The organism is Paracoccus sp. (in: a-proteobacteria) (assembly GCF_035556475.1).
GTDB lineage: Bacteria > Pseudomonadota > Alphaproteobacteria > Rhodobacterales > Rhodobacteraceae > Paracoccus.
This window is the reverse complement of record NZ_DATMFA010000145.1, coordinates 1-55,450: the sequence shown is the minus strand read 5'-3', so window position 1 is coordinate 55,450 and position 55,450 is coordinate 1. Positions and strand designations below refer to the sequence as shown.

58 protein-coding genes, 1 tRNA gene and 1 riboswitch (1 of these 60 cut by a window edge) are annotated in these 55,450 nt (G+C 64.4%); of the genes, 27 read left to right on the top strand and 32 right to left on the bottom strand.

Translation table 11 applies throughout. The annotated features are described in order from the left end of the window. From VNQ78_RS20555 to VNQ78_RS20530, 6 genes are all read left to right on the top strand, one after another. Positions 1–354, top strand: the end of a protein-coding gene (locus tag VNQ78_RS20555) for an SDR family oxidoreductase (protein ID WP_325693642.1). It extends 429 nt beyond the left edge of the window; the window shows 354 of its 783 coding nt (coding positions 430–783); its start codon lies beyond the left edge, outside the window; its stop codon occupies positions 352–354. Between the two features lie 56 nt (positions 355–410). Further along, positions 411–500: riboswitch (glycine riboswitch) on the top strand. Between the two features lie 130 nt (positions 501–630). Next, positions 631–1,743, top strand: coding sequence for a glycine cleavage system aminomethyltransferase GcvT (gene gcvT, locus VNQ78_RS20550; protein WP_325693638.1), 1,113 nt, complete (start codon positions 631–633; stop codon positions 1,741–1,743). Positions 1,744–1,752: 9 nt separating this feature from the next. Next, complete coding sequence (gene gcvH / locus VNQ78_RS20545; RefSeq protein WP_325693635.1) at positions 1,753–2,109, top strand: glycine cleavage system protein GcvH; 357 nt, start codon at positions 1,753–1,755, stop codon at positions 2,107–2,109. Between the two features lie 131 nt (positions 2,110–2,240). Beyond that, positions 2,241–5,072 carry an aminomethyl-transferring glycine dehydrogenase gene (gene gcvP, locus VNQ78_RS20540; RefSeq protein WP_325693633.1) on the top strand — a complete coding sequence of 944 codons (2,832 nt, stop codon included), beginning with the start codon at positions 2,241–2,243 and terminating at the stop codon, positions 5,070–5,072. 61 nt (positions 5,073–5,133) lie between these two features. Continuing rightward, the gene (trxC, locus tag VNQ78_RS20535; RefSeq protein ID WP_325693630.1) at positions 5,134–5,580 is read left to right on the top strand and encodes a thioredoxin TrxC; all 447 of its coding nucleotides are present in this window, start codon (positions 5,134–5,136) and stop codon (positions 5,578–5,580) included. Between the two features lie 34 nt (positions 5,581–5,614). After that, positions 5,615–5,690, top strand: a tRNA-Ala gene (locus VNQ78_RS20530). A 306-nt stretch (positions 5,691–5,996) separates the two neighbouring features. Here VNQ78_RS20530 and VNQ78_RS20525 read toward each other — a convergent pair. The 6 genes from VNQ78_RS20525 to VNQ78_RS20500 form a co-directional block, all read right to left on the bottom strand. Beyond that, entirely contained in the window at positions 5,997–7,013 is a 1,017-nt protein-coding gene (locus VNQ78_RS20525; RefSeq protein ID WP_325693627.1) for a Bug family tripartite tricarboxylate transporter substrate binding protein, read from the bottom strand. Positions 7,014–7,074: 61 nt separating this feature from the next. Beyond that, entirely contained in the window at positions 7,075–8,067 is a 993-nt protein-coding gene (locus VNQ78_RS20520; protein WP_325693625.1) for a Bug family tripartite tricarboxylate transporter substrate binding protein, read from the bottom strand. 118 nt (positions 8,068–8,185) lie between these two features. Further along, on the bottom strand, positions 8,186–9,184 hold the full coding sequence (locus VNQ78_RS20515; protein ID WP_325693623.1) for a Bug family tripartite tricarboxylate transporter substrate binding protein: 999 nt from the start codon (positions 9,182–9,184) through the stop codon (positions 8,186–8,188). A gap of 95 nt (positions 9,185–9,279) precedes the next feature. Continuing rightward, on the bottom strand, positions 9,280–9,849 hold the full coding sequence (locus tag VNQ78_RS20510; protein WP_325693621.1) for a tripartite tricarboxylate transporter TctB family protein: 570 nt from the start codon (positions 9,847–9,849) through the stop codon (positions 9,280–9,282). Position 9,850: 1 nt separating this feature from the next. Continuing rightward, on the bottom strand, positions 9,851–11,359 hold the full coding sequence (locus tag VNQ78_RS20505) for a tripartite tricarboxylate transporter permease (RefSeq protein ID WP_325693619.1): 1,509 nt from the start codon (positions 11,357–11,359) through the stop codon (positions 9,851–9,853). Positions 11,360–11,764: 405 nt separating this feature from the next. Continuing rightward, positions 11,765–12,532, bottom strand: coding sequence for an IclR family transcriptional regulator (locus VNQ78_RS20500; protein WP_325693616.1), 768 nt, complete (start codon positions 12,530–12,532; stop codon positions 11,765–11,767). Between the two features lie 275 nt (positions 12,533–12,807). Between VNQ78_RS20500 and VNQ78_RS20495 the strand changes: the two genes are divergently transcribed. From VNQ78_RS20495 to VNQ78_RS20470, 6 genes are all read left to right on the top strand, one after another. Continuing rightward, entirely contained in the window at positions 12,808–13,791 is a 984-nt protein-coding gene (locus VNQ78_RS20495; protein WP_325693610.1) for a Bug family tripartite tricarboxylate transporter substrate binding protein, read from the top strand. 62 nt (positions 13,792–13,853) lie between these two features. Beyond that, positions 13,854–14,456, top strand: a complete 603-nt coding sequence (locus VNQ78_RS20490) for a cupin domain-containing protein (RefSeq protein ID WP_325693607.1) — start codon at positions 13,854–13,856, stop codon at positions 14,454–14,456. After that, entirely contained in the window at positions 14,440–15,060 is a 621-nt protein-coding gene (locus VNQ78_RS20485; RefSeq protein WP_325693604.1) for a cupin domain-containing protein, read from the top strand. Before VNQ78_RS20490 ends, VNQ78_RS20485 begins: the two co-directional genes overlap by 17 nt. Position 15,061: 1 nt before the next feature. Then, positions 15,062–15,523 (top strand): tripartite tricarboxylate transporter TctB family protein, encoded by a 462-nt coding sequence (locus VNQ78_RS20480; protein ID WP_325693601.1) that lies wholly within the window; start codon positions 15,062–15,064, stop codon positions 15,521–15,523. A 4-nt stretch (positions 15,524–15,527) separates the two neighbouring features. Further along, positions 15,528–17,030, top strand: a complete 1,503-nt coding sequence (locus tag VNQ78_RS20475) for a tripartite tricarboxylate transporter permease (protein WP_325693598.1) — start codon at positions 15,528–15,530, stop codon at positions 17,028–17,030. 66 nt (positions 17,031–17,096) lie between these two features. Further along, positions 17,097–18,074 carry a tripartite tricarboxylate transporter substrate binding protein gene (locus tag VNQ78_RS20470; RefSeq protein WP_325693595.1) on the top strand — a complete coding sequence of 326 codons (978 nt, stop codon included), beginning with the start codon at positions 17,097–17,099 and terminating at the stop codon, positions 18,072–18,074. 87 nt (positions 18,075–18,161) lie between these two features. Here VNQ78_RS20470 and VNQ78_RS20465 read toward each other — a convergent pair whose 3' ends face one another. The 8 genes from VNQ78_RS20465 to VNQ78_RS20430 form a co-directional block, all read right to left on the bottom strand. Continuing rightward, positions 18,162–18,707 carry a chromate transporter gene (locus VNQ78_RS20465; protein WP_325693592.1) on the bottom strand — a complete coding sequence of 182 codons (546 nt, stop codon included), beginning with the start codon at positions 18,705–18,707 and terminating at the stop codon, positions 18,162–18,164. Beyond that, positions 18,700–19,302 carry a chromate transporter gene (locus VNQ78_RS20460; protein WP_325693589.1) on the bottom strand — a complete coding sequence of 201 codons (603 nt, stop codon included), beginning with the start codon at positions 19,300–19,302 and terminating at the stop codon, positions 18,700–18,702. Before VNQ78_RS20460 ends, VNQ78_RS20465 begins: the two co-directional genes overlap by 8 nt. 270 nt (positions 19,303–19,572) lie before the next feature. Then, the gene (gene nikR, locus VNQ78_RS20455) at positions 19,573–20,046 is read right to left on the bottom strand and encodes a nickel-responsive transcriptional regulator NikR (protein WP_325693586.1); all 474 of its coding nucleotides are present in this window, start codon (positions 20,044–20,046) and stop codon (positions 19,573–19,575) included. Positions 20,047–20,137: 91 nt separating this feature from the next. Further along, positions 20,138–20,752, bottom strand: a complete 615-nt coding sequence (locus VNQ78_RS20450; protein ID WP_325693583.1) for an ATP-binding cassette domain-containing protein — start codon at positions 20,750–20,752, stop codon at positions 20,138–20,140. Next, a complete protein-coding gene (locus tag VNQ78_RS20445; protein ID WP_325693580.1) occupies positions 20,746–21,471 on the bottom strand; it encodes an ATP-binding cassette domain-containing protein in 726 nt (241 codons plus the stop codon). Before VNQ78_RS20445 ends, VNQ78_RS20450 begins: the two co-directional genes overlap by 7 nt. Beyond that, positions 21,465–22,322 (bottom strand): ABC transporter permease, encoded by an 858-nt coding sequence (locus VNQ78_RS20440; RefSeq protein ID WP_325693577.1) that lies wholly within the window; start codon positions 22,320–22,322, stop codon positions 21,465–21,467. Before VNQ78_RS20440 ends, VNQ78_RS20445 begins: the two co-directional genes overlap by 7 nt. Beyond that, a complete protein-coding gene (locus VNQ78_RS20435) occupies positions 22,319–23,308 on the bottom strand; it encodes an ABC transporter permease (protein WP_325693574.1) in 990 nt (329 codons plus the stop codon). Before VNQ78_RS20435 ends, VNQ78_RS20440 begins: the two co-directional genes overlap by 4 nt. Further along, entirely contained in the window at positions 23,305–24,882 is a 1,578-nt protein-coding gene (locus tag VNQ78_RS20430) for an ABC transporter substrate-binding protein (protein ID WP_325693571.1), read from the bottom strand. Before VNQ78_RS20430 ends, VNQ78_RS20435 begins: the two co-directional genes overlap by 4 nt. A 411-nt stretch (positions 24,883–25,293) precedes the next feature. On the opposite strand from VNQ78_RS20430, the gene VNQ78_RS20425 reads away from it, so the two are divergent. Further along, entirely contained in the window at positions 25,294–26,199 is a 906-nt protein-coding gene (locus tag VNQ78_RS20425) for a DMT family transporter (protein ID WP_325693569.1), read from the top strand. A gap of 1 nt (position 26,200) precedes the next feature. Here the strand turns inward: VNQ78_RS20425 and VNQ78_RS20420 are convergent, their stop codons facing one another. Further along, on the bottom strand, positions 26,201–27,130 hold the full coding sequence (locus VNQ78_RS20420; protein WP_325693567.1) for a LysR family transcriptional regulator: 930 nt from the start codon (positions 27,128–27,130) through the stop codon (positions 26,201–26,203). A 263-nt stretch (positions 27,131–27,393) separates the two neighbouring features. Between VNQ78_RS20420 and VNQ78_RS20415 the strand changes: the two genes are divergently transcribed. The 7 genes from VNQ78_RS20415 to VNQ78_RS20385 all read left to right on the top strand — a co-directional run bounded on the left by VNQ78_RS20415 (position 27,394) and on the right by VNQ78_RS20385 (position 35,009). Continuing rightward, complete coding sequence (locus VNQ78_RS20415; protein WP_325693564.1) at positions 27,394–28,626, top strand: cupin domain-containing protein; 1,233 nt, start codon at positions 27,394–27,396, stop codon at positions 28,624–28,626. Between the two features lie 3 nt (positions 28,627–28,629). Further along, positions 28,630–30,141, top strand: a complete 1,512-nt coding sequence (locus VNQ78_RS20410; RefSeq protein ID WP_325693561.1) for an ethanolamine ammonia-lyase reactivating factor EutA — start codon at positions 28,630–28,632, stop codon at positions 30,139–30,141. Between the two features lie 18 nt (positions 30,142–30,159). Then, the gene (locus tag VNQ78_RS20405) at positions 30,160–30,690 is read left to right on the top strand and encodes a hypothetical protein (RefSeq protein WP_325693558.1); all 531 of its coding nucleotides are present in this window, start codon (positions 30,160–30,162) and stop codon (positions 30,688–30,690) included. Positions 30,691–30,692: 2 nt separating this feature from the next. Further along, positions 30,693–31,187 carry a hypothetical protein gene (locus VNQ78_RS20400; protein WP_325693554.1) on the top strand — a complete coding sequence of 165 codons (495 nt, stop codon included), beginning with the start codon at positions 30,693–30,695 and terminating at the stop codon, positions 31,185–31,187. 162 nt (positions 31,188–31,349) lie between these two features. Continuing rightward, a complete protein-coding gene (locus VNQ78_RS20395) occupies positions 31,350–32,219 on the top strand; it encodes a hypothetical protein (RefSeq protein WP_325693551.1) in 870 nt (289 codons plus the stop codon). Between the two features lie 16 nt (positions 32,220–32,235). Continuing rightward, the gene (locus VNQ78_RS20390; RefSeq protein WP_325693548.1) at positions 32,236–33,450 is read left to right on the top strand and encodes a hypothetical protein; all 1,215 of its coding nucleotides are present in this window, start codon (positions 32,236–32,238) and stop codon (positions 33,448–33,450) included. A 50-nt stretch (positions 33,451–33,500) separates the two neighbouring features. Beyond that, a complete protein-coding gene (locus tag VNQ78_RS20385; RefSeq protein WP_325693545.1) occupies positions 33,501–35,009 on the top strand; it encodes an ethanolamine ammonia-lyase reactivating factor EutA in 1,509 nt (502 codons plus the stop codon). A gap of 51 nt (positions 35,010–35,060) precedes the next feature. On the opposite strand, the gene VNQ78_RS20380 is transcribed toward VNQ78_RS20385, so the two are convergent. Genes VNQ78_RS20380 through VNQ78_RS20365 form a run of 4 tightly spaced genes read right to left on the bottom strand, consistent with a single transcriptional unit; the run spans position 35,061 to position 38,943 of the window. Then, entirely contained in the window at positions 35,061–36,080 is a 1,020-nt protein-coding gene (locus VNQ78_RS20380) for an amidohydrolase family protein (RefSeq protein WP_325693542.1), read from the bottom strand. Positions 36,081–36,093: 13 nt separating this feature from the next. Then, positions 36,094–36,765: a 4-carboxy-4-hydroxy-2-oxoadipate aldolase/oxaloacetate decarboxylase gene (locus VNQ78_RS20375; RefSeq protein ID WP_325693539.1), complete on the bottom strand. Its 672-nt coding sequence runs from the start codon at positions 36,763–36,765 to the stop codon at positions 36,094–36,096. 43 nt (positions 36,766–36,808) lie between these two features. Beyond that, positions 36,809–37,837: a GTP-binding protein gene (locus VNQ78_RS20370; RefSeq protein WP_325693536.1), complete on the bottom strand. Its 1,029-nt coding sequence runs from the start codon at positions 37,835–37,837 to the stop codon at positions 36,809–36,811. Between the two features lie 2 nt (positions 37,838–37,839). Then, on the bottom strand, positions 37,840–38,943 hold the full coding sequence (locus VNQ78_RS20365) for a zinc-dependent alcohol dehydrogenase (protein WP_325693533.1): 1,104 nt from the start codon (positions 38,941–38,943) through the stop codon (positions 37,840–37,842). Positions 38,944–39,058: 115 nt separating this feature from the next. Between VNQ78_RS20365 and VNQ78_RS20360 the strand changes: the two genes are divergently transcribed. Next, a complete protein-coding gene (locus tag VNQ78_RS20360; protein ID WP_325693529.1) occupies positions 39,059–39,349 on the top strand; it encodes a hypothetical protein in 291 nt (96 codons plus the stop codon). A gap of 21 nt (positions 39,350–39,370) precedes the next feature. Here VNQ78_RS20360 and VNQ78_RS20355 read toward each other — a convergent pair whose 3' ends face one another. The 5 genes from VNQ78_RS20355 to VNQ78_RS20335 all read right to left on the bottom strand — a co-directional run bounded on the left by VNQ78_RS20355 (position 39,371) and on the right by VNQ78_RS20335 (position 43,621). After that, complete coding sequence (locus VNQ78_RS20355) at positions 39,371–40,225, bottom strand: alpha/beta hydrolase (RefSeq protein WP_325693527.1); 855 nt, start codon at positions 40,223–40,225, stop codon at positions 39,371–39,373. A 43-nt stretch (positions 40,226–40,268) separates the two neighbouring features. Then, complete coding sequence (locus VNQ78_RS20350) at positions 40,269–41,255, bottom strand: ABC transporter substrate-binding protein (protein WP_325693524.1); 987 nt, start codon at positions 41,253–41,255, stop codon at positions 40,269–40,271. A gap of 21 nt (positions 41,256–41,276) precedes the next feature. Next, a complete protein-coding gene (locus tag VNQ78_RS20345) occupies positions 41,277–42,275 on the bottom strand; it encodes a 2Fe-2S iron-sulfur cluster-binding protein (protein WP_325693521.1) in 999 nt (332 codons plus the stop codon). Positions 42,276–42,282: 7 nt separating this feature from the next. Then, the gene (locus VNQ78_RS20340) at positions 42,283–43,107 is read right to left on the bottom strand and encodes an IclR family transcriptional regulator (RefSeq protein WP_325693518.1); all 825 of its coding nucleotides are present in this window, start codon (positions 43,105–43,107) and stop codon (positions 42,283–42,285) included. 199 nt (positions 43,108–43,306) lie between these two features. Continuing rightward, positions 43,307–43,621 (bottom strand): non-heme iron oxygenase ferredoxin subunit, encoded by a 315-nt coding sequence (locus tag VNQ78_RS20335; protein WP_325693515.1) that lies wholly within the window; start codon positions 43,619–43,621, stop codon positions 43,307–43,309. A 171-nt stretch (positions 43,622–43,792) separates the two neighbouring features. Between VNQ78_RS20335 and VNQ78_RS20330 the strand changes: the two genes are divergently transcribed. From VNQ78_RS20330 to VNQ78_RS20305, 6 genes are all read left to right on the top strand, one after another. Next, complete coding sequence (locus VNQ78_RS20330; protein WP_325693512.1) at positions 43,793–45,079, top strand: Rieske 2Fe-2S domain-containing protein; 1,287 nt, start codon at positions 43,793–43,795, stop codon at positions 45,077–45,079. 3 nt (positions 45,080–45,082) lie between these two features. Then, on the top strand, positions 45,083–45,625 hold the full coding sequence (locus VNQ78_RS20325; RefSeq protein WP_325693509.1) for a hypothetical protein: 543 nt from the start codon (positions 45,083–45,085) through the stop codon (positions 45,623–45,625). 317 nt (positions 45,626–45,942) lie between these two features. Continuing rightward, positions 45,943–46,944 carry a Bug family tripartite tricarboxylate transporter substrate binding protein gene (locus tag VNQ78_RS20320; RefSeq protein WP_325693507.1) on the top strand — a complete coding sequence of 334 codons (1,002 nt, stop codon included), beginning with the start codon at positions 45,943–45,945 and terminating at the stop codon, positions 46,942–46,944. Between the two features lie 65 nt (positions 46,945–47,009). Continuing rightward, complete coding sequence (locus VNQ78_RS20315; protein WP_325693504.1) at positions 47,010–47,744, top strand: hypothetical protein; 735 nt, start codon at positions 47,010–47,012, stop codon at positions 47,742–47,744. Positions 47,745–47,831: 87 nt separating this feature from the next. Further along, a complete protein-coding gene (locus VNQ78_RS20310) occupies positions 47,832–48,653 on the top strand; it encodes a Bug family tripartite tricarboxylate transporter substrate binding protein (protein WP_325693502.1) in 822 nt (273 codons plus the stop codon). A 31-nt stretch (positions 48,654–48,684) separates the two neighbouring features. After that, entirely contained in the window at positions 48,685–48,930 is a 246-nt protein-coding gene (locus VNQ78_RS20305; RefSeq protein WP_325693499.1) for a hypothetical protein, read from the top strand. Here the strand turns inward: VNQ78_RS20305 and VNQ78_RS20300 are convergent. The 8 genes from VNQ78_RS20300 to VNQ78_RS20265 form a co-directional block, all read right to left on the bottom strand. Then, complete coding sequence (locus tag VNQ78_RS20300; protein ID WP_325693497.1) at positions 48,909–49,514, bottom strand: cupin domain-containing protein; 606 nt, start codon at positions 49,512–49,514, stop codon at positions 48,909–48,911. The genes VNQ78_RS20305 and VNQ78_RS20300 overlap by 22 nt on opposite strands. Position 49,515: 1 nt before the next feature. Beyond that, positions 49,516–50,139 carry a cupin domain-containing protein gene (locus VNQ78_RS20295; protein WP_325693495.1) on the bottom strand — a complete coding sequence of 208 codons (624 nt, stop codon included), beginning with the start codon at positions 50,137–50,139 and terminating at the stop codon, positions 49,516–49,518. Between the two features lie 16 nt (positions 50,140–50,155). Then, positions 50,156–50,914 (bottom strand): SDR family NAD(P)-dependent oxidoreductase, encoded by a 759-nt coding sequence (locus VNQ78_RS20290; protein WP_325693492.1) that lies wholly within the window; start codon positions 50,912–50,914, stop codon positions 50,156–50,158. 28 nt (positions 50,915–50,942) lie between these two features. Further along, complete coding sequence (locus tag VNQ78_RS20285) at positions 50,943–51,785, bottom strand: ABC transporter permease (RefSeq protein ID WP_325693488.1); 843 nt, start codon at positions 51,783–51,785, stop codon at positions 50,943–50,945. Continuing rightward, positions 51,782–52,597, bottom strand: a complete 816-nt coding sequence (locus tag VNQ78_RS20280; RefSeq protein ID WP_325693486.1) for an ABC transporter ATP-binding protein — start codon at positions 52,595–52,597, stop codon at positions 51,782–51,784. The genes VNQ78_RS20285 and VNQ78_RS20280 overlap by 4 nt, the downstream gene beginning before the upstream one ends. Positions 52,598–52,623: 26 nt before the next feature. Continuing rightward, a complete protein-coding gene (locus VNQ78_RS20275) occupies positions 52,624–53,613 on the bottom strand; it encodes an ABC transporter substrate-binding protein (RefSeq protein WP_325693483.1) in 990 nt (329 codons plus the stop codon). Between the two features lie 64 nt (positions 53,614–53,677). Next, positions 53,678–54,505 carry an NAD(P)-dependent oxidoreductase gene (locus tag VNQ78_RS20270; protein WP_325693480.1) on the bottom strand — a complete coding sequence of 276 codons (828 nt, stop codon included), beginning with the start codon at positions 54,503–54,505 and terminating at the stop codon, positions 53,678–53,680. Positions 54,506–54,541: 36 nt separating this feature from the next. Then, positions 54,542–55,450, bottom strand: a 909-nt coding sequence (locus VNQ78_RS20265) for a hydantoinase B/oxoprolinase family protein (RefSeq protein ID WP_325693478.1), incomplete at its 5' end; no start/stop codon positions are given.

Here is a 55,450-nt window from a genome sequence, read left to right as displayed (position 1 = left end):
GTCAGGACGCCGATCGCCATCCTCGGCCTCTCGAACGCCGCGCGCTCGGGCCTGACCGGCTTTGTCGCCGGCATGTCGCGGCAGGTTGCGCCGAACGGCGTCGTCGTGAATAACCTGTTGCCGGGGATCCATGCCACCGCGCGGGCCGACAGCCTCGACGCCGGGGTGTCGAAGGCCGAGGGCATCTCGGTCGAGGAGGCCCGCCATCGGCGCGAGCAGACGATCCCGACCCATACCTATGGCACGCCCGAGGATTTCGGGGCGACCTGCGCCTTCCTTTGCAGCCAGCATTCGCGCTTCATCATCGGGCAGAACATCCTGCTGGATGGCGGCGCGTCCAACATCTCGATCTGAGGTTTCGGGGCGGCAGGTTGGCCCTTGCCAGAATCCTGCCGCCCCGCTACGACGAAAGTCGGAAATCGGGAGACACTGGCGGAGGCCAGGGCCGAAGGAGCAACCGCCCCGGTAAACTCTCAGGCAAAACGAACCGTTTTCCACCAAGGACTCTGGAGAGTGGCGGCATCTGTCGCCCGCCGAAGGGATAACGATCTCAGGCGCCCCCAAGGGGTAGGGACAGAGGGGGCATCGAAACGGACGGGATTGGTCTGTCCGCCAAGATGAGGGATGCCCATGGCCGAACTTCGGCGAACGAAGCTTTATGACCTGCACATCGCCCGTGGGGCGAAGATGGTGCCCTTTGCCGGTTGGGAAATGCCGGTCCAATACCCGATGGGCGTGTTGGGCGAGCATCTGCACACGCGCGCCAAGGCCGGCCTGTTCGACGTGAGCCATATGGGACAGGTGATCCTGCGCGGCGCGAATGTCGCCGAGGCGCTGGAGACGCTGGTTCCCGCCGATATCGTCGGGCTGGGGCAGGGGCGCCAGCGCTATGGCCTTTTCACCAATAGGGCGGGCGGGATCCTCGACGACCTGATGATCGCGAACAAGGGCGACCACCTGTTTCTGGTGGTGAACGCCGCCTGCGTCGATCAGGATATCGCGCATCTGGGCCAGCTCGAGGCGTTGGGGGTTTCGGTCGAGCCGATCACCGATCGCGCGCTGGTCGCGCTGCAGGGCCCGGAAGCCGAGGCGGTGCTGTCGCGGCTGGTGCCGGGCGCGGCTGTGATGAAATTCATGGATGTCGCCGAATTCGACTGGCAGGGCGCGACGCTTTGGGTCAGCCGGTCTGGCTATACCGGTGAGGATGGGTTCGAGATCTCGGTCCCCGAGGCCGAGGCCGAGGCTTTCGCGCAAACGCTGCTGGACCAGCCCGAGGTCGCCCCGATCGGCCTTGGTGCGCGGGACAGCCTGCGGCTGGAAGCCGGGATGCCGCTTTACGGCCATGACATGGCCCCCCGCACCACGCCCGGCGCGGCCGCGCTGGGCTGGTCGATCCCGAAGGCGCGCCGCAAGGGTGGCGCGCGTGCGGGTGGTTTTCCGGGCGCCGATGCGATCCTCTCCGAGCTTGCTGCCGGGCCTGCCGCGACCCGTTGCGGGCTGCGTCCCGAGGGCCGTGCCCCGATCCGCGAGGGCGTCGAGATCTATGCCGCGCCCGAAAGCGGCGACGTGATCGGCAAGGTCTCATCGGGTGGGTTCGGCCCCTCTGTCGGCGGCCCCGTCGCCATGGCGATCCTGCCTGCCGGTCTTGCCGATGGCGCGACCGTCTTTGCCGAGCTGCGCGGCAAGCGCCTGCCGGTCACCCTGACCCCGATCCCCTTCCACAAACCGAGCTACAAGCGCTGAGAGGCCAGCATGCTGAAATACACCGAAGACCACGAATGGCTGAAACAGGATGGTGACGAGATCCTTGTCGGCATCACCGCCCATGCCAGCGAGCAACTGGGGGATGTGGTGTTCATCGAACTGCCGGAGATCGGCCGTGAGGTCGAGGCCGGCGAGGAGATCGTGGTGATCGAATCCGTCAAGGCGGCCTCGGACATCGTGGCCCCGGTCGCGGGCGTGATTACCGCGGTCAATGAGGCCCTGCCCGACACGCCCGGCGCGGTGAACGAGGATGCCTTGGCCACCTGGTTCTTCCGCATCAAGCCGGCTGCGGTCGACCTCTCGGGCTTCATGGACGAAGCCGCCTATAACGAACTGATCGGCTGAGCCCCTGCTGCCGGGCCGATTGGCCCGGCGGTGGCCGAGGGGGCTTTCCGCCCCTCGGGCTCCCCCGAGGGTATTTCTGAAACGGTGAAAGCCGCATGGCGCGGTCTGACCGATCTTACTGGAAGGCGCATATGGCCCGCTGGACCCCGACCACATACAACCCCGACGATTTCGCGAACCGGCGTCATATCGGCCCCTCTCCCGCCGAGATGGAGGCGATGCTGAAGGCCGTGGGCGTCGACAGCCTCGACATGCTGATCGAGCAGACCGTGCCCGCGAGCATCCGGCAGGAGAGGCCGCTGGACTGGCCCGCGCTGTCCGAGGCCGCGCTGCTGGGCCGGATGCGCGAGGTGGCGTCCCGCAACCGCGTGATGACCAGCCTGATCGGGCAGGGCTATTACGGCACCGTGACGCCTCCGGCGATCCAGCGCAATATTCTGGAGAACCCGGCCTGGTACACGGCCTATACGCCCTATCAGCCCGAAATCGCGCAAGGCCGGCTTGAGGCGCTGCTGAATTTCCAGACCATGGTTGCCGACCTGACCGGGCTGCCGGTGGCCAATGCCAGCCTGCTGGACGAGGCCACGGCTGCCGCCGAGGCCATGGCGATGGCGCAGCGCGTCGCGAAGTCGAAAGCGAAGGCGTTCTTCGTGAGCGACGACCTGCATCCGCAGACCATCGCGGTCATCGAGACCCGGGCCGAGCCGCTGGGGATCGAGATCATCCGCGGAACGGAATGCGATCCTTCGGCCGTGTTTGGCGCGATCTTCCAGTATCCGGGCACCTTCGGACATGTCCGCGACCTGACCGAAGATTGCGCGGCCCTGCATGCGGCCGGCGCCGTTGCCATCGTCGCGACCGACCTTCTGGCGCTTTGCGTGCTGAAGGAGCCGGGCGCGATGGGGGCCGATATTGCCGTGGGCTCGGCCCAGCGGTTCGGCGTGCCGATGGGCTATGGCGGGCCGCATGCGGGCTTCATGTCCTGCCGCGACGAGATGAAGCGCGCCATGCCGGGGCGCATCGTCGGCGTCTCGATCGACGCCAAGGGCAACAAGGCTTACCGCCTGTCCCTGCAGACGCGCGAGCAGCATATCCGCCGCGAGAAGGCGACCTCGAATGTCTGCACGGCGCAGGCGCTGCTGGCGGTGATGGCCTCGTTTTACGCGGTCTTCCACGGGCCGGTGGGCTTGCGCGCTATCGCGCAGCGCGTCCATCTAAACGCGGTGACGCTGGCGAATGCGCTGCGGGCCGCGGGCGCGGATGTCGCGCCGGAGGCCTTCTTCGACACGATCACCGTGCGGGTCGGCGTCGGCCAGCAGGGCATCATGGCCGCGGCGCGCCATCGCGGCATCAACCTGCGCAAGGTCGGTCGCGACCGGGTCGGCATTGCGGTCGACGAGACGACGGATGCAAGCGTCATCGCGCGGGTGCTGGATGCGTTTGGCATCTCGGATGCCGCCGAGATTGCCACGGCCCCGGCCATCCCCGAGGCGCTGATCCGCGACAGCGACTATCTGACCCATCCGGTCTTTCACATGAACCGGGCGGAGTCCGAGATGATGCGCTATATGCGCCGCCTGTCGGACCGCGATCTGGCGCTGGACCGGGCGATGATTCCGCTCGGCTCCTGCACGATGAAGCTGAATGCCGCGGCCGAGATGATGCCGATCACCTGGCCGGAATTCGGCGCGCTGCATCCCTTCGCACCCGAGGATCAGGCCGCAGGCTATCACGAGGTTTTCGACGACCTGACCGCGAAACTGTGCGAGATCACCGGTTATGACGCGTTCTCGCTGCAGCCGAACAGCGGTGCGCAGGGGGAATATGCGGGTCTGCTGACCATCGCCGCCTATCACCGCTCGCGCGGTGAGGATCGCGATATCTGCCTGATCCCGGTTTCTGCCCATGGCACCAACCCCGCCTCCGCGCAGATGTGCGGGATGAAGGTCGTGGTGGTGAAATCGGCCCCGAACGGCGATATCGACCTAGAGGATTTCGCCGAGAAGGCCGCGAAGGCGGGCGAGAAGCTGGCGGCGGTGATGATCACCTATCCCAGCACCCATGGCGTCTTCGAGGACACCGTGCGCGAGGTTTGCCGGATCACCCATGATCACGGCGGTCAGGTCTATATCGACGGCGCGAACATGAACGCGCTGGTCGGCCTGGTGAAGCCGGGCGAGATCGGCGGCGATGTCAGCCACCTGAACCTGCACAAGACCTTCGCCATCCCGCATGGCGGCGGCGGTCCGGGTATGGGGCCGATCGGGGTCAAGTCGCATCTGGCGCCCTTCCTGCCGTCGGACCCGCGCTCGGGCGATGCCGGCGCGGTTTCGGCGGCGCCCTGGGGCAGCGCCTCGATCCTTCTGATCAGCTGGGCCTATTGCCTGATGATGGGGGGCGAGGGGCTGACGCAAGCGACGCGCGTGGCGATCCTGAACGCGAACTATATCGCGAGCCGTCTGGCCGGGGCCTATCCGGTCCTCTTCATGGGCAATCGCGGCCGGGTGGCGCATGAATGCATCCTCGACATGCGGCCCTTCCAGGCGCATGGCGTGACGGTGGACGATATCGCCAAGCGCCTGATCGACAATGGCTTCCACGCGCCGACGATGAGCTGGCCGGTCGCGGGCACGCTGATGGTCGAGCCGACCGAATCCGAGACCAAAGCCGAGATCGACCGTCTGATCACCGCCTTCGAGGCCATCCGGGCCGAGATCACCGACGTGGCCGAGGGACGGATCAGCGCCGAGGCCTCGCCCCTGCGCCACGCCCCGCATACGGTCGAGGATCTGGTCGCCGAATGGGACCGCGAATATTCGCGCGAACAGGGCTGCTTCCCCGCGGGCGCCTTCCGGGTCGACAAATACTGGCCTCCGGTCGGGCGGGTCGACAATGCCTATGGCGACCGCAACCTGATCTGCACCTGTCCCCCGGTCGAGAGCTATGCCGAGGCGGCGGAGTAATCGCCCATTGAAATCCGGCATCGCGGGCTCATCTTTGGGGGAAAAGCCTTGGAGAACCGCGATGCCTGCCGTCAAACTGACCTGCCTGTCCTGTGGACAGGTGAACCGTCTGCCATCCGAGCGTCTGTCCGAGGCGCCGAAATGCGGCATCTGCGGTACGGGCCTTATGCCCGGCAAGCCTCAGCCGGTGGATTTCGCCACCCTGCAGAAGGCTGCGCGCAATGACGATGTGCCGTTGCTGGTCGATTTCTGGGCGCCCTGGTGTGGCCCCTGCCGCGCGATGGCCCCGGAGTTCGAGAAGGCGGCTCGCGAGTTGCAGGGCAGGGTGCGGCTGGCCAAGATCGACACCCAGGCCCATCCCGAGGCCAGCCAGCGCTGGAATATCCGTGGCATCCCGGCCTTCATCCTGTTCCGCGCCGGCCGCGAGATCGCGCGCGAGGCCGGCGCCCGCCCGGCGACCGAACTGATCCGCTTCGCCGAGGCGCATTCTGGTGCGCGGGTATCTTGACATTCCCTTTTTGGCAGGCCAATTAGCCGCCTGTGGGGCCGTAGCTCAGTTGGTAGAGCGCATCGTTCGCAATGATGAGGCCAGGGGTTCGATTCCCCTCGGCTCCACCAGATATCCGCATCAGTTTGAAAGATCTGGAACTTCCTGCTTTTGCTGGGCGAGCAAACATTGGACCGTTGCTACGCCCTCGGCGTCGTAGGCTGACATGTGGCGGTCGGGTTCACTCTATCCCATGTTCTCGAGGAAAGAAGCCCTAAGCGACCCCTGCTCGCCTTAGGCCCGCATGGGTATGGCTTCGCTCGACATGGTCTTTCGGGAAGAAAGCTTCGGATCTGCCGACATGACCGGACTCCCCAACTGAAAAGGCCGGGCTGCCAGCGGGCGGCCCGGCCTTTCCTGTTCCGGCGTTTCGTGGATCAGTCGCCTTTCAGCGTCGTCTTCAGGAATTCGACCATTTCCGGGGTCTGGTTCAGCGCCTCGGCCACGGCATCGCCCACCGGGGCGCCTACGACCGGATCGATCGGCAGTTCCATCTTGTTCGCGCGTTCGAGGAATTCCGGGTCGGTCACGGCAGCCTCATAGGCAGTGCGCAGCGCCTCGAGGCGATCCTCGGGAATGCCTTTCGGGGCCGCGGTCAGGCGCGAGATATTGCCCTGCGACGCCACCAGCGAGATGACGCGCTGCCCGGCCTCGTTATCCTTGACCAGCGAGGCAAGCTGCGGCACGTCGGTTTGCGAACCGCCGATCTGCGCGATCATCACCGCATGACCCTCCTTCACGAACGGCTCGAGGGACGAGCGCGCGCCAAGGGTGCCCACCACTTCGCCGCGGCGGATTGCCAGCAGCCCATCATTGCCGTCATAGCCGGTGATCAGATTGACCGGCAGGTCCAGCGAGGTAATCAGCATCTGCGTCTCGACGGTCGAGGCGCTGCCCACCCCCGCCGCGGCGAAGCGGACCGGTTCCTTCAGCGCGAGGAGATCCTCATAGCTGGTGATGCCCGAATCCTTGGCGACGATGATCACCCGCGGATCCGAGGTCAGCTTGCCGACCCAGTCCATCTTGCCAAGGTCGAAGCGGCTGCCCGCCTCGCCGGTCAGCTGCGAATAGATCAGCCCTGTATTGAAGGTTCCCAGCGTCAGGCCGTCGGGCTTGGCCGCATAGATGAAGGCGGCGCCGATCATATGGCCCGCGCCCGGCATGTTGCGGATCACGAAGGTCGAGCCGGGCAGATGCTTCTGCATGAACTCGGCGACAAGGCGCCCGTTGGTGTCGTAGCCGCCACCCGGAGACGTCGCCACCACATAGTTCACGGTCTTGCCGTTGAAGAAATCGGCGCCCGATTGCGCCAGAGCCGCCGTGCCCCATGTCGTGCCGAAGCCGGCCGCAAGAACGGTGGCAGCAATCGCTGCGGCCCGCCTGATCATTTTCATTATGGTTCTCCTCCCACCATATGACAGCGCGCCCCGGATCGTTCCGGGGGCGCAAACCATGTCAATTTTTCTTGGTCGCGCTCTTCAGCAGCTCGACCACCTCTATCGGCTGCTGCAATGCCTGATGGACCAGCGCGCCAACGGCATCCCCGACCAGCGGGTCGACCGGAATGTCGATGGCCTTGGCCTTCGCAAGGAATTCGGGATCACTGGTAGCCGAGGCATAGGCCGCCTGCAGCGTGGCGAGGCGGTCGGCCGGCAGGTCCGGCGGCACCGCAGTCCAGCGGCCCAGCTGGCCCTGCGCCGAAACCAGCGCAACCGAGCTTTCCTGCGCTTCGGTCGTGGCGAAGCTGGCGAGTTGCGGCACGTCGGTCTGGGTGCCGCCGATCTGCGCGATGAACCGGCCGCGACCCTCGGCCACGAAGCTTTCGAACTCCGAGCGTGAGCCGAGCGTGCCCTGCACCTCGCCGCGCATCATCGCGAGTTGCCCCTCGTTGCCGTTATAGCCCGAGATCACCTGCACAGGCAGCTCGAAGGTCGAGACCAGCAGGCTCGATTCCACCATCGAGGCGCAGCCGACACCGCAGGTCGCGAACTTGACCGGGCTGGTCAGCGCCTTCAGGTCATCGAAACTCTCGATGCCGGATTGCGTCGTGACCACAAGCACGCGCGGATCGGTGGCGACCTTGCCGATCCAGTCGATCTCGGACAGGTCGAACTTCAGCGCCGGGTTCTCGACAAGCTGGCCATAGATCAGCCCGGTGTTGAAGGTGCCCATGGTCAGGCCGGTCGGCTTCGAGGCATAGACATAGTTCGCCCCGATAATGCCGCCCGCTCCGGGCATGTTGCGCACAACGAAGGTCGAGCCGGGCAGGTATTTCTGCATGAACTCGGCCACCAGTCGCCCGTTGGTGTCATAAACCCCGCCGGGATCGGTGCCGACGATATATTCGACGGTCTTCCCGTCATAGAATGCGGGGCCGTCCTGAGCCAGCGCAGCGCCGCCGATGGCAATGGCCAGGCCGGCAGCGGCGGTGATTGCTTTCAGAAACATACGCTTCTCCGTGAGACATAAAAGATGAACCCATAGCCGTGTGTCCGGCGATGCAGCGTCACTTCAGGCATCCTGAAGATCGGCCCCGGCCGGGATCCGGCGGGGCCTGTCGTGCGGGCTATTCTTTGTTCGCCATGATTTCGTTGAGGAAGGACACCATTTCGGGCGTCTGCTCCAGTGCCGTGACGACGGCGTTTTGCACATCGGCGCCGACCAGCGGGTCGATCGGCAGTTTCGCTGCCTCGGCCTTGGCGAGGAATTCCGGGTCGGTCACCGCCGACTGATAGGCAGCACGCAGTGCGTCCAGGCGATCCTGGGGAATATCGGCGGGACCGGCGGTCAGCCGGGCAATAGTGGCCTGCGACGCGACCAGAGCGATGGCGCGCTGCGCCGCCTCGTCGGTCGTGACGGTCGAAAGTTGCGGCACGTCGGTCTGCGAGCCGCCGATCTGGGCGATGAACTTGCCATGACCCTCGGCGACGAACTGCTCGAAGGACGAGCGCGAGCCGAACATGCCCGCAACTTCGCCCCGGCGCATGGCAAGCTGGTCGTCATTGCCATTGTAGCCCGTGACCAGATCGACCGGCAGGTTCAGTGCCTTGATCAGCATGGTGGATTCCAGCATCGAGGCGCAGCCCACGCCACAGGTGGCGAATTTCACCCGGTCGCTGCTTTTCATCAGGTCGTCGATGCTGTTGATGCCGGATTCCGTCGACACCACGATGACCCGGGGATCCGAGGCGACCTTGCCGATCCAGGACATCTTGCTGAGGTCAAACCGCGCTGCCGGATCCTCGATCAGCTGGCTGTAGATCAGGCCGGTGTTGAACGTGCCGATGGTCAGCCCGTCGGGCTTCGAGGCCGAGATGTAGTTGGCGCCGATGATCTGACCCGCGCCGGGCATGTTGCGCACCACGAAGGTCGAGCCGGGCAGGTATTTCTGCATGAACTGGGCGACGAGGCGGCCGTTGGTGTCATAGCCCCCGCCGGCATCGGTCGCGACGATATAGTTCACGGTCTTGCCGTCGAAAAAGGCCGGGCCTTCCTGAGCCTCGGCCGCCGTCACCACCAGCAGGGCGGCCATCGCTACGGCACAGCGTTTGATTCCACGAAACATTGGTATTCCTCCCCGGAAATTCAGTGGCGGATATATGCGTCCGCCGCGCATTGGACCGCCCCCCAAATGTTGGAGGGCGGTCTGTATGCTCTGGCTCAAAGTCCGATCGAATGCAGCAGGTCGCCGGTCAGGAAGCCGGGATGCAGCTGGAACTGCAGCAGCGTCTCGAACATCAGATGCATGACCGTGGTGCAGATCAACCCGGCCAGGATGGCATAGGGCAGGCGCACATCGGCCTCGCGCCACAGATAGATCGCCACCATGACCGGCACCGACAACACGAAGCCGAACAGCAGGACGGCAACCATGTAGCTGAGGAAATAGACCCAGATCGTGATTTCGGCGCCCACGGTCTCGGGGCCGAACTCCTCCTCGGGCGATGCGGCATCGGCGAGGTGCTCATGCTCTCCGGCCGGGTACTCGTCCAGATGGTGCTGGCCCGCGCGCGGTTCCGAGTGGAAATGCGCGCCGATTTCCGTCTTGTGGGAGCCGAACCAGTCGATGACCAGTTGCAGCAGACACATCAGGATGGCCGGAATGCCGACGACCAGCGGCATGAACCGCGCCCCCGGCGGATAGCCGAGCGAGATGATCACCATCGTCGAAAAGATGACCAGCATCAGAAGGGTGATCCAGGTGCTGAAGCTGTTGAACATAGTTTTCATGTCAGTCACCGAACTGCACCGTCGGAGCCTTCGGCCCGAGATTGCGATAGAGTGCATAGCCCAGCAGGCCGACGATCATGGCGATCAGGACCAGCGACATCGGGCGAAGGAAGAACGAGTAGCCCCACAGTTGCAGCGCCTGATGCAGCGAACCCTCGGCATTGCCGCCCAGGATCAGGCCGATCACGAAGGGAGACCGCGGCCAACCCGCCCGCATGAAGGCATAGCCAAGCACGCTGAACACCGACAGGATGATGAGGTTTTCCCAGTTGAAGTCGCTGAGGAAGCAACCGAGCGAGATGAAGACCAGCACGAATGGCACCAGAAGGCGGCCGTTTATGAAGGTCAGCACCGCGACATAGCGGCAGATCACCAGAAGCAGCGCCACGGCCATCAGGTTGCCGACGACCAGCGCCCAGATCAGGCTCCAGACCACGTCGAGATGTTCGGTCATCATCAGCGCGCCCGGCTGGATGCCCAGGATGATGAAGGCGCCCAGAAGCACGGCCATGCCCGACGAACCCGGAATGCCGAAGAACAGCGTCGGCAGAAGCGAGCCACCCTCTTTGGCGTTCGATGCGGTCTCGGGGGCGATCACGCCCTCGATTGCACCCTTGCCGAAGCGCTCGGGATGCTTCGAGGTCTGCACGGCATGGCCATAGCAGAACCACGCGGCGGCGGAGCCGCCCAGGCCCGGGATGATCCCGATGACCGCGCCGATGACCGAGGTGCGGATCACCAGCCACCAGTGCCGCGGCACTTCCATCACGCCCGAGAAGAGCTGCCGATAGGAGAAGCTGGCCGAATCGCGCGGCACGTCGGCGATCGACTTGCCCTGTGCGCCCAGACCCAGCATTTCGGGAACGGCGAACATGGCTAGGACCGCGGTAACAAGGCTGACCCCGTCCCAGAGCATCAGGATGTCGCCGGCGAAACGCGGCGTGCCGGTTTGCGGGTCCATGCCGACAGTGGACAGCATCAGCCCCCAGAAGCCGACGATCAGACCTTTGACGATCTTGTGGCCGCTTGCGAGGAAAGCGATGAAGCTGATGCCGAGAATGGCGATCAGGAAGAACTCCGCGGGGCTGAACTGCAGAACCACCGGTTCGAGCACGGGAATCAGGATGGCAAAGACCACCGCGCCGATGATGCCCCCCACGCCCGAAGCCGTGATCGAGGCGCCAAGCGCCCGCGCCGCCTGTCCCTTCTTGGCCAATGGATGCCCGTCCAGCGTCGTCGCCGCGTCATCGCCATCGCCGGGGATGCCGAACATGATGCTGGAAATCTGGCCGCTGGTGCCGTTTACGGCATGCATCGTCAGCAGGAAGACCGCCCCCGCGATCATGTCCATGCCATAGACAAACGGAATTGCCATCGCGATCGAAAGCTTGCCGCCGATACCCGGCGTCACGCCCACAAGCACGCCGAATACGACCGCGATGAACATCAACCCCATGATATGAGGTGAACTCACCAGGCCATAAAGCGAGCCAAAGATAGTTGCTAACATAAAAGGTAATGCTCCTCCCCAGGAGTATGGTGCGTTGATCGTGTCTGGATCGACTGAACTTGTCTTTTGGTAGGCATTTTGTCCAAAGCAATTAGATACGGACTGCCCGCAGTTTTTTGACGGACAAGGGGAGGGGCCGTCCGTTGATTGCTTGAGGATGACAGGTGGTCTGGTAATTATCTAATTATTACAAACAACTGCTCGTTGTGCGATCGAAACCTGAACGCTCACGACGCAGACAGCGCGGCCCGGTTCGAGGGCGGATACAGATACTATCCATTTCGGCAGTTATGATCAGACCCAGCTGTCGCAAACGCCCTGGTCCACCCTCGGTTGCAGCCACCGGATGACGACGGGAAACTGCCCCCGCGGACGCATGCAAGACGCCGTTCCCAGAAGGTGGAGCTATTCGGGATCGGCCTTTCCGTCCCCGTGATCTCGATTGCCCGGTTCGGGTCGCGGCAGACGCGGCCTGAGTTCGTCGGCGGCCTTCTTAAGCAGCTCCCGCGCGATATCGACCCGCTCGTCCGTGAACCGGCTTATCAACCCGGAGACGGAAAGCGATCCGACCAGTTCCCCGAAGGTATTCGTGATTGGCGCCGCCACCGCTGCCAGATCCTCATTGCGGCCCCCTCTCGAGAGGATCGTGCCCGTCACGCGAAGCTCGGCCGCGCTTGGATGGTCCGAGGAATCGCCGTGCCAGGTCAGCAACAACCCCGCTGCGCCGGTGGCAAGCGGGTGACGGGTGCCCTCCTCCAGATGATGCCGGACGCTGCGCGGGGAGTTCACGCGATAAAGGCAAATCCGCTCCTCGCCGTCGCGAACATAGAACGATGCCGTTTCCTGCGTCTCGGCGCTCAACCTCTGTAGGGTGGGGCGGATCAGGCCCTCGAGGGTGAACTTGGCGCGGCTCAACTCGCTCAGTCTGTGCAACTCCGGCCCCAGGCGATAGCGGCCTTCGATGTCACGCTCGAGCAGGCCCGTATAACGCAATGACCCTGCCAGTCGAAGGATCGTGCTTTTGTAGAATCCCGATCGTTGGGCGAGGGCGGAAAGTGTCAGGCTCTCACCGGGTTCGGTGAAGCATTGCAGAAGCGCGATGGCGCGTTCCACCGCCTCGACTCGGTCCTTCCCAATCTCACCGCTGTCCGTCGTCCTGTCCATTTTTTTCATTTAGCGCTCCTGCGCGTTCCGTCCAACAGAATATGTTCCTCTTGACAGAACGGTGTTCCAAGTTATGAGTGACCGCACAAGGCTGCCGGGGCGTAGCTAACGATTCCAGATGATGCCCAAGGGATGCTTTCTTCCTGCCGCGTTGCTGGAAACCCGGTTCGACGACCTGAGCTGTGAGGAGGCGGCGCGGGTTCTTCACCTTGACGATGACATGGTTTGGGCTGGCCAGAAATAGCCCGCGCCGACACTTCGGGGTGGCAAGGGAGGAAAAAGGAATGCGAGCAAGCTGGGCATTTGGAGCGGCGTTCATTGTCGCCCTGACCGCCGGAGGCGCGTCGGCGCAATCGGGCGCCGAGTTCTTCAAGGGCAAGACCGTCAGCTACATCGTCCCTACGGATCCGGGCGGTGGCTATGACACGAACGGCCGCCTGGTGGCCGAGTTCATGGAAAAATATCTGCCGGGTTCGACCTTCGTTGTCCGCAACATGCCGGGCGCCGGGCAAATCCTTGGCACCAACTTCCTTGCGGCATCGAAGCCCGACGGGCTGACCATCGGCACGTTCAATACCGGCCTGATCTACAATCAGCTGATCGACGATGCGGCCATCAAGTTCGATCTGAACGAGATGAGCTATATCGGGAAAGTGGCAGCCGATCCGCGGGCCATCATCGTCTCGGCAAAGTCTGGCATCGACAGCTTCGAGGGTCTGGCAAGCCTGCCTGCGCCGGTCAAGTTCGCCACCTGCGGCATCAGCTGCGTGTTCGAGTCGACAATGCTGATCGAAACGCTTGATCTGCCGATCGAGCTTGTCACCGGGTATAACGGCAACGAGGACCAGCTTGCGATGCGTCGCGGCGAGGTGGCCGGGGTGATCGGCTCGCGCTCGTCCTTCGAGCAGTTTGTCGCGGATGGCAACGGCAAGTTCATCGCTCAGATCGGCGGCACGCAGACCGACACGCCGCAGCTGGCCGATCTTGCCGATGACGCGGCAGGTCAGGCGATTGCGCTGGCGGCAACGCAGGCCGAAATCGCGCGAATGACCGCCGGTCCGGCAGGCATCCCCGAGGACCGGCTGGAGGCACTGCGCGACGCCTATCGCGCCGCGACCAGCGACCCGGAATTCATGAAGAAAGCCGCGGCGATGAAGCAGCCCGTAGAGCCTCTGGTCGGAACCGATGTCCAGAATGCGGTCATCGGCGCGCTCGATCAGACCCCGGAGATGGTCGAAATTCTGAAAGGGGCCGTGACCAGGCCGTAAAAGCCGCCGGCAATGAACATGCCCGGAAAAGCCGAGATCGGCGAGTTTTTTGGAGAAGCTCAATGCACGATAACTATCCACATAACCATCCCGAGGAAGTCGAGGAGGGCCCGGCGGGCTATTATCATTCAAAAAAAGACCGCGTGTTTCTGCGAGGCATCGAGGGCGCATATAATCTGAGCGAGGAACTGAAGCGTCTGCGCGCCGCGCCGCGCGTGCGCAGAGCAAGCGATATCAAGTTCGTTGATGGTCCGCAGGCTTACAGCCGCCATTATGTCGAGCCCGAGAACGGGATCACCCAGACCTTCCACCTGCATCTTGAGGAATATGGGCCCGGCGGAAAAAGCCAGAAGCACGGCCATGTCAACGAGGCTGCCTTCTACATCCTCGACGGAGATGGCTACGAGATCCATGACAACGTCCGCTATGACTGGACTGCTGGCGACATCGCGATCGTGCACAACAACTGCGTGCATCAGCATTTCAACGCCTCGGATACGCAACCGGCGCGCGCTTTGGTGATCAAGACCAAGCCCATGTATCTGTTCATGAACATGCTGTTCCAGAAGATGGTCGAACCGCGCGACACCGAGCCGGCTCCCGGGGGCGAGGATTTCGTCGTTCGCGAGGAAGAAGAAGATTACAACCATGGGGCAGGATACTGAGATGGCCTGGGGAGAGAATACGCGCTGGATTGCCGGCGAAGAGAACCGGCCGCTTTATCAGGCCCTGCTCGACAATGCCGCCGAGGCGCCGGCCCGTAACGCGCTGCGCAAGAAGATCGTGCGCCCGGATGAAATGCCGTGGGAAATGTCGCGGCAGGGTTTGCTCAAGCATCTGATCAACGAGCAGATGAATACGCGGATGGAAACGGTCGATGCCTATATGCAGATCATTCCTCCTGGCAGTCATTCGGGCAAGCATCGGCATTTGGCGGAAGAATGCCTCTATGTCCTGGAAGGCCATGGTTATGACCTGCATCAGGATTGCGATGTCGAGATCACCGACAAGTTTTCCTGGAAGCCGCAGGATGAAATCCAGCGCTTCGAATGGCAGGCGGGGGATGTGATCTATATCCCGCCAAATACCATCCATCAGCATTTCAACGCCGATCCGGCCCGTCCGGTCCGCCTTATTTCGGCGATCAACCGGATTTTCAAACATTCCGGCCTCAATGACCTGGAGCAGATCGAGAACGCGCCGGAATATGATCCCGCCGTCGTCCTGACCAGCGAGAATATTCGGGACTATCTGCGGGGCGGTCGGTAACGTGAACGGGCATCGGATAAACGTCAATCGACAGGATTTCGCCACCGCGATCTTCCTGATCCTTCTGGGTATCGCCGGCTTTGTCGCCTCATCTGCGCTGCCTGTCGGCACGGCAATGCGGATGGGCGGGGGATATGTCCCGCGCCTGCTCAGCTTCCTGCTGCTCGGCTTCGGCGGAATCCTGATCGTGCAATCGCTGTTTGGAAACGGCGAGCGTGTTCAGAAAACCGTGCTCCGCCCGCTGGTCTTCGTGCTGGTGGTGCCGCTGATCTTCGCGGCGCTGATCGACACGCTGGGACTGCCGCTGACGGTGCTGTTCTGCGTTCTGGCCGCCGGCCTCGCCTCGTCCGAGACGCGACGCTGGGAAATCCTTGCCGTTGGGGCAGGGTTGGCCGTCCTGACCTATGTCCTGTTCGTCACTGCCTTGGGACTCCCGATGCAGTTCGGACCGGAATTTGGATAAGCTTATGGATATTCTACACAATCTCGCCACCGGCTTTTCGGTCGCACTAAGCCCCGCCAACCTGTTCTATTGCCTTGTCGGCACGCTGATCGGCACGCTGATCGGGGTTCTGCCGGGGATCGGTCCGATCGCCACCATCTCGATCCTGCTGCCGGTGACGCTGTATCTGGATCCGACCTCGTCGATCATCATGCTGGCGGGGATCTTCTACGGCGCGCAATATGGCGGCTCGACCACCGCGATCCTGGTCAACCTGCCCGGCGAGGCGGCTTCGGTCGTGACCTGTATCGACGGCTACCAGATGGCGCGGAAGGGGCGCGCGGGTTCGGCTCTGGCAGTCGCGGCACTGGGATCGTTCTTTGCGGGCACCGTCGCCACGCTGATCATCGCCCTACTGGCGCCGCCGCTTTCGGCAGCAGCCCTCCTTTTCGGTCCGGCCGAGTATTTCTCGCTGATGGTATTGGGGCTGATTGCGGCCATCGCCATGTCGCAGGGTCGCCTGATCAAGGCGCTGGCCATGCTGATGGTCGGGTTGCTGCTGGGTGCAGTCGGCACGGATGTCGATACCGGCGCGCCGCGCATGACGCTGGGCATTTCCTATCTGGCGGACGGCATCGACTTCGTGCCGCTGGTCGTCGGCCTTTACGCAATCCCCGAGATCATCCGCAACATCGAATGGCCCGAGGATCGCGGCGTGCTTGGCGCCAAGATCTCCCGCCTCTGGCCCTCGCGCGAGGAGTTCCTGCGCGCACGCGGCGCGGTGCTGCGCGGCACCGCAGTCGGCTCGGTTTTCGGGCTGATCCCGGGCGGCGGCTCGCTTCTGTCGGCCTTTGCCTCCTACACGCTGGAAAAGCGTCTGTCGCGCAACCCCGAGGAATTCGGCAAGGGTGCGATCGAGGGTGTGGCCTCGCCCGAGGCTGCGAACAATGCCAGCGCCCAAACCTCGTTCATCCCGCTGCTGACGCTGGGCATTCCGTCGACGGCGGTGATGGCGGTGATGGCCGGGGCACTGACCATCCAGGGCATCCAGCCGGGACCGCATGTGCTGAACTCGCGCCCCGAACTGTTCTGGGGGCTGATCGTCTCGATGTGGGTCGGCAACCTGATGCTGGTCATCATCAACCTGCCGCTGGTCGGGATCTGGGTGCGAATGCTGCGCATCCCCTACCGGATCTTCTATCCCGCGATCCTGATCTTTTCCTGCGTCGGGGTCTACAGCCTGCGGAACAGCTATTTCGACGTGATGCTGGTCGCGCTGTTCGGCCTGCTTGGATATTGCCTGCAAAGATGGCGCTGCGACACCACGCCATTGGTGTTGGCCTTCGTGCTGTCGCCGATGCTCGAGGACAACCTGCGCCGGGCGATGCTGATATCGCGCGGGGATCCGGCGGTCTTCGTGGAACGCCCGCTGAGCCTTGGGATGTTGCTGGTCGCGCTGGCGCTGCTTGGCTTCGTGCTGCTGCCCAGTTTCCGCAAGCGCCGGGAAGTCATCTTCGAAGAGGACTGAGACGCCTGCCAGCGGGACATGACCGCTGGAGGGAACCGGTCTTCTGAACATTATGGGAGAGAGAGAATGAAAAATTGGACTAAACTTGCGTGGGCTGCGGGCCTCGCGGCGGGCCTGATGCCCGCCATCGCCTCGGCTAAAAGCGACTGGCCGACCAAGCCGGTGCAGATCATCGTCCCCTATGCGCCGGGCGGCACCAGCGACACGCTTGGCCGGATCGCAGCGCAAGGTCTGACCGAAAAGCTGGGCCAGCAGTTCAACGTCGAGAACCGGCCCGGCGCCGCCGGCACGGTCGGCTCATCGACCGTCGCCGCAAGCAAGCCGGACGGTTATTCCCTGGTGGTGTCGGGCGTCGGCTCGCATGCGATCTCGCCCGCGATCAATGCGACGGTGGATTTCGATCCGCTGAACGATTTCCGGCATATCGTCGTCTTTGGCGGGCCGCCCTCGGTGCTGGTGGTGAACCCGTCCTTGGGCGTCAAGACGCTGGCCGAGTTCGTCGAATTGCTCAAGACCACCGACGAACCGGTGTCCTATGCCTCGCCGGGGGCGGGGTCGCAGGGGCATCTTGTCGGCGAGTATTTCAAGACATTGGCCGGGGTCGAGATGGAGCATATCCCCTATCGCGGCGCGGGCGCGACGATTGCCGACATCATGTCGGGCGTGATTCAGGTCGGTTCGGTCACGCTGTCGAGCGCCGCGCCCCAGATCGAGGCTGGAAACTTCGTGCCGCTGGCCGTGACCTCGGCCGAGCGCGTTCAGGCATTCCCCGACATCCCGACCTTTGCGGAATCCGGTTATCCCGATCTGGTCGCAACCACCTGGTTCGGCCTGTCCGGGCCGAAAGACCTGCCCGATGACATCGCCCTGAAGATCAACGAGACCGTCACCGAATATCTGCAAACCGACGCGATCAAGGCGAAGCTCGAGCAGGATTCGATCACGTTCAAGCCGATGACCCTCGACGAGGCTACGGGCTTCTTCAAGGAGGAGATCGATCGCTGGGGCCCGGTCGCCAAGGGGTCGGGCGCGCAAATCCAGTAAGCCACGCGCAGTTTTCTGCCTGCTACCCAAGGGCCGCGACCACCTGAAAGTGGTCGCGGCTTTTTGCTATGCGAGGGCGCCGCGCCGCTAGGTCGCCACCCCCGCAAGGTCGGCCAGGAAGTACAGCCCTCCGACCGCTGCAAGAATGGGATAGGGGCCAAGCGAGGTATAGCGCAGGATCGCCATGGTCGCTGCGATGGCGACCCCGTCGGCGATCCCCAGATCCGCGATGCGGGCAACCCCGACCGCGCCGGCAAGGATCAGGCCGACCGCCACCGGCATCAGGCCCTTTTCCAGCGCATTGCTCCAGATCGAGCCGTGATGCCGCTGCCAGATCTGCCCGACGCCGCAAATCAGCAGGGACGAGGGCAGGAAGATCGCGACGGTGCCGGCAAGCGCCCCCCAGATCCCGGCGATATGCCAGCCGATCAGCGCCACGATCAGCGTGGCCGGCCCCGGCGCGGTTTTCGAGATGGCGAAAAGATCGGTGAACTCGCGCGATGTCAGCCAGTGCTGGACCTCGACCGTCTGCTGCTGCAGGCCGGCATGGATGGTCTGCCCGCCCCCGAAGGACATGAGCGAAAGCGGCACGCAGATCAGGACCAGGCTGATGATCTTGCCCATGTCATCCATGACGTTTCGCCCTTTCCTGCCACCAGCACAGACCCACGCTGAGGGGCACGACGACCAGCACCACCTCGATCATCGGCAGCCGCAGCAGGGCCACCGCCACGAACGTCCCCGCCGCGATCGCGATGCCGGGGATGTTCTTTCGGATCCGGCTGGCGCTTTTGATCCCGGTCAGCATCATCGCCGACAGGCCCACGCAGGCGAGTCCGCCCAGAACGGCCTGTGCATGGGGATAGGACGCGATCCGGCTATAGGTGATGCTGAACAAGAGGATGATGACGAAGGGCGGCGCGATCATGCCGAAGGCCGCGACCGCAGCGCCCAGATAGCCTCGCAATTGCAGGCCGACATAGACGGCGAGGTTCACCGGATTGGCGCCCGGCATAGCCAGCGCGACCGTGAGGATCTGCATGAACTTCTCCTCGCTGATCCAGCCGCGCCGGTCCACGACCTCACGGTTGATCCAGCCGACCGACCCTCCCCCGAAGGAGGTCGAGCCGAGCTTGAGGAAGGACAGCAGGATATGGTTCAGAGGCACATATTGCGCGCGTGTCTTAATAGGCGGGTCACTTGCATCCGAGGCATCCATGTCTGTCATTCGCAGCCACCTTCCGATGATGTGTTTTTATTCAGATACTTATTGTGATATAATGTTCCTTATAAAGGAACATAGTTCCAATAAAATATCAGGCGCGGGTTTTTCCCGCAATCGAAATTCCGGTGCGCGAGAGGGGAGAGAGGGCATCGGGCCGCTGTTCCCGACCGGCTTTGGGAGGCCTGTCGGGATCGCGGCGGGGGCGGGGGATGAGAATGGGATAAGGATCGCGGAGTCTATCCGCAGCGAGAACCGGGTCAGGGATTTCCCGGCCTAGAAACTCTCCTGCACATGCATATGGACATGGGTTCGCGGCTGCCCGTCGCCGTGGTCGTGATGTTGCAGCGCCGCCTCGACCGGTGTGAGGGCGACCGCACCATGCCGGATCCCGCGTTCCAGAAACAGGGCCTGGGCAAAGTCGTTCACCTGCCTGAACGTGCCCTTCATGACGGCGAAATCTATGGTGTAGCGGTGATCGACCGGAACGCTTGCGGAAAAGATCAGCTCGTCATGGCGGTCGAGCCGGCTCATGCGAAGCATCTTGGCCAGTCCCGGCATGGTCTGGTCGATCGTGTAGGAGATGACGCCGACACACGAGGAATCTTCATGTTCCTCGGGCACCGTGTTCAGGCCCCGGCGCACCAGATCGCGGATCGCCTCTGAACGGCTGGAGGCGCCCGTGCGCTCGATATAGGCGTCAAGCTCGCTCGTGAGCCCGGCGTCCATCGTGATCGTGGTTCGTATCATTTCTCAACTGCCTCGCCGTCGCTGCCGCACGGACCGAGGTTAGACAGGAATGGCACGGATTGCATCACCAACCTCATGCCGCCACGGATCATTACGCGGCCGCATTCCCGGTGAGGGGTTGCAACCGTCCTTCGGCCAGCCGCAGCTGCCTGCCGCAGATCGCGCCCCGCAGCGCATCGTCATGGCTGATCACGATCAGCGACATCCCGCGGCTGTGGACCAGCGCCAGCAGCGCGCGCCACAGATCCAGCGCGGTCAGCGCGTCGAGCTGGGCGGTGATCTCGTCGCAGATCAGTACCCGGGTCGAGGGCAGGAAGAAACGCGCCAGTGAAACACGGGCCAGCTCGCCCCCCGAAAGCTCACCCGGGCGGCGCGCGAGCCATGCGGAGCGGATGCCAAGCGCCGCCAGCACGGCGGGATCGCTCGGTGCGCCGTTTTCCAGCACGCGGGCCACGGTCCATCGCGGATCGACCGCCAGCTCGGGCGATTGCGGGACATGCTGGACCGCGCGCGCGCCCGGCCGGTCCCAGATGACATGGCCCGCATCGGGGCGGATCTGCCCGGCAAGAATGCGGCCAAGCGTGGATTTGCCAACGCCGGACGCCCCGCCAAGGCCCAGAACCTCGCCCGGTGCGAGCCGCAGCGAGACATCGTCCAGCACCCTGCGGTTCTGGAATGCGTGGCGGATATTCTCGGCGATCAGCATGGCGCGCTCCAGAATTGCGCGGCCCAGAGATCGCGCGAGAAGGGGTGGCAGAGGCCGTCGCTGCCAAAGGCGCTGGCCTCGGCGGTTTCGATCGGCCGGCCCTCGCGCAGGATGGTGACGCGGCGGGCGATCGCCACCAGCCGGGGCAGGTCATGGCTGATCAGCAGGACGCCCCGTCCTTCGGCGGCAAGTCCGGCGAGGAGCTGCATGATCCGGTCGGCATTGGCCGGATCGAGGCCCAGTGTCGGCTCGTCCGCGATCAGATAGTCGGCGCCCGTCGCCAGCGCGGTGGCGATCAGCACCCGCTTGGCCATACCGCCCGACAGCTCATGCGGATAGGCGTCAAGCGCCGCTGCGGGCAGGCCGAGTGCTGCGAAAAGGCCCGGCGCATCGGCCTCGCGCCCGGCAAGGCGGGCGAAGCGGTCCACCTGCCTGCCGCAGCGCGCCAGCGGGTCCAGCGCGTCCACGGCCTGCGGCGCAAGGGCGATGCGCCCCCGCGCGGGGTGCGCGGCGTCGATGCGGATGCGGCCCGACAGTTCCGCGTTGCGGGGCAGGCGGCCCATCAGCGCCTCGGCCACAAGGCTCTTGCCGGCTCCTGACCCTCCGACAAGGCCCGTGACCTCGCCCGGTGGCACGGCGAGGGTGATGCCCTCGAGCGGTCGGGTCAGGCCGCCATCATGGCCGCGAAAGCTGACCGAAAGGGCCTCGATCGTCAGCATGCGATGCCCTCGACCGGGTCGGCCGCGCGGCGAAGTGCCTCGCCGAAGGCCTCGAAGGCCACCGCCACCAGCATCAGCGACGCACCGGGGAAAAATGCCACCCACCACTGGCCCGCCATGATGGCGCGCAGGGATTCCGACAGGATCACCCCGATCGAGGGCAGATGCGGCTCGATCCCCAACCCGATGAACGAGAGGCCGGCCTCATGCAGGATGGCATGGGGAAAGATCAGCACGAAGCCCGCCACGATCTGCGGCAGCAGATGCGGGGCGAGGTGATGGCGCGCGATCCAGCCCCGGCTGCGCCCCAGCCCCCGCGACACTGCGACATAGTCCGAGGCGGCGATGGTTCGCGCCTCGTGGCGCAGGATGCGGGCGAGGCGCGGCCAATGGGTCAGGCCGACCCCCACGATCACCCCCGCCATCCCGCCGCCCATGGCATAGGCAACCAGCATGACCAGCACGAAATGCGGCAGGCCGAGCGCCAGCTCGGTGGCGATGCCGACCAGCCGGTCGGCGCGGCGGCTGCTGGCTGCGGCGAGGCCCAGAAGCACCGCGGCCAGGGTCGAGATCACCGCCGCCATCAGCCCGACCCGGACCGAGAGCGACAGCGCCTTCAGCGTGCGCCAGGCCATGTCGCGGCCCAGATGGTCAGTCCCGAACGGATGGGCGGCCGAGGGCGAGAGGTTGCGCGTCAGATGGTCGACCGCCGCGCCGCTCTGGGGCAGGGCTGCGGCGCCGAGGATGATCGCTGCCAGCATGACCAGCACCAGCCCGGCGCGAAAGGTCAGGCTGCGGCGAACCGGAGAAAGCCGTGCAAATTGCGGTGCGGCAAGGGAAATGTCGGTCATTCCGGCCTCCTCAGGCGAGGGTCAAGAAGATGGGCGGCGATATCGGCCAGAAGGTTGCCGGTGAAGACCAGCAACAACGTCGCCAGCGCGATCCCCATGAGCAGCGGCGCGTCTGCCCCGGTGGCGGCCCGCACGGCGGCCTGCCCGAGACCGGGCCAGGCAAAGACCGTCTCGGCCAGGACCGAGCCGCCGATCAGCTCGCCCGCGCCCGCAAGATGAATGGTCAGCGCGGGGCCGAGCGCGTGGCGCAGCCCCCAGCGGAAGGTCAGCGGCAGGGGGCGCGCGCCATGCGCCGCCAGATGGGCGGCGGCGGGGCCTTCCAGAAAGGCGGTCGCCCGGGCGCGGGTGTGCAGGATCAGGGGTGAGATGCCCACCACCGAAACCGCAGCCGCAGGCAGGATCAGGTGCCGCAGCCGGTCCGCCCCGCCGACCTCGGCGGCGGTCAGCCCGACCGGCGCCGCGCAGCAGCCCGGCAACCAGCCGAGGCCCACCGCGAAGGCCGCGATCAGCAGGATCGCGATCCAGAAGCCGGGGCTCGCCGTCAACACCACCGCGACCGCGCGGATGCAGCGGTCCGGCCAGCGCCCCCGGCTGGCCGCCGCCACCAGCCCCAATCCCGTTCCCAGCAGGAACGAGATCGCGAAGGCCATGCCGATCAGCGGCAGCGACGCCGCGGCGCGGTTCAGGATCAGGTCGAGGACCGGCGCGTTGAAGGTGATCGAACTTCCCAGATCGCCCTGCACCAGATGCGAGAGCCAGTTCAGGAAGCGCTCGTGCAAGGGGACGTTCAGCCCCCAGGTCTCGGCGATGGCGGCGCGCTGCTCGGGGCCGATCAGCGCCATGCGCTCGCCGATATAGGCCTGGACCGGATCGACCGGCGCCAGCGAGATCAGCGTGAATAGCCCCACCATTGCTAGGGGCAGCAGCCAGAGCAGGCGGACCGCCCGCTCAACCAGCAGCGCGGAGAGCCAACCCCGCTGCGTCACGGGCAGGTCCATTTCCAGGATTGGAGACCTTGGGTGATCGGATAGCCGTGGCCATGCGGCTCGATCTGAACCGGGCCGATGTCCAGGCAATCGCTGACCCAGTAGGAATGGTCGAGGTTGATGAGCCAGGCCCAGGCGGCATCCCCGCGCGAGCCGAAGCCGGTAGTGCCATCCCATTGCGCGGCTTTCCATTCTGCCAGCGATGCCTCGAAGTCCGGCGCACGCTGTGCCGCGTCGAAATGGGCATCGACGGCGGAATTGGCGTAGAAACCTGCATTGTAGGAATCCACGCCCGCGAAGCTGGAATGATAGAGATTGTATATCTCCGACGGATCATGCGCGCCCCAACCATAAAGCACCGCATTGGAGTGCTTCAGCACATTCACCTCCTCGCGGCCCTTGCCGGCCGGTTTGATGGCGATTCCAAGGGGCTTCACCTGTTCGGCAACGCCCAGCGACAATGCCTGCCGCAGTGAATCCCCTGCGAAGTAGATGAGGTCGAACTTCGCTTCGCGCCCATCCTTTTCGCGGATGCCATCGCCGTTGGTGTCGATCCAGCCCCCCGCTTCGAGGGTGGCCCGCGCCGCGTCGAGGTTGTTGCCCGGGATGTCGGCCTCGGGATTGTCCCAGGGCAGGTTGTCCACCGGCCCCCTCGCCGGCGAACCATGGCCATTCATTGCCAGCGCCACCAGCGCGTCGCGATCGAGCGCCTGATTGATCGCCACGCGAATCACCTTGTCCGAGGTCACGTCATTGCCAAGGGGCAGGCCATCCGCGGTGGACTGGCCGGCGGGAACCATGGGGAACATCACGCCGCGGTTGTCGACTGTGTCGACATGCAGCAGGCGCATGCCCTGCGGGGCGGCGTCGGCCTCGCTCGGCGGAACCGACACCACCTGCGCCGCGCCGGTGCGGCCCATGGCAAGGTTGGTCGCCTCGTCACCGAAGACGAGGGTGATGCGCGGAAACGGGATCTTGCCGCCATGCCAATAGGGATTGGGGGCAAGGATCAGTTGCTCACCCTCGCGCCATTCGACCATCTGGAACGGGCCGGCCCCGACGGGGTGGCGTGCGTAATCCGCGCCATAGCCCGATTTCGGCACGATTCCCAACGCGGTCAGATGTGCGGTGAAGGTGATCTGCGGCTTCGTCAGCTCAAGCTCCACCTTGTCCGGCGCGATGGCGCGCGCCTCGCGCAGGATCTTGAGGTCGGCGAGACCACCCGCATCACGGGCCGTGTTGAAGGTAAAGACCACGTCCTCGGCCGTGAGGGGCGTCCCGTCCGAGAATTTCGCGTCCTGCCGCAATGTGACGGTCCAGGTCAGGCGGTCTTCGGACAGCGCCCATTCGGTCGCCAGATCCCCCACGAGGTTCAGGTTGCTGTCGAGCTTCAGCAGCGTCGCCTGAAACAGCGGATTGCCATAGCGGCCCCAGCCCTGAATCGGATCGAACCCGGTCTCCGGCTCTCCGCCCACGGCCAAGACAAGCGGGGGCGGCGTCTGTTCCTGGGCCAAGGCCTGCGCAAGTCCAAGGACTGATGCGGAAAGGGCGAAAGGCACGATCAGTCTGCGCATGAAGCTGTCCTGAAGTATGATAAACGATCCGTTTCTTCATACACCCTAACGGCGGGGCTGCGTGCCTGTCAATATGTTCCGTAATAAGGAACGATGTTCCAAAAATGAAAAAATTTTGCGAGATGCCAAGACGAGAAAAACCCGTTCCTCCGGTCAGCTTCTGGCGAGGGAGGCGGGGCCGTCGAAGGAGATAAAACATTGATCTACAATATATTGAAAGATGTCCTGGCCTTCGCCTGGATGAAAGGCATCCTCGCCTCAACCCCGTTGAGGGGAAATCGCGGATCGTGGCACGTGTCTTGATCTGGTGTCGCGGGCCGGTTATTCGGTCGCGGTCCCGGACTGGCGGGACCATCGCCCGGCAGGCCTTGAATATTGAGACCTGCGGGCCGCCAAGGATCGGAAAATCACATGGATCAGGCTGTCCTGGGGCAATGCCTTGCCCTGTTGTCGGCGATTTGCTTTGCCTTCTCGGTGGTCTTTGTCGCGCGCTCCGAAGTGCGCGAGGGGGATCGCGGCGTCTTCTTCTCGGTCCTGATCACGCTGGTCTTTTCGGCCCTGCTGTGGATGGCGCAAGAGCAGACGGCGGGACAGGCCGCCGATCACGCGCATTGGTGGTCCGGTTTTTCGTGGTTCGTCTTTGCCGGGGTCTGCGCCATGGTTCTGGGGCGAAAATTCGTCTTCACCTCGATCCAGAGCCTTGGCCCGACCCGGGCTTCGGCGATGAAGCGGCTCAATCCGTTCTTCTCGGTCGCGGCCGCCGCGCTGTTCCTGTCCGAGCCGATCTCTCAGCTCGGCTGGCTGGGGATGGCGGTGATCGCGTCCGGCTTCGCGCTGCTGATCCGCGACGGCGCAAGACGGGGCACCGCGCAGTCGATTCCCGCCCCGACGGCCTATCTCTGGGGGGTGGCGGCGGCGCTTGCCTATGCCGGGGCCTATGTCGCCCGCAAACTGGGACTGGCCGACCTGCCCGCTCCCGCCTTCGGCACGCTGATCAGCGCGGCGGCGGGGCTGGTCTTCATGCTGGCGGCGGCGCTCGTCTCGTCCCGTCAGCGCGCAATCGTGCTTGGGGTGTTCCGCAATCTCGACCGTTGGGTGGTGATGGCCTCGGTCTTCATGTCGCTGGGCCAGATCCTGCTGTTCGTGGCGCTGCTCTATGAGCGGATCTCGGTGATCACCATGATCGCCTCGACCGAGATCTTCATCGCGACCTTCCTGTCGGTGGTGATCTTCCGCACCGAAAGCCGTCCCGGCTGGCAGACGCAACTGGCCGGGGCCGTGACGATGCTGGGGGTGATCCTGGTCGCGCTGAACTAGGTCAGATCACCAGATGGGCATAGGGCCCGATCCTGTGGGCCAGCAGCCCGATGATCCGTTCGACGAAGACTTGCATCTGCTCGACATCTTCCGGGCGGTGGCGCTGCTCCGAATAGGCCAGAAACAGCGTCAGGCTGAGGGGTGGGCGGATCAGGCGCCGTCCCTCCAGCTCTCCGGCGCGGATCTGATCGGCGACGATGCCGTAAGGCATGATGCTTTGCGCGATGCCGTGCTGGATCAGGGTCTTGATGCCCTGCATCGATTGCACGCGATAGCTGGTGTTCACCTCCATCGAGAGATGGGCGGCGGCGTCATAGACCATCTGCCAGATGACATCCCGTTCCGAGACCAGCGCCAGATCGCCCGACAGCGCGTTTTTCAGCGTGATCTCTTCGCCGAATCCGTATTTCTCGCCGAATCCCGGCCCGGAGATATGCAGCAGATCTTCTTGCAATAGCGGGATCCGGCGCAGCCCCGGCGTTTCCTGAATGTCGTAGACGAGGGCGAAATCCAGATCGCCCCGGTTCAGTGCATCGACCAGCAGGAAGCTGAGCTCCTCGATCACATGCAGCTCGACTTCGGGCATGACCTCGCGCGCGACGACGATCAGATCGGCCCCGATCATCTTCAGGACGCTGGGCGTGGCTCCGAACCGGATCGGGGATTTCTCGCTGGCGAAGGCGCGAATCTCGCGCTGCGTCTCCTCGATCTGGCGCAGGATCTGCACCGCGCGCTCATAAAGCTGCGTCCCCGCAAGGGTGGGCCTGACGCCCCGCGAATGGCGTTCAAGCAGCTTGACGCGCAGATCCTCCTCAAGGTTGCGCATCTGCACCCCGATCGCGGTCTGAGCCACGTTCAGTTGATCGGCCGCGCGGGTGATGTTGCCGGTTTCGACGACTTTGACGAAGAATCTAAGCTGCCTTAGCTTCATCTCATGCCTCACGCGTTCTGCTGGCCTGCCTGCCCTTGGCGGGCCTTGCCAGAACGGTCTTGCTGCATACAGATTCGCGGCAATTCAGCGGAATTGCAAGGATTGTCCAATCCGCAGGCAGTCCCGGGCGGGCGCATGTGTGTGGCATGTTGCGTTCCTCTGAAAACAGGGCTATGTTCGATATAGGAACACTATTCCGCATAAAAGAACAACCCTTAGCCTTGCTCGATGCAAGGCTCGCAGAGCGACTGGAGGAGCGCGCGATGCACGACGATCCCAAACATGGAGCGCATTGGCATGAGCCTGCGGGAAACCGCAAGGCGGGTTTCGGCGAGTTCCAGAAACAGCCCACGCCCTACGATCTCTTCATGGAGGAAGAGGGTATTCCGGTCTTCCGCGATCTGGGCATCTCGGACGTCAAGAACCTGCCGCTGAAGCCCTGGGCGCGCACCGGCGGGCGCGGCACCTATATCCAGCTTTACGGCACGGAAACCAAATGGGGCTGCCATCTGGTCGAGGTTCCGGCCGCGGGCGCGCTCAATCCCGAGAAGCACATGTATGAGGAAATCTACATCGTGGTCGAGGGCCGGGGTTCGACCGAGGTGTGGCTGGACGGCGAAGAGGACAAGAAGCACGAGTTCGAATGGCAGGAAGGTTCGATGTTCTCGATCCCGCTCAACGCCATGCACCGGATCGTGAACGCGACGAACAGCCCGGCGCTGCTTCTGGGCGGGACCACCGCGCCGGTGGTGATCAACGCGCTGCAGAACTTCGACGCGGTCTTCAAGAACTCCTTCGTGTTCCATGATCGTTTCTCGTCCGACGAGAACTTCTACAAGTATCGCGAAGAGATCGAGCCCGATCCCGTCCGCGGTCTGGCGATGCGCCGCACGAACTTCATCCCGGACGCGGTCCATTGCGACCTGCCGCTGGATAACCGCCGCTCGCCGGGCTATCGCCGGGTCGAGCCGTTCATGACCAATAACAGCTTCTATTTCTGGTTCGGCCAGCACGAGAACGGCCGCTATTCCAAGGCGCATGCCCATACCTCGGCCGCGATCCTGATCTGCCTGCAGGGCGAGGGCTATACTTATACCTGGCCCGAGAAATATGGCGTGAACCCGTGGAAAGACGGCCATGCCGACAAGGTGCGCCGTCTGGACTATGGCAAGTTCGGCATGGTCACCGCAGCGCCGGGTGGCGCGCAGTGGTATCACCAGCATTTCTCGGTCTCGAAAGAGCCATTCCGCCTGATGGCCTGGTTCGGTCCCCACAACCCGGGCCGCGATCCGGGTGCGCCGGGGCAGAAGCATACCGACTATACCGCGATCGACGTGAACGAGGGCGGCACCGCCATCCCCTACTGGATGGAAGACCCCTATATCCGCAAGGAATACGAGGCGCATCTTCAGCGCAACGGCGTGGATCTGCGGATGAAGCCCGAGTGGTATGAAAAGCCCGAGGACACCACCACGAAGAAGTCCACGGTCGTCTGAGGCATGTCGGACCTCGCAACCGAAGAGCAGGGCGGCCGGATATTCTTCTCGAATATCGGCCGCAGCATGGAGGCCGAGGACGAGATCGAGCTGACCAGCGTTGGCATCGACATCGGCTCGGCGACCTCGCATCTGGTATTCTCGAAGATCGTGCTGGAGCGTCTGGATACCCGCTATATGGTGGTGGAACGGACGCTTCTGCATGAATCGAGCGTGTTGTTGACGCCCTACAGCGCCGATGACGACATTGATGCAGAAGCCCTGGGCGAATTCATCGCGGCGCAATATGCGCAGGCGGGATTGCAGCCCGACCAGATCGATACCGGGGCGCTGATCCTGACCGGGGTTGCGGTGCGGCGGCGCAATGCGCGCGCCATTGGCGAGCTGTTCGCGGCGCAGGGCGGCAAGTTCGTGGTGGTCAGTGCCGGCGACGGGCTGGAAACCACGCTTGCGGCCTTTGGCTCGGGGGCGGTGACGCGTTCCTCGCGCGAGGGCGGGCAGAAAGTGCTGAACATCGACATCGGTGGCGGCACCTCGAAACTCGCCTATTGCGAAGGGGGCGCGGTGCGCCATGTCACCGCGCTGGACGTGGGCGCGCGGGTTCTGGCGACCGACGCGGCAGGCCGGTTGGTCCGCATCGAGGAAGCCGGGAAGCACTTCGCGGGGCAAGCCGGGATCGAGGTCGCACTTGGCCGCGATCTGACCGAGGCCGACGCGCGGCTGATCGTGAAGAAGCTGGTCGACGCGCTGATGGATGCCGTGGCCGGTGGCGCGAATACGGGGGCGCTGCATCGTCTGCCCGCGCTGCCTTCCGGTCTGCAACCCGATGTGATCACCATTTCGGGCGGGGTGTCCGAGTTCTTCTATGGCCGCGCCAGTGGCACATACGGAGATCTTGGCCATCTGCTGGCCGAAGAGCTGCACAGGCGTCTTGCGGCGCTTCCGGTCAAGATCGACGAGCCCGAGCAGGGCATTCGCGCCACGGTCGTCGGGGCGTCGCAATACACGGTGCAGGTCAGTGGCTCGACGATCTTTGTCGAGCCGATCAACCTGCTGCCGATGCGCAATGTCCCGGTGATCAAGCCCGACATCAAGCTGGGCCCGGAAATCGACCCCGAGGAGATTGCCGCCGCCGTGCGCGCCGCGCTGCTGCGTCTGGATCTGGACGGGGGCGACAGCCCGGTCGCGCTATTCTATGACTGGGCGGGCTCGGCGACCTATCACCGGCTGGACGGGTTCTGCCGGGGCGTGCAGATGGGCCTGTCGGCGCATCTGGAAAAGGGTCATCCGGTGATCCTGGTTGCCAATACCGATATCGGCGGCCTTGTCGGGATGCATTGCGTCGAGACGCTGGGCCTGAAGCAGGTCGCCTCGATCGACGGAATCGAGCTTGACGAGTTCGACTTTATCGACATCGGCGCGATCCTTGAGACCTCCGGCGCAGTGCCGGTGGTGGTGAAGTCGCTGATCTTCCCTGATCAGGGATTGGGAAGGACGGCGCTGGACAATCCGTAGGGCGGGGAAGGGGCGGCGATGAAACTGGACTGGGCCTTGATTGTCTTCACCCTGATGGCGGTCGGGACCGGGCTGGGCTGCTATCTGCTGTTCGGCCCCGATGTCTTTCTGGACTCGCTCGAAAGCGATCTGGATCTGATCGGCTTCGTCCTGCCGCGTCTGGGCGCGGCGATGTTGATTGCGGGCTTCGTCCAGGCCCTGCTGCCTCCCGGTTTCTTCGCCCGGATGATGGGCGAGGAAAGCGGCGTCAAGGGTCTTGCCGTCGCCACCGTGGCGGGGGCGGTCACGCCGGGCGGGCCGATGACCTCCTTCCCCATCGTCACCATGATGCGCGATTGCGGCACCGGCGCCCCGGCGCTGGTGGCCTATGTCACTGCCTGGAGCACGCTGGGTCTCCAGCGCGTGTTCCTGTGGGAAGTGCCGTTGATGGGCGTCGAGTTCGCCGCCCTGCGCTTTCTGGTGTCGCTGCCGCTGGGGGTGATCGCGGGCCTTCTCATGCGGTTCATGCCACCGCCATCGCCGGCATATCCCGACGGGTCGGAGGGCTGAACATGGTATTGGCGGCGCTCTGGCTGCTGGCGGCAATTCTCGGCTATTTGCTGTGGCGGCGGGACGGGGCGGCGGCTTTCGCCGCGGTCGCCAAGGGGGCGGGATGGCGGTCACTGGGGCTTTTGCCGCGCATCGCCGTGGCGATCATGACGGCGGGCTTCGCCGCCCGGTTGCTCGAGTCGGTGCCCATTGCGACCTATATCGGCCCGGATTCCGGCTTTTCCGGGGTGGCGCTGGCAATGCTGGTGGGCAGTGTCATCCCGGCGGGGCCGGTGATCTCGTTCCCGCTGGTGGTCGTGCTGAGCCATGCGGGCGCAGGCACCGTGCAGATCATCACCTTCCTGACGGCATGGTCGGTCTTTGCGATCCACCGCGTCCTGACTTTCGAGGTGCCGCTGATGGGCCTGCGTTTCACCGCAATCCGCTTTCTGGCCTCGATCCCGCTGCCCTTCATCGCCGCGGGCCTGACCGCGCTCTATCTGTCGCTGCTGCGCTAGCCCGCCCCGAGGGTGCGGTTGACCGAGGGTCAAAATCGAGTATTATACAGGAACAACGTTCCGTATAAAGAAACTTACGGAATTAATAACAATAAAAATCAATGTGTTGATGGTGCGAGAAAATGCACATAGCGCACATGGCCTGCTGAGGAGGGGCCTTTGATGGGGGAAAAGCTGGTTCTGCGAACCGCCTTGGGCAATCATGCCCATGTCGCACCTCTGCGGGATGGGCGGGTTGCGTCCGACCGTCTGGAATTTGACTTTCAGGACTTCGAGCCACTGCCCAAGGCATTCCGCCTGATGGTGCGCGGCGGCGAACTTGACCTGTCGGAAATGGCGGTCGTCACGCATCTGATGGCCCATCACTTCGAAAAGCCGCTGACAGGCCTTGCGATTCCGCTGTGGTCGCGCCTGCCGCATACCAATCTTGTCTGCAAGACCGACAGCGCCATTCGCGGTCCCAAGGATCTTGAAGGCACCACGGTCGGGGTGCGGGCCTATGGCCAGACCTCGGGCGTCTGGGTGCGGGGCGTGCTGGAAAGCGCCTATGGCGTCGATCTGGACAGCATCCTCTGGGGCACGATGGAGGATTCGCATCTGTCGGAATATGTCGATCCGGCCAATACCCGACGCTATCCGCCCAAGCCCGCGCTGCGCGATCTGATGATGGAGGGCGAGTTCTCGGCCATCATGGGCGAGCGTGTGGTCGATCCCGCCGCCATCCGTCCCGTCATCGAGAATGCTGAGGCGGTAGGTCGGGCATGGGTAGAGGAAACGGGACTGTTCCCGATCAACCACGGCCTGACCCTGCGGACCGAGCTGCATGAGGCGCATCCCTGGCTCGCGGCCGAGCTGATGGAGCTGTTCACCCGCGCCCGCGAAATCGCCGTGGCCGAGGACGGGGCCGAGGCGCCGCCCGAATACGGTCTTGCGGCCAACCACGCCTCGATCCAGCTTTTGCTGGACCATTCCGCGCGCCAGCAGATCACGCCCCGGCGTTACGCCCCCGAAGAACTGTTCCTGTCCCTCTGATCCACCGGAGCCTGAAATGAGCACCGCATTGCAAGCCGACGATCCCGTCGCCGTCCCCGATCCCGAGCATCGGAAATTCCTGCTTGATCCCTACAAATCCTGGGCCGAGGGCGAGGGTATTCCGATCCATCTGGATTTCGGCCACCAGCTTCTGAACCTCGAGACCAAGCCCTGGGACCGCTATGACGCCAAGGGGTGCTTTGCGCATACGCATGGCATGGGCGATTTCATGGCCAATTATGTGCTGGAGGTCGATCCGGGCAAAAAGACCCGCCCGGTGCAGCACATCTATGAGGCGTTCTTCTTCGTGCTGGCGGGGCATGGCTCAACCATCGTCTGGCTGCCGGGCGGCGAGACGCGGATCTTCGAATGGGGCCCCAAGGCGCTGTTCGCCATTCCGCTGAACTGCAAGTATCAGATCCTGAACGCTTCGGGGTCCGAGCCGGTGCGCCTGTCGGTGACGAATGACGCGCCCTTGGTGCTGAACCTGTTCCACAATACCAGCTTCGTCTTTGAAAACCCCTGCGAGTTTTCCGACCGGGTGGGCGATCCGAACCATTTCGAGGGCGGCGGCAACCTCTATACCTATGGCAAGGATTCGCTTTCCAAGGTGCAAAACATCTGGGAGACGAATTTCGTCAACGACCTGTCGAAGGTGCGGCTCTATGCCTTCGAGGGCCGGGGCAAGGGGTCGACCAACGTGAATTTCTCGCTGGCCGATGGCACGGTCCATGCCCATGTCTCGCAGATGCCGAAGGGCCGCTACAAAAAGGCGCATCGGCACGCCGCCGGCACCCATGTCCATGCGATCGACGGGACGGGCTATTCGCTGCTGTGGTATGAAGGCGACAGCGAATTCGTGGAAATCCCGTGGGAACACGGCTTCATGTATACGCCGCCCTTCTGGATGTATCACCAGCACTTCAATACCTGCGACCAGCCGGCGCGCTATTTCGCCTGCTCGCTCGGCAGCCGCCGCTATCCCTTCATCGCCCTGCGCCGCAAAAGCGCCGAGGGCGGCGGGGCGCAATCGGTCAAGAAGGGCGGGCGGCAGATCGAATACGAGGATCAGGATCCCCGTATCCATCGCAAATTCCTTGAGGAGTTGCAGAGGACCGGCGTACCCTCGGAAATGGGCGACGTGTTCGACGAGGCGGCGATCCTTGCCATTCCGCAAGAGGAACTGACCGGCGTGATCAAGGTTCCGGCCTCGATCGGTCCGGCGGTCTGACACCGGCGGGGCCGCCTTGCGCGGCCCGGCTAGCCTTGGGAGAATGAGTCATGCACGATCTGGATTTCGACCACGAGCACGAGGCGGCGCTGGACGATGCGACGCAGCTTGCCATCGCCCAGGCGATCTGGGAGCAGGAGACCGTCGACCTGCTGACCGTGGGCATCGACATCGGCAGTTCGACCACGCATCTGCTGTTCGCCCGCGTCATCCTGCGCCGTCAGCAGCACGAGCTGTCCAGCCGCTTCGTGGTGGTCGAGCGGCGCATCGTCTGGCGCAGCCCGATCATGCTGACGCCCTTCCGCCCCGACGGCACCATAGACGCGCATGAACTGCGCCATTTCTTCGCCCATTGCTATGAGGATGCCGGTTTCCGTCGCAGCGACGTCGATAGCGGCGCGGTCATCCTGACGGGCGAGGCGATCAAGCGCACGAACGCCCGCGCAATCGACGAGATCTTCGCCCAGGAATCGGGCAAGTTCGTCTGCGCGACAGCGGGGCACAAGCTGGAGAGCATTCTTGCCGCCTATGGCTCGGGGGCGACGGCGCTTTCGGTCAAGCGCGGGGCTTGTGGCCTCCATGTCGATATCGGCGGCGGCACGACCAAGCTGGCACTGGTCCGCGACGGCGAGATCCTCAGCGTCGCGGCCTTTGCCGTGGGCGGGCGGCTGATGGCGATGGACGACAGCGGGCGCTGGACCCGGATCGACGATCCCGCGCGGCAGGTCGCGCAGTCGCTGGGCATCGACGCAACGCCCGAGACGATCGCCGACCCCGACACGCGCAACCGGATCGTCCACCGGATGGCGCAACTGGTCATGGACCAGATCGCGGGCCGGCCGCTCGATGCGCTTGGCCAGTCGCTTTTGCTGACCGAACCGCTGAACCGGGTCGAGGAGCCGCAATTCATCAGCTTTTCGGGCGGGGTGTCGGAATATATCTTCGGCTATGAAAGCCATGATTTCGGCGATGTCGCCCGGATGCTGGCGGGCGAGGTCGTGGACCAGATCCGGCAGGAACCCGCGCTGACCGTGGTGGATGCCGGCCAGCGCATCCGCGCCACGGTGATCGGTGCATCGCAATTCACGGTTCAGGTCAGCGGCAAGACCCTGCATCTGACCGATCCCGATGTCCTGCCCGCGCGCAACCTGCCGGTGGTCCATCTGGGCCAGCAATTGCCCGAGGAGATTGACCCCGAGGCGATTGCGGCGGCCTTCCGCAATCAGGCCGCGATGCGCGATGTCGATCTGGCGGCACCCGTGGCGCTGGCCTTCGACTGGACGGGCCTGCCCGAATATTCCCGACTGCGCGCCATGGCCGAGGCGATCCAGCTCGCCTCCACGGTGGACGGTCGGCGCGAGGCGCTGCTGGTGGTGGTGATCGAGGGGGATGTGGGTCTGAGCATCGGCCGCATCCTCGACCGCGAGTTGAATTTCCCCGGCAGTCTCGTCTGTCTCGACGGTGTGCAATTGCGCGATCTGGACTTCGTGGACGTGGGCAGCCTGATGGAGCCGCCCGGCGTGGTGCCGGTGGTCATCAAGTCGCTGCTGTTTGCCTGAACACTACCGCTCCGAACGGAAAAACCCCCGCCTTGGCGGGGGTTTTTGTTGTCACAGCCCGCGGGCTTTCAACTGTGCGTCCAGCCGCGGATAGGCGCGGCGGGCATTGCCCTCGAACACCTTGGCGCGATCAGCCTCCGACAGCGGCAGCGCGTCCACATAGCGCTTGGTATCGTCGAAATTATGGCCGGTTTCCGGGTCCACGCCCTTGACCGCGCCGAACATCTCGGACGCAAACAGGATATTCTCCACCTCGATCACCCGGAACAGCAGGTCGATCCCCGGCTGGTGATAGACGCAGGTGTCGAACCAGACGTTCTTCATGATGTGCTGGTTCGGATGCGGACGCCCCAGCATGTCGGCGAGGCCCCGATAGCGGCCCCAGTGATAGGGCACCGCGCCGCCGCCATGCGGGATGATCAGCTTCAGATCGGGGAAGTCACGGAACAGGTCGCCCTGCAGGAACTGCATGAAGGCGGTGGTGTCGGCATTGATGTAATGCGCGCCGGTGGCATGGAAGTTCGGATTGCACGAACCCGAGACATGGATCATCGCCGGAACGTTCAGTTCGACCAGTTTCTCGAAGAACGGATACCATGCCCGGTCGGTCAGCGGCGGCGCAGACCAGTGCCCGCCCGAGGGGTCGGGGTTCAGGTTGCAGCCGACGAAGCCCAGTTCGGTGACGCAGCGCTCAAGCTCCTCGACCGAGTTCTTGATCGGCACGCCGACCGATTGCGGCAACTGGCAGACGCCGAAGAAATTCTCGGGGAACAGCGTCACGACCCGGTGGATCAGGTCGTTGTTGATCCGCGTCCAGACCTTCGAGACGGCCTCGTCGCCCTCGTGATGGGCCATGGCGCTGGCCTTGGGCGAAAAGATCGTCATGTCCGCGCCACGCGCGCGCAGGGCGCGCAGCTGGTTCTGTTCGATGCTCTCGCGGATCTCGTCGTCGCTGATCGCGGCGAGGACTGGAGGCGTGCCGCCGGATGCGAAGGCGGCAAGCTGCGCGTCGCGATAGTCCTGAAGCTGGCGCGGCGCGGTGGTGTAATGCCCGTGGCAGTCGATGATCATGGAACCCTCCGCCTCAGATGTATTTCAGGCCCTTGGCCGCGAGGGCCGGGCGCATGTTGTTCATGTCGAGGCCCAGCTCGCCCTTGGCATAGCGGGCGCGGATCCCGGCCTCACGCTCTTCGCGGGCAAGGGATTTCGACAGAACGTCGGTTGCTTCCCCGCGCGCGACCACGACCACGCCGTCATCATCGGCGATGATCGTGTCGCCGGGATTCACGATCTGGCCGCCGCAGACCACCGGAACGTTGACCGAGCCCAGAACCTCTTTCACCGTGCCCTGCGCCGAGATGCATTTGGACCAGACGGGGAAGCCCATCTCCTTCAACTCGGCCACGTCGCGCACGCCGGCGTCGATGATCAGCGCCCGGACGCCTCGCGCCTTGAAGAGCGTCGCCAGCAGGTCGCCGAAATAGCCCGCATCGGAATAGGAGGTCGGGGCGACCACCATGATGTCGCCGGGCTGGCATTGCTCGATCGCGACATGGATCATCCAGTTGTCGCAAGGCGGGACCCAGACGGTGACGGCGGTGCCGGAAATGCGCGTGCCCTGCTGGATCGGGCGGATCTGCGGCGCCATCAGGCCCTTGCGGCCTTGTGCCTCGTGGATGGTGGCGACGCCCAGTCTGCCAAGTCCGGCCACGGTGTCGGCATCGGTGCGGTCGATGTTCTGCACAACGACGTTCATGAATTTCCTCCGGTAGAATGCCTTTTGACGGCGGGTTATGGGATCAGGCAGCCGCCGCGCAGGCGTCGAAGGCGGTTTGCAGCGCCGCTGCATCCAGATGGCGGCCGATGAAGACGATACGGCTGAGAGGGGCCTCGCCCTCGGGCCAGGGGCCCAGGAAATCGCCCTCCAGCAGCATGTGGACTGCGTGAAAGACCAGCTTGCGCGGCTCGTCCTTGGCATGGACGATGCCCTTGACCCGCAGGATGTCGCGGCCGTTCTGCGCAAGATGGGCGGCCAGCCAGTCGCTGATCAGCCCGGCATCCATCGGCGCCGCGCTTTCGACCAGCACCGTGCCGATATCGTCGTGATGATGATGGTCGTGGTGGTGGTGATGATGGTGATCATGGCCGCAATCCGGCCCGCATTCCTTGGGCGCCGCCATGGATTGCAGCAATTCCTCGATCCGTTCCAGATCGAAGCCGCCCCGGCGCAACAGGCGCTGGGGATCGACCTTTCCACGCTCGGCCCGGATCAGTTCGGCCTGCGGGTTGATGCCGCTCAGCAGGGCCTCGACCTGTTCCAGATCGGCGGGGGCGACCAGATCGGTCTTGTTCAGCACGATCTGATCGGCGAAGGCGATCTGCGCGCGCGCCTCGGGGCCGGGCGTCGGCTCGGCGGAGATCTGGCCGGGCGCGTGGCGCGCGTCGATCACCGTGGCGATGCTGGTCAGCATCATACGCGCGCGCAGCACGTCGTCGATCAGGAAGGTCTGCGCCACCGGGCCGGGATCGGCAAGGCCGGTGGTCTCGACCACGACCCCGTCGAAACCGTCCAGACGCGGCAGCAGCCCGTGCAGCGTGCGGATCAGATCGCCCCGCACGCTGCAGCAGATGCAGCCGTTGTTCATCTCGAACAGCTCTTCCTCGCCGCTGTCGATCAACTCGCCGTCGATGCCGGCCGCCCCGAACTCGTTCACGATCACCGCCAGCCGCAGGCCGTGACCGGCCCGCAGCAGATGGTTGACCAGCGTGGTCTTGCCTGCACCAAGGCAGCCGGTCACGATCAGGACGGGCAGGGCGGGCCGGGTCATGCTCACTCCCAGGGCAGAAGCGAGACGTGGATCACGTCCTCGGCCCCGCCGACGGCCTTGATGGCCTTGTCGGTGTCGTTGAGGCCGAAGCGGTGCGTGGTGATGATGTCCAGCGGGAAGCGGGTCGAGGCCAATTGCTGCATCGCCAGCTCGCAGGACAGGTGGTTATGGCCGCGCGCGGCCTTGATGGTGATGTATTTGTTGGCGATCTTGGCGATCGGGAAGTTCGGGAAATCGCTCATCTCGCCCTGGATCAGCAGCGTGCCGCCCTTGCGCTTCAGCGCCTCGATCCCCAGCAGGATCGGGATGGTTCCGGCGCCCGCGGTGCAATCCAGCGCCACATCGACGCCCTGATTTGCGGTGATCTCCATGATCCGGGCGAGCGGATCCTCTTCGGTGACGTTGATGACGTAATCGGCGCCAAGGCGCTTGGCCGCCTCAAGCCGGGCCTTGTCCTTGCCGGTGCCGGTAACGATGATCAGCGCGGCGCCCGCCTGCTTGCAGGCCACGACCTGCGACAGGCCTTGCTGGCCCGGACCCTGGATCAGCACGGTGGTGTTATAGCCGACCTGGCAGTCGAGAAGCGCCCATTGGATGCCGTTCGACATCGGCGTGACGATGCCCGCGAGTTCCGATGAGACGTGATCGGGGACTTTGTGCAGAACGGCGTTCCAGGGCAGGTACATGTATTGCGCGAAGCCGCCCCACAGATGCGGGGCGCGGTTGGCCGAGGTGTAGCCATAGCGCAACCCGTTCGGGTTCTTGCGCCAGTCGGTGGCGTTGCACAGCCGGTATTCGCCCTTGTGGCACCACTCGCACTGGAAGCAGGGTACATAGTGTTCGACGAAGACCCGATCGCCCTCTTTCACGCCCTTGCGTTCCAGGAAGGTCTTTCCGGCCTTGGCGATGGTGCCGATGTTTTCATGGCCCATGATGACCGGGTCGGTGATCGGGGGCTTGCTGTAGAATTTGACGTCCGTGCCGCAGATCCCGGCGACTTCGACTTTCAGAAGCGCGCCGTCATCGGGGATGTCGGGCATCGGGAATTCACGGAGTTCAATTTTCGAGGCCCCGGTGCGAACGGCGGCGAGTACGGTTTCGGTCAAGACGTGTTCTCCCTTGGATGCGCCTGGACGCTAGCACTCAAATGATCCGCTGACAAGAACATTGGTCCGCATAAAGGAACTGTGTTATGTGATGCGCAGGAATGAAAGGGGAATCATGGCTCTGAAAATGCGAAGGCCCGGCGCAGGCGCAATCGCCGCCGCCCAGGTCGAGGCGATGGTGCGCGAGCGTTTCGCCCTTGCCGAAACGGTTGTCATGGTGGTGGCCGAGCTGAGCTGCCAGACGCCGGGTTGTCCCCCGGTCGAAACCGCCATCGCCTTCTGGGACGAGGCGGGGCAGCCCTATCGCATCCGCATCTTCAAGCCGGTGGCGGAGGTCACCGAGGATGACCTGCCGCCCCGCTGGCTGTTGCCGGGCCTCATTGATGAGGGAGAGGGCTGCTGCTGAGCGGCAGCCCCCTCGGCCGCCTCAGGCCGCGACCGAATCGAGGAATTGCAGGATGCGGGCCGGCGCCGTTTCCTCGGTCTGTTCGTCGGGGGTGACGTCCCAGAACTCCACCCGCTTCGAGCATTCCTCGATGAAGCGCGCGGCGGAAAGCGAATGGGCATTGTCGCGGCCGGGGATGATCAGCGTCGGAATATCCAGCTGCATCAGATCCTCGGGCTCGAATCCCGGAACGCTGTCGCGGTCGATCAGCACGCGGGCAAGGCTGCCGACGATCAGCTTGTAGCGTGCAAGATCCTGCGCGAGGAACGATTCGCGGAAGGCCGGGTCGCGGCGCAGCACCGGCGCCCAGGGACCGGGACGCGGATCCTTGCCGAATCCGTCGCTGGTGGACAGCGCCAGATCGACGATTCCCTGCAATCCGCCTCGCTCCACCTCGGCCAGATGGATGGCAAAGCGGCGATGTCCGTTCATGCGGAACTGCGCCCCGCCCACCGGCCAGTATTGCACCATGCTGAGCACGCGGTCGGGATGGCGGGTGGCAAAGGCCGCGACCGGGCAGCAGCCCATGCAGCCGCCCATCAGATGCGCCTTTTCGATTCCCAGATGGTCGAGCAGGCCCGCGCCCTGCGCGACATATTGCTCCCACCCGATCCGCTCGACGCGGCCACCGGACTTCCCGGTCTCGCGGCGGTCGAACACGATGCATTTGTAGCGCTGCGGCAGGTGGTCCAGCAGCTTGATCTTGGCGTAGATGCCAAGGTTCGACCATTTGTCGAGGCTGGCGTCGAAGCCGCCGGGCGCGAACATCAGGATCGGGGCGCCTTCGCCGATGACTTCGTAATTGGTTTCGATCCCGTCGATAACGGTGCTGGGCATGGTATCCTCCTCCATCCCGGTGGACGGCCGCGTGCTGCGGCTGTCAGATGACGAATTCCTCAAGGGTTTCAGGGGCAAAGACCGCCGTTGCGTCGCCGCCGTTGCGGCTGAGCCCCTGTTCGCGGTGATAGCGCAGGAAGGTTTCGATGGTCTGGCGGTTCGCCTCCAGCCCATAGGGCCAGAAATCCGGCCCCATCAGATCGAACGCTTCCTCGGCATGGGCGTTGAACCAGGGCAGCATGCCCTTCAGCGCCGCGGTTTCGCGCAGGCCCTGATAGCAGATGCGCTGCGCCTCGACGAAGGCCTTCTGCAGCGCCCGGGCCACCCATCGGTTGCTTTCGTAGAACGGGCGCCGGATCACCACGGTATGCATGATCGGAAAGATCCCCGTGTCGCGCCAATAGGCCTTTTCCACGGCGACATGGTCAGCGAACAGCCGCCGCACCCGCTTGCCGTCGAAGGTCGAAGGCTTGCGCGCCGTGACCAGCGCGTCGATCTCTCCCGTCCGCAGCATCTGGGCCAGGGTCTTGTCCTCGCCGATCCGCTCGACGCGGAAATTCGCGGGCAGGTCCAGCGGCAGCTTCTCGGTCCGTCCGGGGGCTTCCTCGCCGCCGGTGACGTGGATCACGCTATCCACCGGGACGCCGTAATGTTCGGCCAGGATGCCGCGAATCCAGACCGGGGCGGTCATCTGGTATTCCGGGCAGCCGACCCGCTTGCCGATCAGGTCCGCCGGCTTCTCGATCCCCGAATCCGCGTTCACATAGATGCAGGAATGCCGGAAGAAGCGGCTGGGAAAGACCGGGATGGCGATGAAGGGGCGCTGCGGTTTCTCGAAAGACATCAGGTAGGACGACAGCGACATCTCGGCCGCGTCGAATTCCTGATAGCGCAACATGCGGAAGAAGGTTTCTTCGACCACGAGATTGTGGAAATTCAGGTCGATGCCGTCGGGATGGACGGTGCCGTCCAGCAGGGGACGGACCCGGTCATAGTCCCAGCACGCCAGCGAAAGGGGAAGCTTGCCCATTCTGAAATCGTTCCGCCCGGCTCAGTAGAATTCGTCGAAATGGATCTGGGCCGGGGCCACGCCCCGCGCCGCCATGGATTGCCCGATGGCCGCGGCCATTGCGGGCGGTCCGGCAAAGTAGATCTCGGCCTCCTTCAGCGCCTCGCCCAGCTGCGCCTCGGCGACTTCGTGGATGAAGCCCTGTGCCCCGGTCCAGCCATCTGCCTGCGCGGCGTCCGAGATCGCGCCGATATAGTGGAAACGCGGGTCGGTGATCTCTTGCAGGAAGGCGGCCGCCTCGATGTCGCGCGGGCCGCGGCCGCCGAAGAAGAAATAGACCTTGCGGTCGGGATGCGCCTCGGATTGCAGCGCGCCGCGCGCGATCGAGACCATGGGCGAGAGCCCCGATCCCCCGGCCAGCAGCACGATGTCGCGCGCGCTGTCCTCGCGCAGATGCGCCTGACCATAGGGGCCGTCGACCGTGATCCTGTCGCCGGGCTGCATGGATTCGAACAGCTTCGTGGTGGCGGCTCCCCCCGGCACGCGCTTGATCTGGAAGCGCCAGATATCGCCTTCGGGCAGGTTGCACATCGAATAGACGCGCTGCCCTTCGACCCCTTCCACGCCCAGAAGCGCATATTGGCCGGGCAGGAAGGTGGGGTCGCCGTCGACGCGGATCTCGAACTCGCCGATGTCGTGGTTCAGCATCCGGCGGCTCAGCAGCGTGCCCTCGCGCTTCAGCGGCGGATGGAGGGCGACCGCGCCGGGATCCTGGCGAAACTTGATCGTGCAATCCCCGCCCGGAACCGCCTGGCAACCCAGCCAGCGGTTCCGCTTGCGGTCCTTGTCCGTATAGGCGGGCGAGTCGACCCGCAGATGGGTCACGTCCCCCTCGACCAACTCGAATCGACAGTTTCCGCAGGAGCCGACATTGCAGGAATAGGACATGCCCAGCCCCGCGCGCAGAGCGGCGCGCAGGATGGTGTCGTCACTTTTGCAGTCAAAACCAATGTCGCTGTCGTTCAGGCTGATGCGTGGCATGAGTTCCTCAGAGGGTGTTCTGCCTCTGGCCGGTGCGATAGCCAAGGCGCTCGGAAAGCCGTTGCGCCGATGCGGCCACCACCTCTGCCAGGGCGGAGAAGTTGCGTTTTCGAATCCGCTCGCGAGGGCCTGCGACCCCGACGGCGGCAATGATCTGGCCATCGGCGCGATAGACCGGGGCAGCGATGCAGCGGGCGCCCAGTTCGAATTCCTCGTCCTCGACGGCAAAGCCGGTGCGGCGGACGCGGCGGATCTTTTCCATGAGCGCCTCGGGATCGGTGATGGTGTTCGCCGTCAGCGCGGCCAGCGGGCCTTGCAGGAATTCGTTCAGCGCGGCGTCGTCCATGCCGGCAAGGATGCAGGCCCCTTCGGCGGTCGCATGAGCATCGCGATATTGCCCGGTGACCGAGCGCAGGCGCACCGGCTCGGGGCTTTCGAAGTCGTGGATATAGACCGCCGACCGGCCGCCCAGCACCGCCAGCCGCGCATTCTCGCCCGTCTGGTTGCGCAGGTCGTGCAGCAGGGTCTTGGCCTCGGCGGCCACGTCGAAGCGCCCCCGCACCAGCGTCCCCAGCGAGAACAGGCCGATCCCCAGCCGATAGCGGCCGTTTTCCGGGTTCTGCTCCAGAAGCCCCTCTTCCAGAAGGGCCGAGGCAAGGCGATGGACCGTGCTTTTCGCGATATGCAGCCTCTTGGCCAGCTCGCTGATCCCCAGCTCCGGCTCGCGCTCCGAGAAGGTCTTCAGCAGATGGATGGCTGTCGTCACGGAGGACAGCCGCTGCGCATCGCGCCGCGGGTTGCGATTCAGGCTGCGGGGTTTTTCTTCGGTCATGCTCATAGCCTTTCTCTGATAGCTGTTCCTTTATATAGAACCGCTAGGCAGAGAATAGATGCTCCCCTCCGGACGCGACGGCTGTTTCGCCATTCCATTCCGGCCTCATTGTTGTTCCTTTATACGGACCGATGGTCCATGTTGGCAGACATTAGCAAGCCAGACGGGTTTGGCAATGGGTCTCGGACGGGATCGGGCCTCAGACCTCGATCATCACGCGTCCGTCGCGCACGATGGTGGTATAGACCCTCAGCGGCATCGTGCAGGGCGGGGCGGTCACTTCGCCGGTGCGGATGTCGAAGCAGCCCTGGTGGAAATCGCATTCGATCTCGTATCCATCCAGCTCGCCCTCCGAGAGGGAGCCGGGGCCGTGGGTGCATGTGTCGTCGGTAACGTAGAATTCGTCGTTCACGCGGAAGACGGCCAGCGTCAACCCGCCCGCTTCGACCTTCGCGGCCTCGCCCGATTCGATGTCGTCGATCGCGATCAGGTCCAAAAGCTCTACGGTGTTCATCCTTTTCTCACTCCCTGAGGGTTGGCGCGGATTGACGTCTGACGTCTCCTATGACATTCTGCATACACGAACGAAGTTCCGCATACAAGAACTAAAATTGCCGCTCTGGACAGCGGTCGGTTATCAAGCCCGCCCGGCAAACCGGGGGCGCCAGAGAGGAGGAGGAGAACGATGCTTTCCAAGGAAGTGAATGATCTGCTGACCCAGACCGGGGCCGATGCCCCGATGGGACAGATGTTCCGCAAATACTGGATCCCGGCGTTGCTGGCGAATGAACTGCCTGAAAACGACAGCCCGCCGGTGCGTGTGAAGCTGCTGGGCGAACGCCTGATCGCATTCCGCGATTCAAAGGGCCGCTATGGCCTGATCGACGAATTCTGCGCCCATCGCGGCGTGTCGCTGTGGTTCGGCCGCAACGAGGAAGAGGGCCTGCGCTGCCCCTATCACGGCTGGAAATACGACTATACCGGCCAGTGCATCGACGTGCCCTCGGAGCCCGAGGAAAGCGGCTTCTGCGAGAAGATCAAGCTGAAGGGCTATCCGCTGGTCAAGATCGGCGACGTGCTCTGGACCCATATGGGCGACAAGGACGATCGCCCGCCGATGCCGGAATGGGAATTCTGCAGCGTCCCGGCCGAGCAGACCTATACCTCGAAGCGGTGGCAGGAATGCAACTGGCTGCAGGCGATGGAGGGCGGGATCGATTCCAGCCACGTCTCGTTCCTGCATTCCGGCTCGCTGGCCGGCGACCCGCTGTTCAAGGGCGCGAAGGGCAATAAATACAACCAGCAGGACCGCAAGCCCGTTTTCGAGGTCGTCGACGCACCCGGCGGCCTGTTCATCGGCGCCCGCCGTCAGGCGGAGGACAACCAGTATTACTGGCGCATCACGCCTTGGGTCATGCCCAGCTTCACCATGGTTCCGCCGCGCGGCGACCATCCGGTGCATGGCCATTTCTGGATCCCGATCGACGATCACAACTGTTGGGCGTGGAGCTATGACTATCACCCGACCCGCGCGCTGAGCGATGAGGAGCGCACCGCGATGGAAGAGGGCTGGGGGGTCCACAACAAATATGTGCCGGGCACCTACCGTCCGCTGCAGAACAAGGACAATGACTATCTGATGGACCGCGAGGCCCAGAAGCGCGGCGAAAGCTATTCGGGCATCTGGGGCATCGCCATGCAGGACGCCTCGCTTCAGGAAAGCATGGGGCCGATCATCGACCGGACGAAAGAGAACCTCGTCTCGACCGATAACGGCATCATCATGGCGCGTCACCGGCTGCGCAAGGCGGTGCAGGCGATGATGAAGACGGGCGCCGTGCCTCCGGGCATTGATCCGGTGCATCAGCGCGTGCGTTCGGTGGCCAAGATCCTGCCGCAGGATGCGCCTTTCGTCGAAGCCTGCCGCGACGACCTGACGGTGCGTCCCGGCGTCAAGCAGACCTCGGTGTGAGCGATGCATGACGATGTCGAATACCCGATGGGGACACCGACATTCGCGCGACCGACGCTGCTGAACTCCTGCGCGATGGCTGCGACGGCTGCCGAAGCGAGTTTCCGGGTGCCTTACCCGAACTCGATGACGCGGCAATCGCGCATCATCGCGCTGGACGAAGGCGCGCGCCGGGCGATGCTCGGGATCGTCGAGGATCCCTGGAAGGGGGCGCATTTCCTGACGCTGGCCCCGCGCCAGCCCGATATCAGCCCCAACGATGTGGCCCTTGTCGGGATTGACGGCACGCGGTCGCTTTATTCGGCCGAACTCGAGGGGGCCGATCTGGTGGTGCTTGTCGCCACCACCTCGGAGGGTGCGCGCGAGGCTGCGATCATCGGGCAGGTCGCCCGGTCACGGGCGGTGATGACCGCGGGGATCGTCGTGCCGCAGAACGAGCAGCTGGCCGACTCTGTCGCGGCTGCGATGCGGCCCTCGGCCTCGGTTCTGGTGATCGCCTCGGGCGATGACTACCTGCCCGCGATGCTCTCGGCGATGCGGGCCTGAAACAGATGCCCCGCCACCTCGTAAGGGGTGGCGGCGGCGCGCGAACCAAATTCCGCACCGAAAAATCCTGCATCTCCGGCCCAACGCCGCGCTTCTCCGGCGCGATCAGACCCGGCGTGCCCCCTGCGCCGCAAGTCTCCGGTTTGCCGCGCCACGGTGCCTGCAACCGCGGGGTGGTATCAGCAAAAAGCTATAGCTCGGCGCGGATTTCAGCCTTGGACATAAGGCGCAAACCCGACTGAACTTCCTGCGGGAGAAGGCGGCAAGATCCTTGCCGATGAGACGGCCAAAAGCAGGAATCAGGGAGGAGAACGACCATGCAGAACTTTCTGCGCAGGCTGCGCATGCTTGTCGCCACCGCGACGATTGCAGTGCTGCCCACGCTCGCGACAGCCCAGACGGGGGCCGAGTTCTTCAAGGGCAAGACGGTGAATTATGTGGTCGCGACCGCGCCGGGTGGCGGCTTCGACACCTATGGCCGTCTGGTGGCCGAGTATATGGAGAGATACCTGCCCGGCTCGACCTTTATCATCCGCAACATGCCGGGCGCGGGACATGTGCTGGGGGCGAATTACGTCTATGCCGCCAAACCCGACGGGCTGACCATCGGCAGCTTCAACACCGGCCTCGTCTACAGTCAGCTGGCCGGGGCCGAGGGGGTCAAGTTCGATCTGGGCAAGATGTCATGGATCGGCAAGGCCGCCTCGGACCAGCGCGCGATCATCATGTCCGGCAAATCGGGCATCGAGACGCTGGATCAACTCATGGCCGTGCCGCAAAAGGTGAAGTTCAGCGCCGATGGCATCGGCTCGGGCTCCTATGTCGAGACCATCATGCTGGAGAAAGCCGTCGGCGTCCCGCTGGAGATCATCACCGGCTATGATGGCAATGCCGACCAGCTCGCCATGATGCGGGGCGAGATTCAGGGCGTCGTCGCCTTCCGCTCCAGCTATGAGCCCTTCGTGAAGGAGGGACGCGGCCGCTTTGTCGCGTTGATCGGCGGCGAGGATCCCGATCTGCCGCAGCTTGGCGACGTCGCGACCACCGATCAGGCCCGCGAGGTGATTTCGCTGATCGAGGCACAGGGCACGATTGCCCGCGTGACTGCCGGTCCGCCCGGTATCCCCGAGGACCGGCTGGCCGCCCTGCGCGAGGCCTATTCCAAGGCGCTGAACGACCCGGAGTTTCAGGAGCGCGCCGCCAAGCTCAGCCTGCCTGTCGATCCGATGGTGGGTGACGACGTGCGCGACGCCATTCTGGTCGCGCTGAAGCAGTCCCCGGCGACGGTCGATCTGATCAAGAGCGCCCTCAGCAAGTGAGTTGGGGGCAGGGGCCGGCCCCCCAAGGGCCGGCCGCATCAATGACATGCCCAAGGAGTGACGGAATGGCATTCACCAGCTGGCGCGGAACCATCGGCTGCATCAAACCCACCCTCAGACCCGGATCGCTCGAAGAGCTTGTTCGCATCCTGCCGGATGGGATCGGGGTGATCCCGCTGTTTCTCGACATCAAGAAGGGCTCGCAGGACGAGATGGACCGTGCCGTCGACGGCTATGAACCGCTGATCGCCCGCCTTGCCGAGGCCGGGGTCGATCTGATCCACCCCGAAGGCGCGCCGCCCTTCATGCTGCTCGGCCACCGGAAAGAGGCGGAACTGGTCGCGGGCTGGGAAAAGACCTATGGCACCCAGATCTTCACCTCGGGCACCAACCACATCCGCGCGCTGAAGGCGCTGGGGATCCGGCGCTTCGTAGGGGCCTCGTATTTCGGTCCCCGGATGAACGAGGTTTTCGCGACATATTTCCGCGATGCCGGTTTCGACGTTCTGGCGATGGAGGGGATCGACACCGCCTTCGGCAATGTCGGGGCGCTGTCGCCGGAATCCGTCTATACCCATATCAAGCGCAGCTTCCTGCCGCATCGGGACAAGGCCGAGGCGATCTATCTGCTCGGCTCGGGCTGGCGGGTGCTGACGATCATCGACCTGCTCGAGCAGGATCTGGGCGTGCCGGTGATCCATCCGGTTCCGGCGCGCTGCTGGGAAATCCAGCTACGACTGGCGATCCGACAACCGGTCCAGGGCTGCGGCCAATTGCTGGCCGAGATGCCCGCAGGCTGATCCGGGGGCCTTCGGGCCACGGAAGCCGGGAAGGCGGCCTGTCGAGGAGAGCAGGCCGAATATCAGACCACAGGGAGGAGAAACACCATGCAGATCGTTCTGCAGGGCCTGCGAAGCCTTGCCGCCGCGCTGGCCATCGCATCATTGCCGACGCTGGCCGCAGCCGAGGCGGATGTCGCGTTCTTCAACGGCAAGACCGTGAACTATGTCGTCCCGACCGAACCGGGCGGCGGCTATGATACCTATGGCCGTCTGGTGGCCGAGTTCATGCAGAAATACCTGCCCGGCTCGACCTTCGTGGTGCGCAATCTTCCGGGCGCCGGCCATATCATCGGCGCCAACCAGATCCATGCCGCGAAGCCGGACGGCCTGACCATTGGCACCTTCAACACCGGCCTCGTCTATGGCCAGATCGCCGGGGTCGACGGCATCCGCTTCGACCTTGAGAAGATGTCCTGGATCGGCAAGGCGGCGACCGATCCGCGCGTGCTGATGGTCTCGTCGAAATCGGGGATCGACAGCGTCGAGCAGCTTCTGGCCAGCAAGTCCCCGGTCCTTTTCGGTGCGACCGGGGTGGGAAGCTCGGACTATGTCGACATGGTGATGCTGGCCGACGCGCTGGAACTGCCGGTCCAGATCATCAGCGGCTATGGCGGCAAGGAAAACGAGATGGGCATGATGCGGGGCGAAATTCAGGGCGTCGTCGGCTCGCGCTCGAGCTATGAGCCCTTCGTGCGCGACGGCAAGGGCAAATGCCCGCGCCATCGCCGCCGAGACCGAGGATTTCGGCGAAATGGTCTGCGCCGCCGCGGGCCATCATCTGGAGGCGCGACTGGCCGCCCATGGTTCCGGCGCGGTCGCAGCCAGCCTTGGCGGGCGGCGGGTGCCCATCCGGCAGAAAGGGCGTAGCTGCGACGGGAGAGAGGAACAGGGTCCGCCTTTGCCAGCTGCCGCCCTGCGCCTCCAGCCGGGAAAACGCCACCTGCGTGCTGGAGGAGCCGATATCGACGCCAAGGCTGAGGAAGCTGGTGAGGGGCGGCGCCTGATCCTCGGGGAAATCATGATCGTGGTCATGGTCGAAAAGGCCCGATCCATGATCGTGCCCTTCCAACTGGCCCCAAAGATGATCCTCGATCCCGTGCCCGTCCTGCGACGATCCCGCGATCACCGCTCGCCGCGCAGATAGTCGCGCACGATCTGGTCGGTCAGCACCATGCGCGGGTCATATTCCGGGGCGTCGTCCAGTTGCTCCAGCGTGTTCAGCCCGATCTGGTTGAAGATCCGGTTGGTCGAAGAGATCAGCCGCACCGGCCGGTCGGGGTCGAGGTTGAAATGCTGGTGGATGGTGTTCGGCGGGATATAGACCACATCCCCCGCTTCCCAGTCAAAGCGCTGGGTCTCATCCCGCGCACGCCATTCGAAGGCGTCATTGTCCACCACCATGTCGCAATCCTGATGGATGTCATAGCCGCACCCCTCGAGGACATAGAAGCATTCCTCGGCCAGATGGCGGTGGCGGCCCGAATGCGAGCCGGGCGGGATGATCTGCATATAGGCGTCGACCGTCTCCATCCGCGTGTTCATCTTGTCGTTGATCAGATGCTTGAGGATGCCCTGCCGCGACATCTCCCACGGCATGTCGTCGGGCCGGATGATCTTCTTGCGCCGGGCATTGCGCGAGGGCGCGTCCTGCGCATCGTCCAGCAGGCGCTGATACAGCCGTTCATTCGCCGCGCCGGTCAGCCAGGCGCCGGTTTCGTCCCATGCCATGTCAGTATCCTCCGCCCGGATGGTTCAGGTCGTCTTCCTCCTCGCGCACCTCGAAGCCTTCGCTTTCCGGGGTGTGATCGACGGATCGCTCGGTGATCGCCTTCTGGAACAGCATGTTGAGGAACATGTACATGGGCTTGGTCTTGATCACCAAGGCCCGCGCCGGCCGGGTCTTCGAGGCATTGAAATGCTGGTGGACGCAGCTGTTGTGAACCACCACCACATCGCCGGCCTGCCAGTCATAACGCACGCCGTCATGGATCTCGTAGCCGGCACCGTCGAGGATGTAGAACGCGGCCTCGTTCACATGCGCATGTTTCTGCGAACTCGCGCCGGGGGCATATTCCTCGAGATGCAGGTGGAAGGTCTGGGTGATGCCGTCCTTCGGCTCGATATAGTGCCGGGTGAAGGCCTGCGGGCCGTCGACGAAGGCGGTCTCCTTCGCGCGCTTGACGCGGGGCATGGAGCGCAGCTTGTCCATCGCCTCCTGCATGTTATAGGCGCCCTGCAGGCTGCGGACGAAGATCCGGTCCTTCTTCTTCTGGTAAAGCTGCGCCTCCTTCTCCTCGCGGGTCAGGTTCTGCGAATTGTGATGCAGGCCGGGGGCCTCGGACGTGTCCGCCATGAATGCCTCCCCCTGCCTATTCGGAACCCGGCATGATAGCCGAGACGCCGCCGTCGACAAAAAGCGTCGTGCCGTCGATGAAGGCCGAATCCTCGGACAGCAGGAACAGGATGGCCCGCGCCAGATCCTCGGGCATGCCGGGGCGGTTGACCAGATTGACCACCGGGCGGGTCGGATCGAACGTGTCCTTGCCGACGGGTGAGCCGATCTTGTTCGGGACCACGCAGTTCACCCGGATATTGTGCTTGGCCAGCTGGATCGCCGTCGAGCGCGTCATGTTCGCCACCCCGGCCTTGGCGGCGGTATAGGCAATGGCGCGCGGCCGTCCGTAGAAACCCGAGGTCGAGCCGACATTGACGATCCGCCCTCCCTTTTCGGCCGCGACCATCGCCCGTGCGCAATGCTGCGTCATCAGGAAGGTGCCGGTCAGGGTGACGGCAATCACCCGGTCCCATTCCGCCTTGGTGATGTCCAGAAGGTGCTTGTTGTCGGAAACCGCCACATTGTTCACCAGCATGTCCGGCGCGCCGAAACGCGCGCCCACCTCGGCGAACAGGCGGGCCACGTCCTCCTCCTCGGCGATATTGGCCAGAAAGACCTCGGCCGAGCCGCCGGCGGCGTTGATTTCCCCGGCGATGCGGGCGGCGTTGGTCGCCTCGATATCGACCATGGCGACATGGGCGCCCTGGCTTGCCAGAAGGCGGGCGGTTTCCTCGCCGATATTGCGGCCTGCGCCGGTGACGATGGCCACCTGGCCCGCGAATTGTCCGCTCATTCGGTAACTCCCTCGGATATGGATGTGTTTACAGTCGGTTGGTGGGGCGCCAGCGGTCGAAGCGCCGCTCGATCAGCCGCAGAAGATTGGTCAGGATCACGCCCGCGCCCGCGATCAGGATGATGCCGACCATCAGCTTGTCGGTCTGGAAGGTGGCGCCGGCCTGCGCGATCATGAAACCGATCCCGGCCTGCGCGGCATAAAGCTCGCCCACCACGATCCCGATCAGGGCATGGCCAAGGCCGAGCCGCAGCCCGGTCAGCAGGAACGGCACCGAGGCGGGCAGCACCACGGTCAGGAACATCTGCCGGTCGCTGGCCCCGAAGGAGCGCCCCACCTTCACGAAGTCGCGGTCCACCGACTGCACGCCCGCGATGGTGTTGATCAGGATCGGAAAGATCGCGCTGAGGAAGATGATCGCGAATTTCGACCCGAGGCCGATGCCGAACCAGATGACGATGAGCGGCACCAGCGCGATGCGCGGCGTCGCGTAAAGCGCCGAGATGATCGGATCAAAGGCCGCGTTCAGCCGGCGATACCAGCCGAGCAGGATCCCCAGCGGCACCGCCACCAGAATGGCAAGGCTGTAACCCACCAGCAGTTCCAGCCCCGAGATCGCCAGATGCGGATAGATGCTGCCATCCGCGAACATCTGATAGCCCGCCGACAGGATCCGCGAGGGCGAACTGGTGAACAGCGGATCGGCAAGACCAATCCGCACCGCGATTTCCCACAGAAGCAGCGCCGCAAGCGTCGTGCCCAGCCCGAGCAGCGCGTTTTCATGCCGCAGCAGCCAGAAGGTCAGGGACGGCTCCCGGCGCTGCCTGCCTCCGGTCGCGACCCGGTCGCTCGACATATCGGTCATGGTCATGCCTCCCCTGCGGGCGCGAGGCCCATCTTGCCGGTTTCCTCTTCGATCAGTTGCCAGATATGGCGAAAGATCTCCTGAAACCGCGACGTGTGCTTCAGATCCAGCGTGCGCTGTGGCGGCAGGTCGATATCGACCACCTCCTTGACCTTGGCGGGCCGGGCCGAGAACACGACGACGCGGTTCGAGAGGAAGATCGCCTCGTCGATCTGGTGGGTGATGAACATTGCCGTCTTCTTCGCCCGGTCGAGGATCTTCAGCAGCTCGAACTGCATGTATTCGCGGGTCTGCGCGTCCAGCGCGGCGAAGGGTTCGTCCAGCAGCAGCAGATCGGGGTCCACGGCCAGCGCGCGGGCAATGTTGACGCGCTGGCGCATGCCGCCGGAAAGCTCGCCCGGATAGGCGTCCTCGAAACCCTTCAGCCCGACCAGTTCGACGAAGCGGCGGGCGCGGTCGCGGATCTCGGCCTTGGGCAACCGGCGCTGCAATTCCAGCCCGTAAGCCACGTTGCGCAGCACCGTCCGCCACGGGAACAGCGAATCGTGCTGGAACACCAGGCCCCGGTCGTGACCCGGCCGCGTCACCTTCCGCTCGTCGATGCGGATCTCGCCGCCGTGGATGGTCATCAGCCCGTCCACCGCCGACAGGAAGGTGGATTTTCCGCAGCCGCTGGGGCCGACGATGCTGACCAGCTCGCCCTCGATGATGTCGAGGTCAATGCCGTCCAGCACGCGAAGATCGGTGTTGCTGCGGCTGTTGCGGTAATTCAGGCAAACGCCCCGCGCCCTCAGCTTCACCGGGTTTGAGTGTTCCATGGCTATCCTCCCGTCCTCCATGAGGCTCAATTCAGACCGGCCAGAACGCCCTCGGCTTCCAGCCCGTCCAGAATGGTCGTGTCGACAAGGCTCGCGGGGTCCACCGACGCGGCGGCGGGAACCGAGGCGGCAAGCTCCTTCAGCACCTCGGCCACGCCCGGCACCGTGGGGCGCAGGTCCATCTGGTAGACATGCTTGCTGAAGTAATCGACCGCCATCGGCAGATTGCCGCCCGGCTCCATCTTCAGGAACTCGGCGGTCACTTCGGTCGCGCCCTCGGGATCAGCGGCAAAGGCGCGCAGCCCCTCGGCCATGGCCTTGTAGAAGCGCTTCACCGCCTCGGGGTTCTTGTCGAGATAACGGCGCGTGGTGGCGAAGGCGGTATTCGGATAGCCTTGGGCGATGGCACCCACATCGGCCATCATGGTCGCGCCCTCGTCGACCAGATCCTGCGCGCCGGGCAGCTGCACCATCAGCCCCTGCACCTGTCCGCTTTTATAGGCCGCAAGGCGCGTGCCCTCATTGCCCAGTTGCAGGATGTTCACGTCCCGCGTGGTCAGGCCCAGATGCTCCAGCGCCAGCCGCGCCGCCACGTCGGTGGACGAGCCATAGCGGCTGATGGCGATGCTCTTGCCGCGCAGATCCTCGGGTTTGGTGATCGCGCCGTCCGTCACCAGCATCATCGGCAGCACATTGGCCATGCCGCCGATGATCACCAGATCGGCCCCGGCTACAGCCGCCGTCACCACCGGAGCATAGCCGTTCTGCGCGATATCGACGGAACCCCCGACCAGCGACTGGGTCAGGACCGAGCCGCCATCGACGAACAGCAATTCGACCTCCAGCCCGTTCTTCTCGAATATGCCGTGTTTCTGGATGTATTGCAGCGGCGCCCCGGTCATGGTGAAACCGTCATAGGCGACGCGCAGCTTGATCGGGTCATCGGCCCGTGCCGCGCCCGCGATCATCATTGCCGCGCAAAAGGCCGCGGCCAGCCCTTTCAACAGTTTACCCATGTTGTCCTCCCCTGGGCGGTTCGCTTGCGAGGGGCCTCCTCTGCCCGCCCCGCAAGATCATGGTTCAGTCGAGCAGGCTTTTCATCCTGTCGCGGTCCATGGTTTTCATCAGCTGGTCGACGAGGCTGTTCAGCGGCACCGGCAGCTTCACCTGCTGAGCAAGGTCGAGCGCCACGTCCATGTCCTTCTCAGCCCATTTCCCGGTGCTTTGCCCCCAGCGGGACAGCGAGTTGTTGGCGCCCGAGCTGTATCCCAGCGCCTCGATCAGCGTCGGGATGTCGACGCCCAGGCGCTTGCCGAGGCTCAGCGCCTCGTAATTGGCGCAGATGCAGGACCAGAGCAGCATGTTGTTCACGGTCTTGGCGACCTGTCCCGCGCCGCTGCCGCCGATCAGGAAGATGTTGCGGCCAAAGGCCGACAGAAGCGGGCGGGCCTTTTCCAGCGCCTCGGGCTTGCCGCCCACGAAAATGGTCAGCCGCCCCTCGTCCGCGGCCTTCTGGCCAAGGATCAGCGGCGTGTCGAGCACACCGATGCCGCGCGTCTCGGCCTCGGCCTCGATCCGCTTGCAGGTGTCGGGCGCGACCGAGCTGGCGATGCAGATGACCGAGCCGGGCCGCATCGCGGCCAGCAAGCCGTTCTCGCCGCCGATCACCTCCTCGACCTGGCGGTCGGTCTGCACGATCACGAAGACCACATCCGACTGGCGGCCGACATTGGCCACGTCCTCGCCGATCACGACGCCCAGTTCGGCCGCCTTGGCGTTGGTATCGGCCGAGATGTCATAGCCTGCGACCTGAAACCCCTTCAACCGCATGTGCCGCGCCATCTGGAAGCCCATGGCCCCCAGCCCGATCACGCCTCCGACCAGACCCGTCTCAATCCGTTGATCCAACATTCTTCCTCCTTCCATGCGTCGGGCCTCTGGCCTTCAGGACGCGATTTCCCATCCGTCTTCCGACCGCGTCAGCCGCACGCCATAATCGCGCGCCGCCGCCTCGGGCGAGACATAGCCATTGCGCACATCGCGCAGCACCGCCTGTTGGTCGCGCAACTGCGGGTCGCCGAAGCCGCCGCCGCCGGGGGTTTCCACCTCGAACACATCGCCTTCCTGCAGGGGATAGTCGGCATAGCGGGTCGGCAGGCGAACCTCGGTCGCGGTGCCGGGATTGATGCGGATGTCGCCGGTACGGCCCGGCCAGCCCGCCTCGCAGCCCTGCGCCGGGATCACATGCTTGGCCGAGCGGATCGAGAAGCGCGACTCGGCCAGGTTCAGATAGCTGCGCCGGATGCCGAGGCCGCCGCGGAACTGCCCGGCGCCGCCGGAATCCCGGATCAGTTCGAAGCGCAGGAGGCGGGTCGGAAACTCGCTCTCGATGATCTCGACCGGGGCGATCTTGGCGTTCGACTGGTTCACGGTGATGCCCGATGCCCCGTCGCGGCTGGCCCGCGCCCCGGCGCCGCCGCCGAAGATCTCGTACTGGACATAGCCCTTGCCCTGTCCCCGGCTGCCCAAGATGATCGAGCGGCTGGCGCTGCCATCAGCGCGGGCGCGGCTTTCGACCAAGGGGCCAAGGGCCGCGAAGATCGCGTCCACCACCGCATGAACGGTCGGGTTGTAGGTGTTCACCGGCGCCGGATGCACCGGGTCGAGGATGCTGCCGGGACGGGTTCTGACCTCGAAGGCGCGCAGGATGCCGCTGGAGATGAACACGCCCGGATCAATCAGCGAGATCAGCACATAGGCGCAGGCGGCTTGCACCAGTGGCGGGCGGATATTGGCGGGTCCGCGCGTCTGGTCCGCCGATCCGGTGAAGTCGAAGACGATCCGGTCCCCGAT

Excerpts from the sequence above, each read along its gene's own strand:
- VNQ78_RS20275 (WP_325693483.1), bottom strand. The coding sequence starts at position 53,613 with ATGGGTAAACTGTTGAAAGGGCTGGCCGCGGCCTTTTGCGCGGCAATG.
- VNQ78_RS20310 (WP_325693502.1), top strand. The coding sequence starts at position 47,832 with ATGCAGATCGTTCTGCAGGGCCTGCGAAGCCTTGCCGCCGCGCTGGCC.
- gcvT (WP_325693638.1), top strand. The coding sequence starts at position 631 with ATGGCCGAACTTCGGCGAACGAAGCTTTATGACCTGCACATCGCCCGT.
- VNQ78_RS20425 (WP_325693569.1), top strand. The coding sequence starts at position 25,294 with ATGGATCAGGCTGTCCTGGGGCAATGCCTTGCCCTGTTGTCGGCGATT.
- VNQ78_RS20510 (WP_325693621.1), bottom strand. The coding sequence starts at position 9,849 with ATGAAAACTATGTTCAACAGCTTCAGCACCTGGATCACCCTTCTGATG.
- VNQ78_RS20465 (WP_325693592.1), bottom strand. The coding sequence starts at position 18,707 with ATGGATGACATGGGCAAGATCATCAGCCTGGTCCTGATCTGCGTGCCG.
- VNQ78_RS20430 (WP_325693571.1), bottom strand. The coding sequence starts at position 24,882 with ATGCGCAGACTGATCGTGCCTTTCGCCCTTTCCGCATCAGTCCTTGGA.
- VNQ78_RS20505 (WP_325693619.1), bottom strand. The coding sequence starts at position 11,359 with ATGTTAGCAACTATCTTTGGCTCGCTTTATGGCCTGGTGAGTTCACCT.
- VNQ78_RS20370 (WP_325693536.1), bottom strand. The coding sequence starts at position 37,837 with ATGACCCGGCCCGCCCTGCCCGTCCTGATCGTGACCGGCTGCCTTGGT.
- VNQ78_RS20490 (WP_325693607.1), top strand. The coding sequence starts at position 13,854 with ATGCACGATAACTATCCACATAACCATCCCGAGGAAGTCGAGGAGGGC.
- VNQ78_RS20420 (WP_325693567.1), bottom strand. The coding sequence starts at position 27,130 with ATGAAGCTAAGGCAGCTTAGATTCTTCGTCAAAGTCGTCGAAACCGGC.
- trxC (WP_325693630.1), top strand. The coding sequence starts at position 5,134 with ATGCCTGCCGTCAAACTGACCTGCCTGTCCTGTGGACAGGTGAACCGT.
- VNQ78_RS20315 (WP_325693504.1), top strand. The coding sequence starts at position 47,010 with ATGGCATTCACCAGCTGGCGCGGAACCATCGGCTGCATCAAACCCACC.
- VNQ78_RS20415 (WP_325693564.1), top strand. The coding sequence starts at position 27,394 with ATGCACGACGATCCCAAACATGGAGCGCATTGGCATGAGCCTGCGGGA.
- gcvH (WP_325693635.1), top strand. The coding sequence starts at position 1,753 with ATGCTGAAATACACCGAAGACCACGAATGGCTGAAACAGGATGGTGAC.
- VNQ78_RS20280 (WP_325693486.1), bottom strand. The coding sequence starts at position 52,597 with ATGGAACACTCAAACCCGGTGAAGCTGAGGGCGCGGGGCGTTTGCCTG.
- VNQ78_RS20375 (WP_325693539.1), bottom strand. The coding sequence starts at position 36,765 with ATGAACGTCGTTGTGCAGAACATCGACCGCACCGATGCCGACACCGTG.
- VNQ78_RS20335 (WP_325693515.1), bottom strand. The coding sequence starts at position 43,621 with ATGAACACCGTAGAGCTTTTGGACCTGATCGCGATCGACGACATCGAA.
- VNQ78_RS20300 (WP_325693497.1), bottom strand. The coding sequence starts at position 49,514 with ATGGCATGGGACGAAACCGGCGCCTGGCTGACCGGCGCGGCGAATGAA.
- VNQ78_RS20345 (WP_325693521.1), bottom strand. The coding sequence starts at position 42,275 with ATGCCACGCATCAGCCTGAACGACAGCGACATTGGTTTTGACTGCAAA.
- VNQ78_RS20360 (WP_325693529.1), top strand. The coding sequence starts at position 39,059 with ATGGCTCTGAAAATGCGAAGGCCCGGCGCAGGCGCAATCGCCGCCGCC.
- VNQ78_RS20330 (WP_325693512.1), top strand. The coding sequence starts at position 43,793 with ATGCTTTCCAAGGAAGTGAATGATCTGCTGACCCAGACCGGGGCCGAT.
- VNQ78_RS20450 (WP_325693583.1), bottom strand. The coding sequence starts at position 20,752 with ATGCTGATCGCCGAGAATATCCGCCACGCATTCCAGAACCGCAGGGTG.
- VNQ78_RS20325 (WP_325693509.1), top strand. The coding sequence starts at position 45,083 with ATGCATGACGATGTCGAATACCCGATGGGGACACCGACATTCGCGCGA.
- gcvP (WP_325693633.1), top strand. The coding sequence starts at position 2,241 with ATGGCCCGCTGGACCCCGACCACATACAACCCCGACGATTTCGCGAAC.
- VNQ78_RS20410 (WP_325693561.1), top strand. The coding sequence starts at position 28,630 with ATGTCGGACCTCGCAACCGAAGAGCAGGGCGGCCGGATATTCTTCTCG.
- VNQ78_RS20460 (WP_325693589.1), bottom strand. The coding sequence starts at position 19,302 with ATGACAGACATGGATGCCTCGGATGCAAGTGACCCGCCTATTAAGACA.
- nikR (WP_325693586.1), bottom strand. The coding sequence starts at position 20,046 with ATGATACGAACCACGATCACGATGGACGCCGGGCTCACGAGCGAGCTT.
- VNQ78_RS20440 (WP_325693577.1), bottom strand. The coding sequence starts at position 22,322 with ATGACCGACATTTCCCTTGCCGCACCGCAATTTGCACGGCTTTCTCCG.
- VNQ78_RS20405 (WP_325693558.1), top strand. The coding sequence starts at position 30,160 with ATGAAACTGGACTGGGCCTTGATTGTCTTCACCCTGATGGCGGTCGGG.
- VNQ78_RS20385 (WP_325693545.1), top strand. The coding sequence starts at position 33,501 with ATGCACGATCTGGATTTCGACCACGAGCACGAGGCGGCGCTGGACGAT.
- VNQ78_RS20320 (WP_325693507.1), top strand. The coding sequence starts at position 45,943 with ATGCAGAACTTTCTGCGCAGGCTGCGCATGCTTGTCGCCACCGCGACG.
- VNQ78_RS20340 (WP_325693518.1), bottom strand. The coding sequence starts at position 43,107 with ATGACCGAAGAAAAACCCCGCAGCCTGAATCGCAACCCGCGGCGCGAT.
- VNQ78_RS20390 (WP_325693548.1), top strand. The coding sequence starts at position 32,236 with ATGAGCACCGCATTGCAAGCCGACGATCCCGTCGCCGTCCCCGATCCC.
- VNQ78_RS20470 (WP_325693595.1), top strand. The coding sequence starts at position 17,097 with ATGAAAAATTGGACTAAACTTGCGTGGGCTGCGGGCCTCGCGGCGGGC.
- VNQ78_RS20500 (WP_325693616.1), bottom strand. The coding sequence starts at position 12,532 with ATGAAAAAAATGGACAGGACGACGGACAGCGGTGAGATTGGGAAGGAC.
- VNQ78_RS20525 (WP_325693627.1), bottom strand. The coding sequence starts at position 7,013 with ATGAAAATGATCAGGCGGGCCGCAGCGATTGCTGCCACCGTTCTTGCG.
- VNQ78_RS20355 (WP_325693527.1), bottom strand. The coding sequence starts at position 40,225 with ATGCCCAGCACCGTTATCGACGGGATCGAAACCAATTACGAAGTCATC.
- VNQ78_RS20285 (WP_325693488.1), bottom strand. The coding sequence starts at position 51,785 with ATGACCATGACCGATATGTCGAGCGACCGGGTCGCGACCGGAGGCAGG.
- VNQ78_RS20495 (WP_325693610.1), top strand. The coding sequence starts at position 12,808 with ATGCGAGCAAGCTGGGCATTTGGAGCGGCGTTCATTGTCGCCCTGACC.
- VNQ78_RS20350 (WP_325693524.1), bottom strand. The coding sequence starts at position 41,255 with ATGGGCAAGCTTCCCCTTTCGCTGGCGTGCTGGGACTATGACCGGGTC.
- VNQ78_RS20485 (WP_325693604.1), top strand. The coding sequence starts at position 14,440 with ATGGGGCAGGATACTGAGATGGCCTGGGGAGAGAATACGCGCTGGATT.
- VNQ78_RS20380 (WP_325693542.1), bottom strand. The coding sequence starts at position 36,080 with ATGATCATCGACTGCCACGGGCATTACACCACCGCGCCGCGCCAGCTT.
- VNQ78_RS20520 (WP_325693625.1), bottom strand. The coding sequence starts at position 8,067 with ATGTTTCTGAAAGCAATCACCGCCGCTGCCGGCCTGGCCATTGCCATC.
- VNQ78_RS20400 (WP_325693554.1), top strand. The coding sequence starts at position 30,693 with ATGGTATTGGCGGCGCTCTGGCTGCTGGCGGCAATTCTCGGCTATTTG.
- VNQ78_RS20395 (WP_325693551.1), top strand. The coding sequence starts at position 31,350 with ATGGGGGAAAAGCTGGTTCTGCGAACCGCCTTGGGCAATCATGCCCAT.
- VNQ78_RS20515 (WP_325693623.1), bottom strand. The coding sequence starts at position 9,184 with ATGTTTCGTGGAATCAAACGCTGTGCCGTAGCGATGGCCGCCCTGCTG.
- VNQ78_RS20295 (WP_325693495.1), bottom strand. The coding sequence starts at position 50,139 with ATGGCGGACACGTCCGAGGCCCCCGGCCTGCATCACAATTCGCAGAAC.
- VNQ78_RS20475 (WP_325693598.1), top strand. The coding sequence starts at position 15,528 with ATGGATATTCTACACAATCTCGCCACCGGCTTTTCGGTCGCACTAAGC.
- VNQ78_RS20290 (WP_325693492.1), bottom strand. The coding sequence starts at position 50,914 with ATGAGCGGACAATTCGCGGGCCAGGTGGCCATCGTCACCGGCGCAGGC.
- VNQ78_RS20445 (WP_325693580.1), bottom strand. The coding sequence starts at position 21,471 with ATGCTGACGATCGAGGCCCTTTCGGTCAGCTTTCGCGGCCATGATGGC.